This window comes from Alteromonas portus (genome assembly GCF_005117025.1).
Lineage (GTDB): Bacteria > Pseudomonadota > Gammaproteobacteria > Enterobacterales > Alteromonadaceae > Alteromonas > Alteromonas portus.
The window spans coordinates 1-57,671 of sequence record NZ_SWCO01000002.1; the positions used below are offsets into that span (position 1 = coordinate 1).

The 57,671-nt window shown below is 44.1% G+C and carries 51 protein-coding genes and 3 tRNA genes (1 of these 54 running past the window's edge); 29 read left to right on the plus strand and 25 right to left on the minus strand.

Annotation, left to right across the window (positions count from 1 at the left end):
• Positions 1-5: 5 nt before the first annotated feature.
• From E5672_RS04070 to dusC, 7 genes are all read left to right on the plus strand, one after another.
• A tRNA-Glu gene (locus E5672_RS04070) sits at positions 6-81 on the plus strand.
• A gap of 151 nt (positions 82-232) precedes the next feature.
• A tRNA-Glu gene (locus E5672_RS04075) sits at positions 233-308 on the plus strand.
• A 151-nt stretch (positions 309-459) separates the two neighbouring features.
• A tRNA-Glu gene (locus E5672_RS04080) sits at positions 460-535 on the plus strand.
• Positions 536-985: 450 nt separating this feature from the next.
• Positions 986-1,891 (plus strand): M14 family metallopeptidase, encoded by a 906-nt coding sequence (locus E5672_RS04085; protein WP_136781055.1) that lies wholly within the window; start codon positions 986-988, stop codon positions 1,889-1,891.
• A 59-nt stretch (positions 1,892-1,950) separates the two neighbouring features.
• Positions 1,951-2,157: a hypothetical protein gene (locus E5672_RS04090; RefSeq protein WP_240692158.1), complete on the plus strand. Its 207-nt coding sequence runs from the start codon at positions 1,951-1,953 to the stop codon at positions 2,155-2,157.
• A gap of 12 nt (positions 2,158-2,169) precedes the next feature.
• Positions 2,170-2,358 (plus strand): DUF1289 domain-containing protein, encoded by a 189-nt coding sequence (locus tag E5672_RS04095; RefSeq protein WP_136781056.1) that lies wholly within the window; start codon positions 2,170-2,172, stop codon positions 2,356-2,358.
• A 273-nt stretch (positions 2,359-2,631) separates the two neighbouring features.
• Positions 2,632-3,570: a tRNA dihydrouridine(16) synthase DusC gene (gene dusC / locus E5672_RS04100; protein WP_136781057.1), complete on the plus strand. Its 939-nt coding sequence runs from the start codon at positions 2,632-2,634 to the stop codon at positions 3,568-3,570.
• A 29-nt stretch (positions 3,571-3,599) separates the two neighbouring features.
• On the opposite strand, the gene E5672_RS04105 is transcribed toward dusC, so the two are convergent.
• The 3 genes from E5672_RS04105 to E5672_RS04115 all read right to left on the minus strand — a co-directional run bounded on the left by E5672_RS04105 (position 3,600) and on the right by E5672_RS04115 (position 5,790).
• On the minus strand, positions 3,600-4,574 hold the full coding sequence (locus tag E5672_RS04105; RefSeq protein ID WP_136781058.1) for a transposase: 975 nt from the start codon (positions 4,572-4,574) through the stop codon (positions 3,600-3,602).
• Between the two features lie 331 nt (positions 4,575-4,905).
• Positions 4,906-5,088 (minus strand): hypothetical protein, encoded by a 183-nt coding sequence (locus tag E5672_RS04110; RefSeq protein ID WP_136781059.1) that lies wholly within the window; start codon positions 5,086-5,088, stop codon positions 4,906-4,908.
• Positions 5,089-5,133: 45 nt separating this feature from the next.
• The gene (locus E5672_RS04115; protein WP_136781060.1) at positions 5,134-5,790 is read right to left on the minus strand and encodes an arylesterase; all 657 of its coding nucleotides are present in this window, start codon (positions 5,788-5,790) and stop codon (positions 5,134-5,136) included.
• Positions 5,791-5,806: 16 nt separating this feature from the next.
• On the opposite strand from E5672_RS04115, the gene E5672_RS04120 reads away from it, so the two are divergent.
• Positions 5,807-6,505: an ABC transporter ATP-binding protein gene (locus E5672_RS04120; protein ID WP_136781061.1), complete on the plus strand. Its 699-nt coding sequence runs from the start codon at positions 5,807-5,809 to the stop codon at positions 6,503-6,505.
• The gene (locus tag E5672_RS04125; protein WP_136781062.1) at positions 6,506-9,028 is read left to right on the plus strand and encodes an ABC transporter permease; all 2,523 of its coding nucleotides are present in this window, start codon (positions 6,506-6,508) and stop codon (positions 9,026-9,028) included. It begins immediately after the preceding gene.
• 271 nt (positions 9,029-9,299) lie between these two features.
• Here the strand turns inward: E5672_RS04125 and E5672_RS04130 are convergent, their stop codons facing one another.
• Together E5672_RS04130 and folX are read right to left on the minus strand one after the other, a co-directional pair.
• Positions 9,300-10,196 (minus strand): TIGR01777 family oxidoreductase, encoded by an 897-nt coding sequence (locus E5672_RS04130; protein WP_136781063.1) that lies wholly within the window; start codon positions 10,194-10,196, stop codon positions 9,300-9,302.
• A gap of 21 nt (positions 10,197-10,217) precedes the next feature.
• Positions 10,218-10,586 carry a dihydroneopterin triphosphate 2'-epimerase gene (gene folX, locus E5672_RS04135; RefSeq protein ID WP_014997900.1) on the minus strand — a complete coding sequence of 123 codons (369 nt, stop codon included), beginning with the start codon at positions 10,584-10,586 and terminating at the stop codon, positions 10,218-10,220.
• 73 nt (positions 10,587-10,659) lie between these two features.
• Between folX and E5672_RS04140 the strand changes: the two genes are divergently transcribed.
• Positions 10,660-11,700 (plus strand): AI-2E family transporter, encoded by a 1,041-nt coding sequence (locus E5672_RS04140; RefSeq protein ID WP_136781064.1) that lies wholly within the window; start codon positions 10,660-10,662, stop codon positions 11,698-11,700.
• Between the two features lie 457 nt (positions 11,701-12,157).
• Here the strand turns inward: E5672_RS04140 and E5672_RS04145 are convergent, their stop codons facing one another.
• The 3 genes from E5672_RS04145 to E5672_RS04155 are packed head-to-tail and all read right to left on the minus strand — an operon-like array spanning position 12,158 to position 14,431.
• Positions 12,158-13,489, minus strand: coding sequence for an ATP-binding protein (locus E5672_RS04145; RefSeq protein ID WP_136781065.1), 1,332 nt, complete (start codon positions 13,487-13,489; stop codon positions 12,158-12,160).
• Complete coding sequence (locus E5672_RS04150; RefSeq protein ID WP_136781066.1) at positions 13,486-14,160, minus strand: response regulator transcription factor; 675 nt, start codon at positions 14,158-14,160, stop codon at positions 13,486-13,488. Before E5672_RS04150 ends, E5672_RS04145 begins: the two co-directional genes overlap by 4 nt.
• Position 14,161: 1 nt before the next feature.
• Positions 14,162-14,431 carry a PepSY domain-containing protein gene (locus E5672_RS04155; protein WP_136781067.1) on the minus strand — a complete coding sequence of 90 codons (270 nt, stop codon included), beginning with the start codon at positions 14,429-14,431 and terminating at the stop codon, positions 14,162-14,164.
• 638 nt (positions 14,432-15,069) lie between these two features.
• On the opposite strand from E5672_RS04155, the gene E5672_RS04160 reads away from it, so the two are divergent.
• The gene (locus tag E5672_RS04160; protein WP_136781068.1) at positions 15,070-15,534 is read left to right on the plus strand and encodes a pyridoxamine 5'-phosphate oxidase family protein; all 465 of its coding nucleotides are present in this window, start codon (positions 15,070-15,072) and stop codon (positions 15,532-15,534) included.
• 330 nt (positions 15,535-15,864) lie between these two features.
• Here the strand turns inward: E5672_RS04160 and E5672_RS04165 are convergent, their stop codons facing one another.
• Genes E5672_RS04165 through E5672_RS04195 form a run of 7 tightly spaced genes read right to left on the minus strand, consistent with a single transcriptional unit; the run spans position 15,865 to position 22,971 of the window.
• A complete protein-coding gene (locus E5672_RS04165) occupies positions 15,865-16,164 on the minus strand; it encodes a YciI family protein (protein WP_039225734.1) in 300 nt (99 codons plus the stop codon).
• A 4-nt stretch (positions 16,165-16,168) separates the two neighbouring features.
• Positions 16,169-16,978 (minus strand): tryptophan synthase subunit alpha, encoded by an 810-nt coding sequence (gene trpA / locus E5672_RS04170; protein WP_136781069.1) that lies wholly within the window; start codon positions 16,976-16,978, stop codon positions 16,169-16,171.
• Positions 16,978-18,159 carry a tryptophan synthase subunit beta gene (gene trpB / locus E5672_RS04175; protein ID WP_014976090.1) on the minus strand — a complete coding sequence of 394 codons (1,182 nt, stop codon included), beginning with the start codon at positions 18,157-18,159 and terminating at the stop codon, positions 16,978-16,980. Before trpB ends, trpA begins: the two co-directional genes overlap by 1 nt.
• Before the next feature lie 20 nt (positions 18,160-18,179).
• Complete coding sequence (gene trpCF, locus E5672_RS04180; protein ID WP_136781070.1) at positions 18,180-19,589, minus strand: bifunctional indole-3-glycerol-phosphate synthase TrpC/phosphoribosylanthranilate isomerase TrpF; 1,410 nt, start codon at positions 19,587-19,589, stop codon at positions 18,180-18,182.
• Positions 19,582-20,613, minus strand: a complete 1,032-nt coding sequence (gene trpD, locus E5672_RS04185) for an anthranilate phosphoribosyltransferase (RefSeq protein WP_014948943.1) — start codon at positions 20,611-20,613, stop codon at positions 19,582-19,584. The genes trpCF and trpD overlap by 8 nt, the downstream gene beginning before the upstream one ends.
• On the minus strand, positions 20,606-21,238 hold the full coding sequence (locus E5672_RS04190; RefSeq protein ID WP_136781071.1) for an aminodeoxychorismate/anthranilate synthase component II: 633 nt from the start codon (positions 21,236-21,238) through the stop codon (positions 20,606-20,608). The genes trpD and E5672_RS04190 overlap by 8 nt, the downstream gene beginning before the upstream one ends.
• On the minus strand, positions 21,235-22,971 hold the full coding sequence (locus E5672_RS04195) for an anthranilate synthase component 1 (RefSeq protein WP_136781072.1): 1,737 nt from the start codon (positions 22,969-22,971) through the stop codon (positions 21,235-21,237). Before E5672_RS04195 ends, E5672_RS04190 begins: the two co-directional genes overlap by 4 nt.
• Before the next feature lie 278 nt (positions 22,972-23,249).
• Between E5672_RS04195 and E5672_RS04200 the strand changes: the two genes are divergently transcribed.
• From E5672_RS04200 to dkgB, 6 genes are all read left to right on the plus strand, one after another.
• Positions 23,250-24,107: a PHP domain-containing protein gene (locus tag E5672_RS04200; protein WP_136781073.1), complete on the plus strand. Its 858-nt coding sequence runs from the start codon at positions 23,250-23,252 to the stop codon at positions 24,105-24,107.
• Positions 24,108-24,350: 243 nt separating this feature from the next.
• Positions 24,351-24,971 (plus strand): L-threonylcarbamoyladenylate synthase, encoded by a 621-nt coding sequence (locus E5672_RS04205; protein ID WP_014948946.1) that lies wholly within the window; start codon positions 24,351-24,353, stop codon positions 24,969-24,971.
• A gap of 223 nt (positions 24,972-25,194) precedes the next feature.
• Complete coding sequence (locus tag E5672_RS04210) at positions 25,195-26,058, plus strand: segregation and condensation protein A (RefSeq protein ID WP_136781074.1); 864 nt, start codon at positions 25,195-25,197, stop codon at positions 26,056-26,058.
• Complete coding sequence (gene scpB / locus E5672_RS04215) at positions 26,045-26,638, plus strand: SMC-Scp complex subunit ScpB (protein ID WP_014948948.1); 594 nt, start codon at positions 26,045-26,047, stop codon at positions 26,636-26,638. The genes E5672_RS04210 and scpB overlap by 14 nt, the downstream gene beginning before the upstream one ends.
• Before the next feature lie 40 nt (positions 26,639-26,678).
• Positions 26,679-27,575, plus strand: coding sequence for a 23S rRNA pseudouridine(2605) synthase RluB (gene rluB / locus E5672_RS04220; protein ID WP_136781075.1), 897 nt, complete (start codon positions 26,679-26,681; stop codon positions 27,573-27,575).
• A 215-nt stretch (positions 27,576-27,790) separates the two neighbouring features.
• Positions 27,791-28,594 (plus strand): 2,5-didehydrogluconate reductase DkgB, encoded by an 804-nt coding sequence (gene dkgB / locus E5672_RS04225; protein WP_136781076.1) that lies wholly within the window; start codon positions 27,791-27,793, stop codon positions 28,592-28,594.
• A gap of 228 nt (positions 28,595-28,822) precedes the next feature.
• Here dkgB and E5672_RS04230 read toward each other — a convergent pair whose 3' ends face one another.
• Together E5672_RS04230 and E5672_RS04235 are read right to left on the minus strand one after the other, a co-directional pair.
• A complete protein-coding gene (locus tag E5672_RS04230) occupies positions 28,823-29,395 on the minus strand; it encodes a sugar O-acetyltransferase (protein WP_136781077.1) in 573 nt (190 codons plus the stop codon).
• A 41-nt stretch (positions 29,396-29,436) separates the two neighbouring features.
• Positions 29,437-30,108, minus strand: coding sequence for a DUF4097 family beta strand repeat-containing protein (locus E5672_RS04235; RefSeq protein ID WP_136781078.1), 672 nt, complete (start codon positions 30,106-30,108; stop codon positions 29,437-29,439).
• A 670-nt stretch (positions 30,109-30,778) separates the two neighbouring features.
• On the opposite strand from E5672_RS04235, the gene E5672_RS04240 reads away from it, so the two are divergent.
• Together E5672_RS04240 and E5672_RS04245 are read left to right on the plus strand one after the other, a co-directional pair.
• A complete protein-coding gene (locus E5672_RS04240) occupies positions 30,779-31,273 on the plus strand; it encodes an arsenate reductase family protein (RefSeq protein WP_136781079.1) in 495 nt (164 codons plus the stop codon).
• Positions 31,274-31,285: 12 nt separating this feature from the next.
• The gene (locus tag E5672_RS04245; RefSeq protein WP_136781080.1) at positions 31,286-32,572 is read left to right on the plus strand and encodes a DUF445 domain-containing protein; all 1,287 of its coding nucleotides are present in this window, start codon (positions 31,286-31,288) and stop codon (positions 32,570-32,572) included.
• 135 nt (positions 32,573-32,707) lie between these two features.
• Here the strand turns inward: E5672_RS04245 and tmpT are convergent, their stop codons facing one another.
• The 6 genes from tmpT to E5672_RS04275 form a co-directional block, all read right to left on the minus strand.
• Positions 32,708-33,361: a thiopurine S-methyltransferase gene (gene tmpT, locus E5672_RS04250; RefSeq protein WP_136781081.1), complete on the minus strand. Its 654-nt coding sequence runs from the start codon at positions 33,359-33,361 to the stop codon at positions 32,708-32,710.
• 105 nt (positions 33,362-33,466) lie between these two features.
• Positions 33,467-33,823 carry an outer membrane protein assembly factor BamE gene (locus E5672_RS04255; protein ID WP_012517879.1) on the minus strand — a complete coding sequence of 119 codons (357 nt, stop codon included), beginning with the start codon at positions 33,821-33,823 and terminating at the stop codon, positions 33,467-33,469.
• 124 nt (positions 33,824-33,947) lie between these two features.
• Positions 33,948-35,633, minus strand: a complete 1,686-nt coding sequence (recN, locus tag E5672_RS04260) for a DNA repair protein RecN (protein WP_136781082.1) — start codon at positions 35,631-35,633, stop codon at positions 33,948-33,950.
• 421 nt (positions 35,634-36,054) lie between these two features.
• The gene (dps, locus tag E5672_RS04265) at positions 36,055-36,564 is read right to left on the minus strand and encodes a DNA starvation/stationary phase protection protein Dps (RefSeq protein WP_014976104.1); all 510 of its coding nucleotides are present in this window, start codon (positions 36,562-36,564) and stop codon (positions 36,055-36,057) included.
• 257 nt (positions 36,565-36,821) lie between these two features.
• A complete protein-coding gene (nadK, locus tag E5672_RS04270; RefSeq protein WP_136781083.1) occupies positions 36,822-37,697 on the minus strand; it encodes an NAD(+) kinase in 876 nt (291 codons plus the stop codon).
• 90 nt (positions 37,698-37,787) lie between these two features.
• Positions 37,788-40,145, minus strand: coding sequence for a fatty acid cis/trans isomerase (locus E5672_RS04275; RefSeq protein WP_240692159.1), 2,358 nt, complete (start codon positions 40,143-40,145; stop codon positions 37,788-37,790).
• Between the two features lie 242 nt (positions 40,146-40,387).
• Here E5672_RS04275 and E5672_RS04280 point away from each other — a divergent pair, with 242 nt between their 5' ends.
• Positions 40,388-41,278, plus strand: a complete 891-nt coding sequence (locus E5672_RS04280; RefSeq protein ID WP_136781084.1) for an aspartyl protease family protein — start codon at positions 40,388-40,390, stop codon at positions 41,276-41,278.
• A gap of 354 nt (positions 41,279-41,632) precedes the next feature.
• Here the strand turns inward: E5672_RS04280 and E5672_RS04285 are convergent, their stop codons facing one another.
• Positions 41,633-42,736 carry an L-dopachrome tautomerase-related protein gene (locus E5672_RS04285; RefSeq protein WP_136781085.1) on the minus strand — a complete coding sequence of 368 codons (1,104 nt, stop codon included), beginning with the start codon at positions 42,734-42,736 and terminating at the stop codon, positions 41,633-41,635.
• Between the two features lie 371 nt (positions 42,737-43,107).
• On the opposite strand from E5672_RS04285, the gene grpE reads away from it, so the two are divergent.
• The 6 genes from grpE to E5672_RS04315 all read left to right on the plus strand — a co-directional run bounded on the left by grpE (position 43,108) and on the right by E5672_RS04315 (position 53,098).
• Positions 43,108-43,731, plus strand: a complete 624-nt coding sequence (grpE, locus tag E5672_RS04290; protein ID WP_136781086.1) for a nucleotide exchange factor GrpE — start codon at positions 43,108-43,110, stop codon at positions 43,729-43,731.
• Positions 43,732-43,850: 119 nt separating this feature from the next.
• Positions 43,851-45,779, plus strand: a complete 1,929-nt coding sequence (gene dnaK, locus E5672_RS04295; RefSeq protein WP_039216267.1) for a molecular chaperone DnaK — start codon at positions 43,851-43,853, stop codon at positions 45,777-45,779.
• Between the two features lie 200 nt (positions 45,780-45,979).
• Positions 45,980-47,110: a molecular chaperone DnaJ gene (gene dnaJ / locus E5672_RS04300; protein WP_136781087.1), complete on the plus strand. Its 1,131-nt coding sequence runs from the start codon at positions 45,980-45,982 to the stop codon at positions 47,108-47,110.
• A gap of 377 nt (positions 47,111-47,487) precedes the next feature.
• On the plus strand, positions 47,488-47,970 hold the full coding sequence (locus E5672_RS04305) for a c-type cytochrome (RefSeq protein ID WP_136781088.1): 483 nt from the start codon (positions 47,488-47,490) through the stop codon (positions 47,968-47,970).
• Between the two features lie 439 nt (positions 47,971-48,409).
• Complete coding sequence (locus E5672_RS04310) at positions 48,410-50,989, plus strand: GGDEF domain-containing phosphodiesterase (protein ID WP_136781089.1); 2,580 nt, start codon at positions 48,410-48,412, stop codon at positions 50,987-50,989.
• Between the two features lie 204 nt (positions 50,990-51,193).
• Positions 51,194-53,098 (plus strand): propionyl-CoA synthetase, encoded by a 1,905-nt coding sequence (locus E5672_RS04315; RefSeq protein WP_136781090.1) that lies wholly within the window; start codon positions 51,194-51,196, stop codon positions 53,096-53,098.
• Positions 53,099-53,265: 167 nt separating this feature from the next.
• Here E5672_RS04315 and E5672_RS04320 read toward each other — a convergent pair whose 3' ends face one another.
• Positions 53,266-53,949, minus strand: a complete 684-nt coding sequence (locus E5672_RS04320; RefSeq protein WP_136781091.1) for a cytochrome b/b6 domain-containing protein — start codon at positions 53,947-53,949, stop codon at positions 53,266-53,268.
• 469 nt (positions 53,950-54,418) lie between these two features.
• On the opposite strand from E5672_RS04320, the gene dapB reads away from it, so the two are divergent.
• From dapB to carB, 3 genes are all read left to right on the plus strand, one after another.
• Entirely contained in the window at positions 54,419-55,222 is an 804-nt protein-coding gene (gene dapB, locus E5672_RS04325; protein ID WP_136781092.1) for a 4-hydroxy-tetrahydrodipicolinate reductase, read from the plus strand.
• Positions 55,223-55,594: 372 nt separating this feature from the next.
• Positions 55,595-56,725, plus strand: coding sequence for a glutamine-hydrolyzing carbamoyl-phosphate synthase small subunit (gene carA, locus E5672_RS04330; RefSeq protein WP_136781093.1), 1,131 nt, complete (start codon positions 55,595-55,597; stop codon positions 56,723-56,725).
• Between the two features lie 13 nt (positions 56,726-56,738).
• On the plus strand, positions 56,739-57,671 hold the 5' portion of the coding sequence (gene carB / locus E5672_RS04335; protein ID WP_136781094.1) for a carbamoyl-phosphate synthase large subunit. Its footprint extends 2,289 nt past the window's final position; only the first 933 of its 3,222 coding nucleotides appear in the window; it begins with the start codon at positions 56,739-56,741; its stop codon lies beyond the right edge, outside the window.

A 57,671-nucleotide genomic window follows, 5' to 3' on the forward strand; every position in this document is an offset into this window, starting at 1 on the left:
ATTCAGTCCCCTTCGTCTAGAGGCCTAGGACACCGCCCTTTCACGGCGGTAACAGGGGTTCGAATCCCCTAGGGGACGCCATTTTATCGCGTCACAGTCGATTAAAACTGTGAAATAGGCTGGAGTTGACTATTCAACTTCTGACTGAAAGTTTCGGTAAGGATAAGTTCGGTTTACGCTGTTTTATTCTTACAGAAATTTGGTGAAGTACATCTTCACTAGAAGATTTTCAGTCCCCTTCGTCTAGAGGCCTAGGACACCGCCCTTTCACGGCGGTAACAGGGGTTCGAATCCCCTAGGGGACGCCATTTTATCGCGTCACAGTCGATTAAAACTGTGAAATAGGCTGGAGTTGACTATTCAACTTCTGACTGAAAGTTTCGGTAAGGATAAGTTCGGTTTACGCTGTCTTACACTTACAGAAATTTAGTGAAGTACATCTTCACTAGAAGATTTTCAGTCCCCTTCGTCTAGAGGCCTAGGACACCGCCCTTTCACGGCGGTAACAGGGGTTCGAATCCCCTAGGGGACGCCATATCGAAAAAACCAGCCATCCGGCTGGTTTTTTTGTTTCTAGCTTAAAGCACTGTGGACAGTCACTCCTTCGTTTACATCTCCACTCAGCGCTCAGTGGACAGACACCCTTCTTGCTTTCGGTAACAGTGCTCAGTGGACAGACACTTCAATTAAACCTTTAAGTAAGCAAATTCAAAGCATTAAAAAAAGCTTCTGTGAGTCTAAATTGTAGCCTGAGTTGGACAGGCACTCTTCTTACCTTCGGTAACACACTAACCTATTAAGCCTTATTCCGTTTTTTGTCAGCATTAGCAATACTTCTTAGAGGCCCTTAACGCCATCAGATTAATGCTATTCTGGGGTTTGATGCGTAAAGAACTCATGTCACAACTAATTAAGAATCTCCAATAGAATAGATACGAAAGCTTATTGACCTGATATGATCTCTCAAATAAAAAAGAGGTGTTATATGCAGAATTATTCAATTGGAACTCCAGGTGAACCGTGGGGTGAAGAAGAAAAAGCCCAATGGAAAGCACAGCAGACTGTGAAAAGAAGTTATCAGGAAGAAGTACTTAATAAACTTTTCAACATAATCCCTGAAGGTTTTGAATTAAAGCAGTACGGCGCGCTTCCTTACGATACAGCGCGTTACCCACTCTATGTTGTCGTACCCAAGAGTTTTGACGCTGAAAAGCCGTCTGCACTCGTTACGGGCGGAGTTCATGGCTACGAAACCAGTGGTGTGCAAGGAGCGCTTCAATTTATTGAAACAAAGCTGGTTAAGTACGCCGAGCAAGTAAATATAGTTGTCGTGCCATGTGTAAGTCCCTGGGGCTACGAAACCATAAATCGATGGAATCCGCTGGCGTTAGATCCAAATCGCTCATTTTACAGTGATTCTCCTGCACCAGAGTCTGCTCAGCTTATGCAATTAGTATCTGATTTAGCGTTATCTTTTACGCTTCATATTGATTTGCATGAAACGACAGATACCGACAATAGTGAGTTTAGACCAGCACTGGCTGCGCGGGATGGGGTGACCCATGATAACTGGAACATTCCAGATGGCTTCTATACAGTTGCTAATACTCTAAGCCCCCAAATAGAGTTTCAAAAAGCAGTTATTGAAGCCGTGAAAACAGTAACGCATATCGCGCCTGCCGATGAAAACGGAAAGATTATCGGTGCAGATGTGGTGAGTGAAGGTGTAATTTGCTACGACAAGAAGGCGTTGTATCTTTGTGGAGGTATGACAGATGCTAAGTATGTCACAACTACAGAAGTCTATCCTGATAGTAATAACGCGACACCCGAAAACTGTAACGATGCTCAGGTGGCCGCAATTTGCGCTGCACTCGATTATTTCAAATAGACGCTTGAACGTTTAGACGTCTAGATGTATATTTGAGCCTCTTTTTTAGGAGGCTCTTTGTGTTTACTTATTCTGCGGTTATTTACGACGGTAAAAAGCAAAATTTAGTGAGATATGACTGTGGGACAGACACTGAGTTTTCCTCATATCTTGAAGCGCGCTTTGGTTGTCACGTTTGTTTGTGGTCTAACAAAGAGCTGTCTGAAACTACAATGTCGGCTATCTCGGCTTCGCAAGAACAAAGTAAAGAAAAGCGGTTTGGATAAAACAAAAGCTTTATGAACTTAATATCTCCATGTGTTGCCACGTGCAAATTGACCGAAGAAGACATTTGCATTGGGTGTAAACGTACGATTGAAGAAATTATAAATTGGCGGACATACACAGATAATCAAAAAAAGGCAGTATTGGTTCGCCTTGAAAATTTAGAAAAGGAAGCCGCTAGCCAGTCACAGCTTCGTAAATAGGCTAAATGCGGATTTCTACCAAAATTTCTCTATAAACGGACAGACACACAAGCTTTCTCCATTCGTACAAAATTAGAAGCCAGCATCATTCTCACATTAATTAAAGTGTTCAGCGGACAGACACTTACTAAATTTAAACCGCTGCAATTTAAAACCACCTTAAATAGACAGCCACAGAAGTTGAAAAACTAAGTATCAAATCCTGGCTGATATAAGTGCTTTTTGCTAAACTCCCGCGCCGATTTTGTGTTCTATTAAACTGAGATTTTTGCAATGAAAGTAATGCTTGCCCCTATGGAGGGCGTTGTCGACCACTTAATGAGAGATATGCTCACTCGCGTGGGTGGTTTCGATCAGTGCGTTACTGAATTTGTAAGAGTGGTCGATCAAAAGTTACCAAAGAAAACGTTTTTTAGACTTTGCCCTGAGCTTCACAATGGCGGCAAAACTCCGTCAGGAGTGCCTGTCCGAGTTCAATTATTAGGGCAACATCCACAGTGGCTTGCAGAGAATGCACAAACAGCGATAGAGCTGGGTTCTCCTGGTGTTGACCTAAATTTTGGTTGCCCTGCTAAAACAGTTAATAAGAGTAAGGGCGGGGCGGTGTTGTTGAAAGAGACCCAAACCCTTTACGACATTGTGAAAGCTGTAAGGGACGCTGTTCCAGCAGAAATTCCAGTTTCAGCCAAAATCAGACTAGGTTTTGAAGACAAGTCTTTAGCTATCGAGAATGCTATAGCTATCACTGAAGCGGGCGCATCTGAGCTTGTTGTTCATGCGCGGACCAAAACGGAGGGATATAAACCACCGGCTTATTGGGACTGGATAGCGAAGATAAAGCAACACACCGATATTCCACTTGTTGCAAATGGTGAAATTTGGAACGCTGAAGACGCTAAGCGTTGTCAGAGCCAATCAGAGTGTACCAACCTGATGATAGGAAGAGGTGCATTGGCAATGCCTAATCTGGCGCTGAGTATTAAAGAGGGCGTAGCACCTATGCCATGGTCTGAACTTGCTGCGTTGCTAATTCAGTACTCTGGTTATGAAATTTTTGGTGACAAGGGCAAATATTACCCCAATCGAATTAAGCAATGGTGCGGCTATCTGAAAAGACAATACCCTGAAGCAGAAGTTCTGTTCAACGACATAAGGCGCCTTACAAAATCTCAGGACATTGTTGATGTACTTGCACGCCAAGCCGATATTTAGCAAAGTGCTTTTGCAATGGAGTTAGAGGTTCACGACAGATACCTTTGAGCATTTGCAACGTTTGGACGACATGTTCTTTCGCAGCATCTGGCGAAATTCTCCATCATCTCTGGACAACCGACTGGCCCAGTAAAAAGTGTTTCAAAATTACTGGTTACTAGCTGCCAGTTCTCTTTTGTCATTCCAAGCTTACTTAGCAAGCGGTTAGGAAGCTTTGGGACTTTGCAGGTATCGTTATTATTCTCCGCATTCATCGTATCAGTAATAAGCTGTAAATAGTCGGTAAATGCGAAGGGCAACGGCACGGTGTTCTTGTAGTGACTATCGCTAAAAGGCATCAAAAACTTAGGCGTTTTATTCGAGCGCTTGGCATTCAACCGATATTGGATACTAGTATGGTGAGAGTTGCTTAGCGTTGTCGCTATTTTTGCTCGAATGGGATTTAAATCGACGTAAGCCATTACACTGGCCAGTGCTTTCTCATCGAGTATAGCTTGTGACTTGAACCTTCTTTCCCAGAAATAGCCTTTACATTCATCTTCCTTGTTTGCTCTTCGAGCAATGTATTCATTGAGCATACGCATAAACCAGCTAATGCTTTGAAGTCGCTCTCGATATATAACAGATAGTGATTTTAATTCTGCTAGCTCATCTAACGTTACAGAATCAAAGTTTTCTAAATATCGCTGCACTACGGGCGGGCATTTATAGAACATCCTCCACCGAAGCAAGACCTCATCCATCGTCCAGCCTTCAGCTCTGCCTTTTGCTATATGCAATACCACATGAATGTGATTGTGCATAACAGCGTATGCGCACAAGTCGATGGCAAAAGCCTGCGATAGCTTATGGAGCCTATCTTGAATCCACTTCCTTCTATGCTCGTAGTTAATACCAGTGCGAGCATCGCGACCACAGAGGTAAGATTGTCTCACGCAGCGAGAAATACAGTGGTAATAAGGCGTGACATCGGTGTTTATCTGTTTGTAACGAGGTAAAGGCATGTCCGTATCCCATAGTTATTTATTAGCATTATGAGATTTACGACGTCAATTTTAAGTGGTCTTTGGGACAGTTTTAGGGACGGTTATTTTTCATGAGTGCTCTTTCGATCAAATCTCAGAACTGGCAATCGTGGACAGACACTCGAATTTCATAACGGATAGACGTCAATCGTTAAGTCAATTTGACCCAAAATAGAAAGGACAGACACCCTTATTCACCGGGTGTCTGTCCTTTCTAATTTCCTTATTGCAAAAACGCCTCTACTAGCTAGAGGACTAAGCAAAAGTACCAACGAGTGTCTGTCCCTAACAATTTAATTCAAAGGGCAAATTATACAAACACGTCGACCCTAGAGCCCACACGTCCATAGTTATTGCTTGAGGTCTGTTGTGTGCTCTGGGGCTGAGTCTCGCGACTTTCTTGCACATTACGCGGCTCAACCTGCTGAGTAGGTCGCTGTGGCGACTCTAAAACTGTGGAAACGGGTGACGAATTAACAGCGGAAACGTCCATAAACAAACCTCGTATTTAAAAAACCACTCAATAAGATTAGCACAATTATTGAGCGCTAAGAATTAAACTTCTTAAGTGTCTGTCCATAAAACTAGCGATCAAAGGCTGTGCCTCAGCATTTGGATGAATACCATCGTTTTGCATTAAGTCCTTATTTAGCGCTATCTCTTCAAGAAAAAAGGGGATTTTTTGCACGTCCTGAGCTTCCGCTACTTTATTGAAGTTTTGAGTAAACATCTGTGTGTAGCGTTTGCCGTAATTAGAAGGAATTTGCATTTCTTGCAGAAAAACTACGGCGTTACTTTCCTTTGCAACACTGACGAGAGAATCTAAATTATCCCGAATCTTACCGATATTATGGCCCTGAAGGCCGTCATTACCGCCCAGTTCAATCAATACATGGGTAGGGTTGTGTTGCTCTAGTAAACGGGGAAATCGCGCTAAACCACCGTCAGTGGTCTCTCCGCTTACCGCAGCATTTACAATATCAATCGGAATGTTGTCGTCTTGCCACATCTTTTGTAACAAACTGACCCAACCCTCATGTTGCTGTAATCCATAAGCCGCGGATAAACTGTCACCTAAGATAAGTAAAACCGCATTTTCGCTTGTGTCGCTCTGCTCAGCTTGATCTGATAGCGCTTGAAAGGGTATTAAAAGAATAAGTAAAAAAGCGAACAAATAACGAAATTTAACAAACACGAATTGATGACCTCTTATGATAAAAGCTAATGCTGTAACCAAAGTAGTGGATACGAGTGAAGGTTCACTGCAGATCCTTCGTCCTATTTCTTTTGAAGTCAAGTCTGGTGAGTCCGTTGCCATTATTGGCGCGTCAGGCTCGGGTAAGTCAACCCTTTTGGGCTTGTTGGCAGGGCTTGACCAAGTTACAGAAGGGGAGATTTTCTTAGACGGTGAAGCACTTCACAGCATGAATGAAGAAGAGCGCGCGATTTTAAGAGGAAATAAAGTAGGCTTTATTTTTCAGAGCTTTATGTTAGTTCAAAGCTTAACAGCCTTGGAAAATGTGATGCTACCGGCAGAAATTGCAGGGCTTGATAACCCGAAGGCACTAGCTTTGGATATTCTAGAGCAAGTCGGTTTGAAACATCGCGCACATCACTTCCCTAATCAGTTGTCGGGGGGCGAGCAGCAGCGCGTTGCCATAGCGCGAGCATTTATTACCTCTCCCAAAATTCTTTTCGCCGATGAGCCTACCGGCAACCTAGATGCAAAAAATAGTGAAAAAATTGAAGCACTGTTGTTCGAGATGAATAGAGAAAAAGGCACAACTCTCGTACTCGTAACTCATGATAACGAGCTTGCGGAACATTGTGACAGGCAACTCACTATGAATGCTGGAAAACTCATTGAAACAACCGGCGCAAACACAATGAATAAAAAAGAGGCGGTTTAGATGTCGACGTCTTTTAATTTAGCTTGGCGGCTTTTCAAGCATGAGGCTAGACGTGGTGAACTGACCATTATATTGCTGGCTATTGTGTTATCTGTAGCTGCCGTGTTGTCGCTCTCGCTTTTTAGTGAGCGCTTGCAAGGTGCACTCAAGTCTCGCTCTGCTGCGTTTATTGCAGCAGATGCTCAGCTTCGCTCAGATGACCCTATAAACGAGGAATGGTTGGCTAGAGCCCAAGAAGAGGGCCTTAGGACGGCAAAACAGGTAGCAACACGTTCAATGGTATTTAAAGGCGACGATATGTCGCTTGTTGATTTACGAGCCGTGAATGACGCTTATCCACTGAAAGGGACAGTCAATATTACCGACCAGCCTTTTGGAGAAAAACGCAATACTGCAGAATTACCTCAGTCTGGGGAAGCATGGGTACAGTCTCGGCTTTTTCAGAGCTTGGGGCTTTCTATTGGCGATAGTATCGAAATTGGCGACGGCACTTTTACCGTTACGCATGTACTGGTAGATATTCCAGATGCTGGCTTCAGCGTGTTTAATACCGACCCTATCGCGCTGATTAACTTAGATGATTTGGAAAAAACTGCGATAACAGGGCCAGGGAGTCGCGCTCGTTATGTGGGCTTTTTTGCCGGTGCTGTGGGTGATTTAGAAAGTTTCAATACCTGGTTATTGCCCCAATTAAATGACGATTTACACTTGTGGCGGACAGTCGAAGATGACGAGTCAGCGATAGGACGTTCTGTCGCAAGTGCTGAGCGCTATTTTCTGTTAGCGAGTTTGTTAGCAATAGTATTAGCGGCGGTTTCCATTGCCGTTGCAGCCCAGCGTTATGCTCAACGTCACTTTGACCCTGTGGCAATAATGAAGACCTTGGGAGCAACAAGCAGCACTATCCGAAAAGTCTATTTATTCCAAATTATATTTATCACTGGGCTCGGTATCTTTATCGGCCTCGTTATTGGTTTTATCGGTCAGCAAGTGGTGGTTTCACTTGTAGCGGATAGGGTAGATGTATCTCTTGATGTGTGGCATTGGCGCCCGCTTTTAATCGCCGTTGCTACAGGCGCTACGTGTGCATTGCTCTTTTCCTTATATCCGCTGTTGCAGCTATTTTCAGTTCCTCCGCTTCGCGTATTAAGAAAGGACATATCAGCGAATTTACGTTCCAGAAGTATTCAGTTCGTGGCTTCAGGTGGTGCGATATTTTTATTGATGTGGATGTATAGCCGCGATTTAAAAATTAGCGCTATTCTTTTCGTTTCCGGCGCTGCGCTGGTGCTCGGATTACTTGGTGCTACGTATATCTTAATTGCAGTAGGTCGCAAGCTGGGCAGTGGAAGAATGGGGGCGTGGCAGTTGGCATGGGCACGTATTAAGCGACGTGCGATGGACAACAGCGTGCAGCTTATTAGCTTCTCCGTCACCATTATGTTGCTTTTAGTGGTGCTGGTAATGCGCAACGATATGGTTTCGCAATGGCGCTCGCAATTGCCAGAAGGTACACCGAATTACTTCTTAATTAACATTACGCCGGATATTCAACCCGAATTGGACAGACACTTCGCTGACAATGGCGTAAAAATCGAAGAGTTTTACCCTGTCATTCGAGGTCGATTTGTTTCGGTAAATGGAGAAGGGGTAAACACCGAGGTTTCTAAAGAAGATGAGCCGAATCGAGAAGGGCGGAGAGGTTTAGGCAGAGAAGCAAACCTAACTTGGAGCAACACGCTTCAAAAAGAAAACGAGGTCATTGACGGGAACTGGCATGGCGATGAGGATAAACAATACAGCGAAGGATGGTTTCCGGTTTCTGTTGAAGAAGGCGTTGCAGAAAGGTTAAACATTAAAATGGGCGATCGGCTTGCTTTTAATGTGGGCAGCGAGATTGTCGAAACGAAAGTAACCAGTATCCGTACGGTGAACTGGCAAACCATGCAGCCTAATTTCTTCTTCGTTATTCATCCCGAGGCGATGGCTGCATTTAGCCCAACTTATATTACTAGTTTTTACCTTCCTACGGAGAGAAAGGCTGAGTTAACCAACCTACTTAAGCCGTTTGCATCAATAACTATGTTCGACGTTGATGCTCGAATTAATCAGTTGCGAGAGATTGTTGATCAGGTGTCTGTTGCCGTTGAATTTATTTTGGTGCTGGTATTGTTAGCGGGCAGTCTGGTATTGATTGCACAAGTACAGGCGAGCATGGATGAACGCAGACAGGAAATAGCCATACTTCGAACACTCGGTGCCAAGGGGGCGTTGATAAGAAAAAGTGTTATTTTTGAGTTTGTTATTATTGGTGTAGTAGCAGGCTTTATGGCAGCAATGGCCAATGAGTTGAGCCTTTATTTACTTCAAACTTCTGTATTCCAAATGGAAGCAAGCTTACACCCTGAATACTGGGCAATAGCGCCAAGCGTTGGTGCTATCGTTGTAGGCATGTTAGGTGCGTTTGGATGCTGGCGTTTGCTTACGCTTAATACCGGTCAGATGCTGCGGAACATGGTTTAGGTATTCTTGCGTTAGTTTAAAATGCGCTTTAATACAAAACGGACAGGCACTCGGTTAAGTGCCGTTTAGATTAAGGGCAGTGGACAGTCACTCAATTCAAATGAGTGTCTGTCCACTGTATATTTCACAGCAAAGTTCGCTAATTACGAAAGAGTGATTTTCGCTAAGAGCTTGAGAAGAATAAATTTGGACACACACTTGCTTAGCAATTCAAGTGTGTGTCCACATAAGTGTCTGTCCACAAGGCACATAACGAATTTCAGTAATTCAACTATGCGCGATATATTTCTCTTAGCGCCTCGTCGATAGAAGGGAATTCAAAACTGAAGCCGGCGGTAGTAAGCTTTTGAGGAATGACTCTTTGCCCCTCAAGTATCATCGTCGACGATTCGCCCATTGCTACTTTCATAACAAAGCCCGGGACATTGAAGAGGCAAGGTCGGTTAAGTGATTTTGCGAGCGCTTTAGAGAACTCCTTGTTCGTGACAGGCTCCGGTGCCGTTAAATTAAATGCACCAGAACATGCGCTATTCTCGAGCAAGAATGAGATAGCTCGGACCATATCTTGTAAGTGGATCCAAGCTAAGTACTGACTTCCACTCCCAAGTGTACCTCCGGCCCCCAATTTAAACGGTAGTGCCATTTTCCCTAACGCTCCGCCTTTTTCGGTGAGAACTACACCAGTTCGAAGCGTTACTACACGTGTCTTAGCTAGATCTACACTTTGGGCAATAGTCTCCCATTTAGCGCACAGTTCATGGGTAAACTCGTTATGAGGAGGAGTTTCTTCAGTTACAAGTTTGTCTCCTTGATTGCCGTAGTAACCAATCGCGGAGCCCGATAAGAAAACAGGCGGAGGCGCATCACAACTATTTATTTTTGAGACTAGCTCAGAAGTGATGTCCCAGCGGCTATCACAAATTATTTTCTTTTGAGTGTCTGTCCATCGCTTATCGGCGATAGGCTCACCAGCCAAATTAATTACCGCGTCGAAATTCTCGAAATTTTCTATCGAAGAAACGCTCTCGACTATTTTGACATTATCCCCCAATCTGCTTTTTGCCTTTACAGCGTTGCGAGAAATCACCGTGAACTCATGTTCATGTGAATATTGCCGAATAAACTCGCTACCAATCAGTCCTGTACCGCCAGTCAAAAGAATGTTCACAATTAACTCCTTGAGGTATGTCTACCCCGACTTATTGCATGATAGCGTTAGGGATACTGAATCAGAGAATCTAAGGGCATGTGGCTTATCGACCTCAACCTCAGCGTAACGCACCGAAGAGTGCTCTGCGGCAATACTTAGCACATCGGCGGTAAGTTTTTCTAGAAGAGAAAAACGGTTGTCCTCCACGAGTTTGATGATCGCCTTTGTAATCGTTTTGTAGTTAAGTGCATCACTCATATCGTCGGTGTTCGTCGCTTTTTCAGCGTCGTAATCAATTTTCACGTTAACAACAACGTCCTGCTTGTTTTTTATTTCATCTTCATTGATGCCAATGTACGTGCGTAGTCTTAGGTTTTTAATTTTAATAGTGGCAAGATTAAAGTTCATTGAAGTCTCTTGTTTGTAGTTGTTTATAAGTCGTTGTAAAGTGTTGTCGTTTCAGTCAGGAATGTAGCACAAAATGTCAATGGAACTACGCTCGCCAACAGCAAAAATTCTAATCGTTTTAGCATGTTTAGTAGTGGTAATGGCTGGTATTAAAGCCGCCAGTACGATCATGGTACCGTTTTTTCTCTCTATTTTTATAGCGATCGCGTGTAGCCCAATAATACGTTGGACTTCGAAATTTGGCGTGCCTAAATGGCTCTCTATAACTTTTGTTATACTGCTTATCGTTGTTTTTGGTTTTCTTTTAGCTGGCTTAGTTGGCCAGTCTATGACCGAGTTTCGAGAAAATTTGCCAGAATATAGAAGTAAGCTTGATACAGAGTTTGCCTGGGTTGTGTCCAAATTGGCTGAATTTAATATTCACATCAATAGAGAGTTAATCGCTTCGCACCTTGATCCAGCAACGGCTATGTCTGTAGCAACAAATTTCATCAGCGGAATGGGCGGCGTACTTTCAAACCTCTTCCTTATTCTTCTTACTGTCATTTTTATGCTTTTTGAAGCAGACAGTATTCCCCGCCGGTTGCATATTGCCCTTGCCGATCCTGGAATGAAACTACAGCATATCGACAGATTTATTCGTTCTGTGAACAGTTACTTAGCGATAAAAACTGTGGTCAGCTTAGGAACAGGTTTGATTATTGGTATTTGGCTGTATGTGATGGGAGTAGATCACTTCATGCTTTGGGCTGTGTTGGCGTTTATGCTCAACTTTATTCCTAACATTGGCTCAATTATCGCTGCTGTGCCCGCAGTGTTGATAGCCTTTGTTCAACTTGGGCCTGCCTCAGCAGGTTTTGCAGCGCTTGGCTTTGTGCTTGTTAATACCATCATGGGTAATATGGTGGAACCTCGATTGATGGGTAAGGGCATGGGGCTCTCTACGCTCGTGGTATTCCTTTCGTTAATATTTTGGGGGTGGCTGCTAGGCACCGTTGGAATGTTGCTATCAGTTCCGTTAACCATGGTGGTAAAGATAGCTCTAGAGTCTCGCGAGGAGAGCAAGTGGCTTGCGGTGCTGTTATCGAGTGAAGGTGAGAAGTCTGCGTCGTAACTTAGTGTAAGTAGAAGTGGACAGGCACTTATTGAAAGTCGATAGCGGAAGTAGAAAGTGGACAGACACTTGTTTGAAAGTAGAAAGTGGACAGACACTCAACTGTTTTAGCGTAATTCTTCGAAAGACTGCACTCAAGCTAGATAAAAGCGACTGTCTGCTTCTACCTGTACAGTTTTTACGCCCGAAAAAGAAAGGTTAAAAGGCGACAGACACTCAACCCATTTTAAAACAGAATTTTCTCATTGGTTTCAAGCTAAACAGCCAATTGAGAATGTGTCTGTCTGCCCCAAACTTTTGTGTAAATTTAAGTGTGTGTCCACTTTTCCACTTTTCCACTTTCCATACGCACCAAATCATTGTGTGAACTCAAGTGTCTGTCCGCTTTCATAACTCAGTAATTAAAAGCTCAAAGTTTCAACGACCATTCTCAAACTTCGTTGTACTTTTTAAAGCCTTATTCGTGATTGGGAAATTGAATTACGATACAAGCACCGCCAAGCGTGCTGTCTTCGATAAGCATTCTACCTTCATATATCGAAACTAAATCGGCAGCCAACGCCATGCCAATTCCATGGCCTTCTGTATAGGTATCGAGGCGAGTTCCTCTTTCTAACAAAAGCACCTTTTTGTCGTCAGGAATACCTGGGCCGTCGTCTTCTACTTTAATTGTTAGCCAACCAGCACTTTTCGTCACTGATACGATAATCTTATTGTTCGCCGCCTTGCATGCATTGTCTAAAAGGTTGCCACAAAGCTCCATGAAGTCGGTCTCGTCCCCTTTAAACTGAGTGTCTTCATCCATTTCTAACTCAATGGTAAGGGCTTTATCTTGGTAGACCTTGTCCATCGCATCGGCGAGTTTGTGCAAAACGGGTAATATATCGATAGCGTGTTGCCAACCAGATTTACCTGCACTTGCTCTTTTCAACTGACGCTTAATTATTCTGTCAATTTGTTGTAGTGCTTCGTTTACCTCAGCGGGTAAATCATTAGTGCCCGATGCCACCGCCAAGGGCGTTTTCAAACTATGTGCTAAGTCTCCCAAGCTATTTTTATATCTCGCCCTTTGAGCGGCCTCTGTGTGTAGTAACCCGTTAATAGATTGTTTTAAAGAATCAAATTCAACCGGGTATCGAGCTTCCAACTGGCGTTTATGCCCGCTTGAGGTTTGTGAAATTTCGTCAATTAACTTCCTAACGGGAAGAAGAACCAAGCTAATCCCAATAATGATAAAGACTAAGAGCGCTATACAAAGCGTGAAAATCCATTGCCACGTTGTGTCTAAAAAGGTCTTTCGCTCTGCTTCAAAGAGTGCTTTATTGTTAAATATATAAAACCGAACAGGCTCGAAGTCTCTACTTGAAGCAAATTCTGCGGTGAAGGCGTACACAAAAAACTGGGAGTCCTTTTCAAAACTAGGCGTATAAGACTCAAGAAATAACTCGTTACCGACTGAGACGTCTATCTGAGGTGGTACAAAGGTATATTCTAGAGCGGAGGCTGATTGCCAAATAACTTCGTCTCGAAACACTATGACGCCAAGATAGCCTGACCCCGGAAGGTTTAACTGCTCTTCATATAAAATTTCAGGCATGTAAGGCAGGTCGCCATCTAACTCGAAAGCCGATAACAGACCTAAGTTCATTAACCTGAGTTCACTCATCTTGGCTTGCGTGAGGCTATCAGTATAAGCCTCGTCTAGAATGACAACAGTAAAAGGCGCAAATAATGCTAGAAGCACAATCGCTAAAAAGATACTCCGAAGACGAAGCGACAACTGCCTCATAAACTTCTATTGATCCTGTAGCCTCTACCTCGAAGGGTTTCGATTGGTTTTAACTCACCGGTCGGGTCCAGCTTTTTCCGCAGTCTTCCCACGAAAACTTCAATAACATTACTATCTAAATCAAAATCTTGGTCGTAAATGTGCTCGGTTAGCTCTGTTTTTGAGATGACCTTTTGCGGGTTAAGCATCAGGTACTCCATGACTTTGTATTCGTAAGCTGTTAGGTCCAGAGCTTGACCATCCAACGATAGCTCTTCACTAACGGTATCCAGCGAGATTGGTCCGAACTGAATGGTCGGGTTCGCTTGTCCTGAAGCTCGTCGAATTAGCGCTTTTGTTCGAGCAAGTAATTCTTCATTATGAAAGGGCTTGGTGAGATAGTCGTCGGCACCAGCATCGAGGCCTTCTACTTTCTCTTGCCATCTATCTCTTGCTGTTAAGATAAGTATAGGGCAAGAAATATCAGCTTGACGGGCTTTTCGTATAACCTCAAATCCGTCTAACTTTGGCATGCCGATGTCGACAATAGCCAGGTCATAGCTATATTCTTTAATGAGAAAAAGCGCGTGCTCACCATTATCTGCGAGGTCTACGCTATAGCCATTTTGCTGAAGAAGCGCGTCAAGTTGGGTTAATAATCTGCTATCGTCTTCGGCTACGAGGATACGCATGTTAGTCCTTATCTTTACTTTTTTTCACCTTGCCTGAACGCTTGTCTACATCTACTGACACTACTCGCCCAGACTTTTTGAGTACTTTTACCCGGTAGTTTTTTGAGGTTTGTTCAACTTTTAAGACACGGCCATTCTCAGAAGCGCGCGCGCGCTCTGCAGCTTCGCTTTTTGATATATCGCCACCAGAGTCTTGCAACGCCAATGCTGGCGTAGTGTTAGATAAAGCTAACACTAAACAAACTACTGCAACACGAAGCGATAATGCCATACAACCTCACAATTATTATCCCACACAGGCCAAACTACAGATAATTATAACTTGGTTAACTGAACCCATTCTGAACTGGGTTTAGTCTACCTTGCGGAGCAAAAGCTGTATATAAGCCTTAAGTAAATGGCATTGACGAAAGAGCAAATATTGTGGACAGACACTTAATTGCAATGATGACGCAAGTCAAAATTAGAGTGTCTGTCCACAATCTATTTAAAGGCCTCATGTGACGAATATAGTCTAGCGCTCTCGCTACTATGACATATTGAGTAATCTTTACTCTTACTTTGAAAATGTGTCTGTCCGCTTTGTTGCGCTTTGCTGATTTGTAACTACGTGAGCAATATCTACGATGTTGTCGAGTGACTATCCACAGTTCCCTTTACATAGTTCTTACAGACCATGGGAATATATGAGTGTCTGTCCAAACCTGTACCTGCCTCGCGTTGGGTGAAAAATCTAACGTTTCTTAATAGCTTTTTTTGCAAGGGAATTCGGCGATATGGTTTTTTTGGCATGTCATGTGCGATGCATAGGCTTTAGATGAGTTAATAAAATGAAAATAAGGTGTTTTGTTCAACTACTCGATTCAATAGTAACGTCGGACAGACACTTATTTTCGACAAGGAGGAGCTATGTCTAGCGATATTAAGAAAACAATGTGGAAAGCGATGTCAGATAGTCCAAAAGTCATGGTAAGTCTGGTTGGTGAGGATATGCATGCCGAGCCTATGTACGCCCAGCTTGATAAAGACGCTGATAGTGAGTTTTGGTTTTACACTAGTCGAGACAACCGCATCGCGAAAGGTGGAAAAGCCATGGTTCACTTTGCATCTAAAGGTCACGATGTATTTGCTTGCATTCAAGGCAACCTCACTGTTGAATCACGTAAAGAGGTGATTGATAAATACTGGTCTAATCCAGTAGAAGCATGGTTCGAGAAAGGTAAAGATGATCCTTCTTTATTAATGCTTCGCTTTGAACTTATAGATGCAGAAGTGTGGGATGCAGATCCTTCGCTAAAAGGCATGTTTAAAATGCTCACTGGTAAAACGGTGAAGCCAGAAGAGATGGGTGAGCATGAAAAGGTCGATCTTTAAACGCAGCATTTAGGCCAGTTTTGTGACGAAGCATTGAGGCGTTGGGGCACTTTCTCAGAGGAGCGAGTGTCTGTCCACAAGGGATTGTTATTGCGATTGTTGGCTGATTAATAAGTGACTGTCCATTATCCCAAGTGAAGCTTGGCGAACAATTACGAGTGTGTGTCCTCATTAGACTGGCAAATGAGTGTCTGTCCACACTAGTTTAATAAATAAGTGTTAGCTTCATTACTGTTGAAGCAACAAAAAAGCCCCTTAAAACCGGAGCTATTCGATCTTAAGGGGCTTTCGTTATTTATCGCAGTTTGTTACTTAGAGTTTAGCTAAAAACTAAGGCAGAACCTTTTTGTAAGGTTTAACAACAACACTTTCGTAAACACCAGCTTCGATGTACGGATCAGCGTCTGCCCATGCTTGAGCAGCTTCTAGTGAATCAAACTCTGCTACTACTAGCGAACCAGTAAATCCGGCTGGACCAGGGTCTGGGCTATCTACAGCAGGGAAGGGGCCTGCCATAACTAAACGGCCCGCATCTTTTAATGCATTCAGGCGTTCAAGGTGAGCAGGTCGCGCCGCTAGGCGTTTTTCTAGACTGTCCGCCACATCGGTTGCACAAATCATATATAGCATGCGCTTATCCTTTCACAGTAGCTGCTTTCATGCTTTCAACAAAGCTGCCGAGCTCACTTAGCATTTTGTGACTGTCCGATAAATTGGCAGCGATGATGTTCACCGTCGCCGAGCCTGAAATTGCGCCAGCGGCACCTGCGTCAATAGCAGATTTAACCTGTTCCGGTGTAGAAATACCAAAGCCTAACAATGCTGGTGCTGCTTTGTGTTTGTTCAAGCGCTCAATAAGCTCTGAAGCAGGCACGTTTGCGGCAGTTTCTGCGCCAGTAACACCCGCACGACCCAGCAAATACGTGTAACCTTTCGAGTATTCCCCGATTTTTTCCATGGTTTCGTCAGTAGCATTAGGTGGTGCAATCAGAATTTGTGAAATGCCAGTGGCTTCGGCTGCTTTTTGAAAAGGTGCCGCTTCGCGAATAGGAACGTCAGCGACCAAGATTGAGTCAACGCCTGCCTCTTGCGCTTTATTGTAAAAATTTTCGATGCCTTGGGCCATTACCAAGTTGCTATAAAGTAGCAAGCCGATAGGCACCTCTGGGTATTTTGCGCGAACCCGTGAAATAACACCCAAGCAATCCGCTACCGTTACTTTACTCTCCAAAGCGCGAATGGCAGAAGCTTGTATTGTGGGACCATCAGCAATGGGGTCAGAGTAAGGTATACCTAACTCAAGTGCGTCAGCACCGCTTTCTACCAGCTGACAAATAATGGCTTCAGATTGCGCTAAATCGGGGTCACCTACCATTACAAAAGGTACGAAAGCGCCTTGGTTCTTTTCATCAAGACCGGCGAACATTTGTGCATATCTATCCATTATAAATCGTCCCCTAAAATGTTGATAACGTGCGCTAAATCTTTGTCGCCACGACCTGATAAGTTAACTACGATGATGGTTTCTTCTTCCGCTTCATCTGCCATATTAAGCGCGTGCGCTAAGGCATGCGACGATTCAAGGGCAGGAATAATACCTTCTTTTCTTGCAAGCAATTGGAATGCGTTCAGCGCTTCTTCGTCTGTAGCGGCCACGTATTCCGCTCGGCCAATATCGTGAAGGTAAGCATGCTGAGGGCCAACAGCAGGGTAGTCCAGACCAGCAGATACTGAGTAGCTCTCTTCAATCTGACCTTCTTTGTCTTGCATAATGAAGGTGTATGCGCCGTGAAGAATACCTTTTGTACCCGTCACGATAGTTGCGCCGTGCTCTTTGGTGTGCACACCTTTACCCGCAGGCTCAACGCCAACTAGGCGCACAGAAGGCTCATCAATAAAGTCTGCAAACATACCGATAGCATTTGAGCCTCCGCCCACACATGCTACTACGGCGTCAGGTAAGCGACCTTCTTTTTCCATAATTTGTGCGCGAGTCTCTTCGCCAATCATGCGGTGATATTCACGAACAATAGTCGGGAACGGATGTGGGCCCGCGGCTGTGCCTAACAAATAGTGCGCTTTATCATAGTTTGCTGACCAGTCGCGCATGGCTTCGTTTACGGCATCTTTAAGGGTACCTGAGCCTGCGTTTACAGGAATAACCTCTGCGCCCATAAGCTTCATTCGGAACACGTTTGGCGCTTGACGCTCAACATCTTTCGCACCCATATAAATACGTGCTTTAAGCCCTAACAATGCACATGCTAACGCGGTGGCAACACCATGTTGGCCCGCGCCTGTTTCGGCGATAACTTCTTTTTTACCCATACGCTTAGTCAGCAGCGCTTGGCCTAACACCTGGTTAGTTTTGTGTGCACCACCGTGTAATAGGTCTTCACGCTTTAGGTATAATTTTACCTTTGGGTTACTTACCAGATTGCGAGTTAACGTCATTGATGTGGGGCGACCGGCATAATCCTTTAACAGAGATAAAAACTCTTCGTTAAATGTTGGGTCGTCCTTGGCATCTAAAAATGCTTTTTCCAGTTGGTCTAGTGCTGGAATAAGTAGCTCGGGCACGTACATGCCACCAAATTCACCAAATTTTGTATCTAACTGGTTCATTACGTTGTCCTGTATTTAAATTAGTAACGGCGGCAAATGGCAAAAAGCGCGTCGAGTTTTTCTTCGCTTTTCACGCCGGGTGCGGTTTCTACGCCTGAATTCACATCAATAGCACCACTGCCGGTTGCAATAGCATCTGCAACGTTCTGGGCGTTGATACCGCCAGCAAGCACTAACTTATGCTTTGCTTCGATATCGTTTAATAGCTGCCAGTTGAACGTTTCGCCTGTACCGCCTTTTGCATCGCCTACTTGGCAATCCAGAAGAACTCGGCTTAAAAGGCTATTATTTAAGTGTCTGTCCACTGCGTCTGGTAGTGCGCCAGAAGAGGTTGCTTTAACGCCTTCGACTTTCCAAATTTCACAACCTTCTGGAAGCTTGGCAGCAAGCGCTGAAATGTAAGCTTCATCTTCGCTGCCGTGAAGCTGTACGGCAAAAAGGTTAAGCGAGGCGGCGAGTGATGCCACTTTATCAATGTCGTGATTAACGAACACACCAACAAAAGCACCGTCAACGCTTTGTGTTATGGTCAAAGCCTGGGCTTCGCTCACACAGCGTGGCGATTTTTCAGCGAAGATAAGCCCGCCAAAGCTTGCGCCTTTATCGAATGCCATTTGTGCTTGTTGGGGGCTGGTAAGCCCACACACTTTAACTGCACCATTCACTAACGTTTTTACTGCGCGCGGCAGGTCAGCCTCGGCCATTAACGCACTGCCCACCAAAAAGCCTTGGGATACAGGCGCTAAACGAAGCACGTCTTGGTGTGTGTATATGCCCGACTCTGAAATAACCACGTAGTCGTGCGTGGCTTTTTCAAGCATGGGCACAAGGCGTTCGGTGGTGGCTAAATCGGTAGAAAGGTCGCGTAAGTTGCGATTGTTGATACCAATGATGTTGGCTTCAAGAGCAATAGCGCGCTCCATTTCTTCTTCATTACTTACTTCGGTAAGAATGTCTAAAGACAGAGCATTGGCAACGCTTGCCAACTCTCGATATTCGTCATCATCTAGCACGCTAAGCATTAATAGCACGGCATCAGCATTGTAGTGACGGGCTAAATACACTTGATAGGTATCAACGAAGAAATCTTTATTAAGCACAGGCTGAGCAACACGCTCAGTGACATAAGCTAAGTACTCAAATTTACCTTGGAAGTACTTCTCGTCTGTCAGCACAGAAATACCGGCAGCATAAGGCGTGTAAGCCGCTAAGATCTCGTCTAAATCGAAATGCTCTCGAATAAGGCCTTTTGAAGGCGATGCTTTTTTGCATTCGAAGATAAAGCCTGCGTTTGGTTCACTAAGCGCGGCAAATAAACTCTTTTCAGAAGGTACTAGATTCGCCTTAAAGCTTTCTAGCGGCAATGCCTCTTTGCGTGCGGCCACTTCTTTTTGTTTGTCTGCAACAATTTTCTCAAGCACATTAGCCATTCGTGCTTACCTCCTGAGTAATTTTGGCAACCTTCGTTAATAACTGCATGGGTAACCCTTCGGCCATAGCGTTCATTGCCATTTCAGCCCCTTCTTTGAAGGTTGAGGCTTTGCCGGTTACTTTCAACAGTGCCCCGCAGTTCATAGCAATAGCGGCACGGTGCGCCTCTTTACCTTCGCCGTTTAGCGCTGCTTCAACAAATTGTCTGTTTTCTTCAGGTTCACCGCCCTCAATCGCAGAAAGAGGATAATGAGGTAAACCGAAGTCTTCGGCGGTAACGGTAAGCTTGCGAATATCGCCATGCTCAAGGTCGTAAATCATTGATTCGCCGTGAAGCGCCAGTTCATCCAAGCCATCGCCATGCACTATCATTGCGCGGTGTTGGCCAAGCAGCATAAGGGTTTTTGCGTAAGGTTCAAGCAGTTCAGGCGAGTATACGCCGAAAACGCCGTGAGTTGGACCCGCCGGGTTTGCCAGCGGCCCCAGTATATTAAACAAGGTTCTGGTCTTCATCGCAGCGCGCACGGGGGCTGCGTGGCGCATACCAGCGTGATAAACCGGTGCAAAAAGAAATGTGAAATTTGCTTCATCTAAGCACTTGCGGGAAGTTTCTGGGCTTATCTCTAAATTAAGACCAAACTGTCGAAACAAATCAGCAGAGCCAGACTTACTCGATACACTGCGATTACCGTGTTTCGCCACCTTCACGCCACAAGATGCGGCAACTACACCGGCTGCACTGGAAATATTAATGGTGTTGTGGCCATCACCGCCTGTGCCAACGATATCTGCAAACTCATAAGACGGTGTGGGAAAGGGCAGTGCATTGGCAACCATGGCACTCGCTGCACCCGCAATTTCGCTAGGAGATTCTTTTTTCATTTTCAGCGCAGTCAGCACTGAAGCAATCATCACTTCGCTTTGCTCACCGTGCATGATGCTGTTAAACAAACTGTATGCTTCGGTTTGCGATAGTGATTCTCGCAACATAATTTGTTCTAGTAGAGGGCCTGCGTTAAGCATGGTTCGCTCCCTGTAACGTTAAATAGTCAATACTTTGCTTTAACAGCAAACTGCCGTGGGCTGTTAAAATAGATTCTGGGTGGAATTGGAAACCCAACATGCGATCTTCGCTATTGTAAACTGCCATTACGGCTTCGCTTCCGTCGTCGTTCACGGTAGATGCGCACACAGTAAGGTTTTCAGGCAATGTATGTGCCACTAAAGAGTGGTAGCGTGCTACATGTAAGGGCTGCTGTAAGCCTTTGAACATGGCGTCTTCAGAATGGGTAATAGCAGAAGACTTGCCGTGCATAACTTGGCTGGCGCGACCTACGGTGCCGCCGTAATGCTCAACAATAGCTTGATGGCCTAAGCAAATTCCAATAACGGGGAACACGCCGTGTACCTTTTTAAGTAGCTCAGGCATACAGCCGGCTTCACTTGGTGCGCCTGGACCTGGCGACAACATAAGAAGCACAGGGCCTTTCGTTGCTTGTTCCTGCATTCTTTCAAACAGAGCATTTGCTGAAACCGTGTTGCGATACACCTTAATATCTAGGTTTAAGGTACGCAGTTCATCCACAAGGTTGTAGGTAAATGAGTCTACATTATCGAGCAAAAATAGGGTGGTCACTTGCTGATTCATGCGTTGCCTCCTTCATTTAATGCAACGTTGATACTTTCAGCTTCTTCTTGTAGCGCTGCTTTTACTGCACCAATTACCGCTTGCGCCTTAGCGCGGGTTTCATCAGCTTCAGCTTGTGGAACCGAGTCATATACTACACCTGCACCAGCTTGAATATAAGCCGTGCCGTTTTTCACAAACGCTGAGCGAATGACAATACAAGTGTCCATATCGCCTTGACCATTCAAATAGCCAACCGCGCCGCCATAACTGCCGCGGCGTTTTTTCTCTACTTCACGAATTAACGTCGCTGCGCTTACTTTTGGTGCGCCAACTAGAGTGCCCATATTCATGCAGGCTTGATAAGCGTGCAGTGGATCTAAGTCGTCACGTAGCTGGCCAACCACGCGCGATACCAAGTGCATCACGTGTGAGTAACGGTCAACTTTTAGCAAGTCTTTCACATAGCGCGTACCTGGGCGACTCACTTTTGCAACATCGTTTCGGGCAAGATCAACCAGCATAATGTGCTCAGACTTTTCTTTGGTGTCTTCGCGAAGGTTAAGCTCAATACGGCTGTCTAAATCTCTGTCGATACTGCCATCAGGGCGCTTGCCACGTGGACGGGTACCGGCAATCGGGTAGATCTCTACCTGATTGCTTTCTCTTTCGTATTTAAGCGCTGATTCGGGAGAGGCACCAAATATACTGAAAGCGGCATCTTGCATGTAAAACATGTAAGGGCTTGGGTTTGATTCTTTAAGTTTAGCGTAAGCAAGTAGCGGCGACGGGCAGGGGAGAGAGAATGTGCGCGATGGCACAACCTGAAAAATGTCGCCGGCTAAAATGTGCTGTTTTAAGTCCAGCACATGGTTGCAAAACTGTTCATCACTTAAATTAACGCTAACTTCAACACTTGGGTCAAAAGAAGAAAGTGACTGTCCGTTTTCGGTTTCGTTTGGGTTTTCTGAATCGGAAACGAGTGACTGTCCACTTTGTGCTTCACTTTCTACATCAGTAATCTTTGCTGTATTTGCACCTACTAACACAGGCTTGGCAGGCATATCGTGTAGCTGCTGATGAATGGCTTCTAAGCGCTGAGCAATGGCAAAATATTGCTGGGCAACGTCTTGTCCGCTAAAAACACTGCCGATTAAATGGGTCTCGCGGGTTTGGTGATCAACGGTAATTAAAGTTTCTGCCAGGTAAAACACAAAGTCTGGACAGTCATTTTCACCTTCAGCAACATCAGGTAGCTTTTCAAAGCCTGCAAGCATGTCGTAGGCAAATACCCCGCCTAAAAATATAGCGTGGGGATGTTGGCGAATTGGCGTTATCTTATTGATAACAATGCGAAGCGCGTCCATTACGCTTGCAGCCTTTAAGCGGCTGTCTTCGTCAAGCTCGCCGTCGGCTTCATCGCATACCATGGTAATTGAAGTGTCTGTCCTTTCTTTGATGTGTAGACCGTCAGGGGCGTGGTCTACAAATAAAGGTAATACTGAAGCGCCGTTTCCTGTCAGAGCTTTCACTTCAACGCGGTTGCCCCGACATTCCATGCGCAGCGCTGCGTCAACCATTAATAAGCTTTGTAAGTCGTCTTTAGAATCAATTTCTGCCGACTCTAAAAGCAGTGCGTTGTTTTTATTTCCACATAAGTGAGCAAATGCCGCTAGTGGGTCATCTACGTAGTGCCCCACTTGCTCAATTGTCTCTACCTTACCTGGGGAAATCCCCAGTTCCGCTAAACTCATTTTTGCTACTCTCCAACTGCAAAAAGATAAAAAAAAGGCCCGTATAAACGGGCCTTTATGTGTATTCATTCACGCACTACAGTGCACACCGCCCGTTAAGTTAGGGAGTGCCACCACCAAGCTGCAACTGTCATTGCTGTCGAAATGTCGTATGAATGCATGAATTACTCGTTGTTTTTCCAAACTTCAATAGGATTTGAAGCCGTTAGTACGTATACTTTGTGTGTATAGAAGAAAACAAATTGCCCTTTGTGTCAACCTAAAATTTGCATAAGACATTGAAAATAGATCTACATAGTCATACAAAATTCTCTGATGGCCACTTAACGCCAGAAGAATTAATCCTTCGCGCGCACACTATGCAGGTGGATGCGCTTGCCGTTACCGACCACGATACTGTAGCCGGTTTGGAAGAAGCACACGCTACTCAATCAAAGCAAAAACGTGCATTAACTATTATTGATGGTGTTGAAATTTCCACCACTTGGCACAGTTTCGATATCCATATAGTTGGATTAAATGTGGACAGACACTGCCTAACGTTTCTTAAACGGCTACAAGGTCAATCGGAAACTCGTGAAGCTCGGGCTGCAAAAATTGCTGATAAGCTGGAAAAGTGTGGGTTTGAAGGCGTTTTAGCGCGTGCTAAAGCGCTAGCGGGCGTTGGTCAAGTAACGCGGGCGCACTTTGCGCGCGTATTGGTAAACAATTACGGTGTGCCAAGTATGGACGCCGCGTTTAAAAAGTATCTAGGCAAAGGCAAACGAGCTGCAGTTAAAGCAGAGTGGCCAAGCATCGAAACGGCTATCGAGTGGATCCACGATGCAGGCGGTCAAGCTGTATTGGCTCATCCAGCCCATTATGACATGACAGCAAAATGGCTACGGCGCTTGGTGGCGCTGTTCGAGCAAGCCGGTGGCGACGCTATTGAAACCGTATTTCCAGGTATTAATAAAACCAAACAAGAGCTTATTAATGAGCTTGCACAAACCCATCAGTTGTTAGCATCGGCGGGCTCTGATTTTCACTTTCCGTCTCGTTGGACAGAGTTGGGTAAGAATTTAGGCATTAGCACTAAGCTCACACCCGTATGGCATAATTGGAAACAATTTGAAGGGCTGACGGCTGAAAACTAAGAAAATCTAATTTGCCAAGCTCTGGGTATAAATGGGTGATGTAACGCAAATGGTTTACGGACGGTTGAAGAGCGCTATTGCTTATTAAAATGCCGAGAGTTGGCTAGTAAAAAGCCTAAAAGCGAGTTTAACCAACGAGCTTAACCAGCAAGCTCAACAAGTGAAGCTCAACAAGTGGACAGTCACTTAACCTATTGGCAAAGTAGTATCATCGACCTGTGCTAGCAAGAAAAGGAAGTATTTATGAGTCAATTTTTCTATGTGCACCCCGACAACCCGCAAAAGCGCCTAATTAGCCAGGCTTGTGAGTTAATTCGAGAGGGTGCAGTGGTGGTGTATCCGACAGACTCAGGCTATGCCATAGGCTGCCAAATGGAAGATAAAAAGGCGCTTGAGCAGTTGTGTCGTATTCGTCAAATCGATAAAGATCACAACTTTACCTTAATGTGTCGAGACATGTCTGAGCTATCAATTTACGCAAAGGTAGACAACACGGCGTTTAGGCAAATTAAAAACAACACGCCAGGGCGTTACACCTTCGTGTTGAAAGCGACCCGCGAAGTACCAAAGCGTTTACAAAACCCTAAACGTAAAACCATAGGAATTCGCGTGCCCGACAACGCCATTGCACTTGCATTATTGGAAGAGCTGGGCGAACCATTGATGTCTACATCTTTGATTTTGCCAGGTAACACCATGGCCGAATCAGACCCAGATGTCATTCGCGACAACTTAGAAAAGCAAGTAGGGCTTATTATTCACGGTGGTTACATTGGTGAGCAGCCCACTACCGTGGTTGATTTGTCGGAAGACACGCCAGTAATTGTGCGACATGGCACGGGCGATCCGTCTCCCTTTGAGTAACTTTCGTTTTACTGTTTTTTGAACAGATTGTTGTAGATAGCTTATTTTAAATGGCTTCTTTTGCTTGTTGTGGGTGAAAGTTATAGTAGGAAACCGTAAGCTAAGTGTCTAAGGCCTGTTGTGCGTTGGTGTACAGCAACGCACGACAGGCTCTTGCATGAACGCGTAAATAATAATATCAATAATCGCCGCTTTGTTAGCGCGTAAAAACGGTTGTGGAACTGTGTCAGAGCTTGTTAAAGAAAACAATAACGATAATGAGGCCTCTGTTGAGAAGGGGCTTTCGACACCTGTTCAGCAGCGGTTGCCACTTGCGTTTATTAATGGCGAAGCGCTAATTGAAAAGCCCGAAGATCTCTTCATTCCCCCAGACGCGCTAGAAGTCATATTAGAAACCTTCGAAGGGCCGCTCGACTTACTGCTTTATCTGATTAGAAAACAAAAGTTTGATATCACCACATTACCCATAGCTGACGTAACCAAGCAGTATATGGAATATGTGGATGCCATGATGTCGCTAAAGTTAGAACTGGCGGCAGAGTACTTGCTGATGGCAGCCATATTGGCTGAAATTAAGTCCAGGCTTCTACTACCTAAACGCAGTGACGATTCCGACGAAGAAGAAGACCCGCGCGCAGAGCTTATTCGCCGGCTAAAAGAATACGAGCTAGTAAAGCAAGCTGCAGAAGATTTAGATATTCAGCCTAGACTTGAACGGGATATTTTCACCACTCACGTTGAACTAAGTGAGAATGTGGCGCCAATTCGCATTGAGCCCGACGTGTCTTTAGCTGAAATTGTATTGGCGTTCAGTGCGGCTATGAAGCGCGCTGAAGCGTTTGAACACCATACCATTGCACGGGAAGCACTGAGCACGCGAGAGCGCATGTCACTCATCTTGTCGTTACTCACAACAACAGAGTATACGCCGCTTGAACGCCTATTTACGGTTGAAGAAGGTAAAGCTGGCGTAGTGGTTTGCTTCTTAGCAATTTTAGAATTAGTAAAAGAACAGCTAATTTTATGCATTCAGGCAGGTCCTTATGCAAAAATTCATGTAAAATTAGGTGCCCATGAAGAAAATTAACACGGCGCAGCTTAAACAATTGGTAGAGGCAGCAATATTTGTTGCTGATAAGCCTATTTCAAAGCAGCATTTAAAAGAAACGGTACTCAATGAGTTTACCGTCGCTGATAGAACCTTGAGTAAGGTGATTAACGAACTAAAGTTAGACTATCAGCCAAGAGGCATTCAACTGGTGGAAGTAGCAAGTGGCTATCGCTTTCAATCGTTAGATGCGTTAAGCCCGTGGTTAAGCAAATTGTGGCAGGAAAATGCGCCAAAGTATTCTAGAGCAATGCTCGAAACCTTGGCACTCATTGCCTATCGTCAACCTATAACCCGCGGAGAAATAGAGCAGGTCAGGGGCGTGGCGGTAAGCAGTAATATTATAAAGACACTCACAGAACGAGACTGGGTAAAGGTAGTAGGTCACAAAGAAGTGCCTGGGCGACCAGCGCTTTATGCAACTACCAAAGGCTTTTTGGACTATTTTTCGATGACGTCGTTGAGCGATTTGCCCAATGCTGATGCTTTCGAAAACATGGCTGAAAGCGTTGCGTCAGACTCGCCGCTTAAGGTGTTAAATGAGGCACCGTCTGAATAGACCGTGCGACCGTAAACAAGCAATTAAAGAGTGAAATCCCATGACTGAAAAGTTGCAAAAAGTACTGGCTAACCAAGGGCTAGGCTCGCGACGAGAAATGGAACGTTGGATTGAAGAAGGCCGAGTATCGGTCGATGGCACCAAAGCAACATTAGGAGATAGAGTCGATCACACTGCACAAATCCGTGTTGATGGTCATTTGCTATCTCGTCAAACAGAACAGCCAATTTGCCGTGTTTTGATGTACAACAAACCCGAAGGTGAATTGTGTAGCCGTCACGACCCTGAAGGTCGCGATACTGTATTTGACCGTCTTCCCGCTATTCGATTAGGACGTTGGATCACGGTTGGTCGTCTAGACATGAACACCAGTGGTCTACTGTTATTCACCAACGATGGTGAATTGGCTAACCGCCTAATGCACCCAAAATGTGAAGTAGAACGCGAGTACGCAGTGCGTGTATTCGGTGAAGTAACGGGCAAAACGCTACATACCCTTCAAAAAGGTGTAGAGCTGGAAGACGGCGAAGCAAAGTTCCTGACAATTTCAGGTGCGCCTACGCCGCAGCATGCTGAAGATGAAAGCATGAACCGTTGGTACAACGTGACTTTGAAAGAAGGACGTAACCGCGAAGTGCGTCGTCTTTGGGAGTCGCAAGGCGTGCAAGTAAGCCGTTTGATTCGTGTTAAATATGGCCCAATTGAACTGCAAAAGCGTCTACCGCAAGGTGCGTGGGTAGAACTAGGATTAGAAGACGTAAACGCGCTTCGTAGCCATGTTCAACTGCCGGATGAAACGCAAACTATGGTTAATGTACGCCAGGGTAAACTTGACCACGCTCGTTTAAGTCGCATGCGTCGCTCGGTGAAAAAGCATAAAGTGCGTAAGCAACAAGGCCTGAACAAACGTGCTGGGCGCCCAGGCAAACGCAAATAGTATTCCACTCAATTTATATGAATGCACAAGGCCGTTAGCGTATGCTAGCGGCCTTTTTTATATCTGCAGAAAATAAAAGTTTAATAACAACCAAATTCGGTAGATTAAGCCTATGAATCATTAAGTGCATTGCGATCTTCTTTTCAAACGATGGCGTAGGAAATTATGAATTTGCTACAACAAGTAGAAAAGGCCATACGGAATAGGAGATTGTTATGAAAGACATGCCTCAACTAGGAATGGGAACGTTTCGACTGAAAGGTGACGAAGCCCGTGAGTCAGTGAGTAGCGCATTAGAGGTTGGTTTCAGGCACATTGACACTGCTCAATTTTATGACAACGAAGCAGAAGTTGGCGATGCCCTAAAAACAAGCGGACTCGATAGAGGCGAACTATTTGTCACCACCAAGGTGTGGCATGAATCCTTGGGTGAAGACCATTTTATTCCAAGTGTTCACGAAAGCTTAGAAAAGCTGAAGCTAGAGTATGTTGATTTGCTTCTTATCCATTGGCCATATCCTGGCAATGATATTTCTCTAGAGAGTTACTTAGACAACCTTGCAAAGGTGAAAGAGCAAGGACTTACTCGTCACATTGGAGTATCTAATTTCACCATTGATTTGCTAGGCAAGGCCGAAGAGATTTTGGGTAAGGGAGAGATTTACACCAACCAAATTGAAATCCATCCTTTCATGCAAAATAAGAAGGTTGTTGAAGCTTGTAAGGAAAAAGGTATAAAAGCGACTGCATATATGCCATTTGCTGTTGGAAAAGTAATAAAGGACGAAACGTTATTGCGAATAGCGCAAAGCCACGATGCGACGCCGGCGCAAGTTGTTCTGGCATGGATGGAGAAACGCCACATTTATGCCATTCCTTCATCAACCAGTAAAGTACACTTGGCAGAGAATTTAGCTTACGGTGGTGTACATTTAACTGATTCAGAGCTCGCACTAATTGATGATCTTGATAACGGCGAGCGTATTGTTAACCCTGACTTTGCGCCCAATTGGGATTAACGCAAAGCAATACACATTCATTTTTTAAGTAGCGGGGCTAGCGCTAGATGCAACCCCGCTTTGTATACTATGTCAATTGCAATAGGCCGCCTAAGGGTTTAACAGGCGGCATTTGGATATTCTTGAAATTTACCTGCTGAGCTATACGAGTCAAAGTAACATCGATGAACGAGAATAGCTGGGTCTCATTGAAAGACGTATGCGTTAGTATGTGCTTGTGATAACGGGTCACACGTTCTGTTCGGCTTGCTCTATTTCTTTAATTACTTTGGCGGGGTTCCCACCTATAACCACGTTGTCGCCAAACGACTTAGTTACCACAGCGCCAGAGGCCACCACCACATTGTCTCCCAAGGTTACACCAGGATTTATGACCGCCATGCCACCAATCCAGCAGTTGTCGCCAATAGTTATAGGCTTGGCGAACTCAATACCGGTTGCCCTTTGTACGGGATCCAATGGATGCGTAGCGGTGTACAGACCGACTTGAGGCGCAATCATACAGTTATCACCTATCGTGACCTTTGCTGCATCCAAAATCACACAGTTGAAGTTAGCGAAGAAATTTTCGCCTACATGGATATTTTCGCCATAATCGCATTTGAATGAAGACTCGATGTAAAGCCTCTTTCCAGTGCTACCAAACAGCTGTTTTAGCAGCCTGGTGCGCTTTTTGTGGTCGCTTTGACAAGTCGCGTTAAGCTCGTCTAATTGAATACGGCATTGCTTTCGCAACGCCGTTAACACTTTGTCTGACGGGAAGTATAAATCGCCAGCAAGCATCTTTTCTTGTTCAGTCATGTCATTCCGAAACGTTGGGCTTAGATATTCGAGCCGATACGTTACTGCGCACCACCGTAGCTTACAACGACTTTTTGCTTTAACTCGTCACTTTCAATGTCTAAGTTAACAGGGCGGTGCAATATAATGCTACCGTCTACAATCACCGAAGCACTGATCGACAGGGTAGGTTTGTTATCTGATTTATTACCCCAAGAGCTCTCACTTTCTTTATATACGATATCGCCTAAAACATGAGATGAGCCAGATAAAGTAATGTCGCCGTTAAGTGTTTTAATGTGCTTTTCAATAGTTGTATCAACAGCAGTTATGTCACCGTTGACGGTTTCAACGCTACCGCCAATTGTACTTTGTGTGGGAAGCGTCACATCTCCATTCACAGTCTCTAGGCTCTTAAATACATTAAGGTGTGAAGTTGCGCTTACATCGCCATTTACAATGTCGATATTTCGGACAGACACATGGCTTCCCATTTCAAGGTTGCCATTAACGATGCTGACTTCATCCGCACCAGCGTGATCGCTTATTTCCACGTTACCATTAACAGAGGAAATATCGCCCGCGTGTTTCCCTTCTGCTATGTCAATATTGCCGAGAATAGAGCTAAAGTCACTGCCTTCCAAAGCATTCGCGTTGCCAACATGGATAACGCAGCCAGAAAGTAAAGAGACAGAAAGCAACATAGCAGCACTAGCAATAATAGACTTTTTCATATTCTTATATCCTTAACGATTTTTATATATTTTAGGTAACACGCTTTGAAAGTTTTCGTTTCAAGCACAAATTTTCGTGTTGTTGGCATGCACATATCACATATCGTGCCATCGTAAAAAGACTAATGAAATCATGGGTTTAATAATGTTGGTTACCTACTAAAAAAAGGTTTAATGACGTAATGGATAATTTTATAGCCACATCTGCCAATAGATGGCGAATTTAACCATTTAAAATCAGGTGTACCTAAGTTCAGAAAGGGACAGACACTTGCTTGGAGGAATCAACGAGACAAAGAATAAAAAATGGACAGACACTACAATTTGAACAGATACCTTTTAATCTTAAGTTTCATTTTTTAATTGTATGTCCAAGAAGTACAGTCTAGTTAAGAAGGGGCAGACACTTCAATTTGAGCAGATACTTTTTGGTCTTAAGTTTCATTTTTTAAGTGTGTGTCCAAGAAGTGCAGTCTAGTAAAGAAAAGGACAGACACTTCAATTTAAACAGATATTTTTTTAGTCTCAAGTTTCATTTTTTTAAGTGTGTGTCCAGCGAGTACAGGTAGGGTTTTTAGGCTATGTGAGTGTCTGTCCATAGTTCTTACGTTACTCTTAATAGTATGTTGGTATTTGTAGTTTTTACTTTATTTAGTGAGGTTAGGTAACGATGATAAAGATTTATCACAACCCGGAGTGCGGCACGTCCAGGAATGTATTGGCGGTGATCAAGGCTGCTGGATATGAAGTTCAAATTATTGAGTATTTAAATGTTGGGTGGGAACGTGAACAACTAACTTATTTATTGAATGCAGCTAACCTTAGCCCTCGACAGGCGCTTCGCACAACAAAGTCGCCAGCTGCTGAACTAGGGTTACTTGATGAGACAGTGAGTAACGAAACTATTTTTGAATTGATGTTGAAACACCCCATTTTAGTGAATCGGCCTATTGTTTGCATTCCCAAAGGTGAATATGAAAAGTCCGCTTCATCTACTGAACTAGTAGATGAGGGTAAGACTGTTTCTAATAGTTTAAAAGAGACAGTAAAACTTTGCCGTCCAAGTGAAGCTGTACTGGATATTTTACCTGTATGGCCACAAGGCCCTTTTGCTAAAGAAGACGGCACACCATTAATAGACCAAGATGGCAAACGAGTAGTTTAAACGGAGCAGTTTATGCAGGACAAATACGCGCAGTTGAATAAGGCTAAAAGGCTTGCATTGGCCTGTTTGATTTTTGCTGCGGGTGTATTTGTCTTAACCGTGTTACTCCCCAAGTTTTATACAGGTTTACAAGGTGCATGGTGGTTGGGGCTTATTAAGATGGCCAGTGAAGCAGCGCTCATCGGTGGTCTAGCTGACTGGTTTGCTGTGACGGCACTCTTTAAACCTATTCCTGCCCGGTACCCTATTCCTCACACCAATATTGTGGCTAGCAACAAGTCCGTAATCGCTAATAACTTGTCATTGTTCGTTAAGGAAAAGTTCTTTCATCCCGAAGCAATAGAGAAGCTAATTCGGGACAGCGACCCTGCTAAAGGTGCGGGAAGGTGGTTGTCACAAGATAGAAACGCTACCCGTTTAAGTCGCTTTCTGTGCGATGCTTTTGCAGGCGTTCTGCGCGTGCTCGATGACAAACCTGTGAAAGCGTTTATCGCTAAAACCGCACAGAAGGGCATTAACCAACTTGATCTTAGGCAATTGATGGCAACCTCGTTAGGCGCCGTGACGAAAGAACGCCAGCACCAAGTCGTACTCGATAGGGTATTAGGGAAACTAGCTAAACTGCTCGCAGAGCCCGAAACTCAAATTTATATAGCAGATACGTTAGTAGTATGGCTAAAAACCGAATACAGTCGAATTGAAAAGCTCTTGCCCTCTAGCTGGCTAAGCGAGCAGGGGGCTCTCATTGCTGTTAAAGCCGTTTCAAGTATCTTAGAAGATATATACGAAGATGAGCACCACCCCATCCGACATGCGTTCGATGAGCAAGTACACGAATTTCTTTACGAATTACAGCACAGCCCGTTAATGGAGAAGAAGGTAAACAGCTATCGGGAAAAACTCATCAATGACCCAGCGTTAAACGCATACGTTCAGCAATCATGGGCTAAATTCCATCAATGGCTTTTAACGTCGCTTGAAACGCAAAATGGTAAAGCAGAAACAAAGGTGTCGGGCCTTTTGAAAGATTTGGGCACAACGTTAACCCAAGACAGTGAGTTAGCAAAAGCGTTTAATAAACACATTGGAGAAGCGGCTAAATATATGGCGCCTGAGTTAGCTGAATTTCTAACCCGTCACATACGCGATACCATCAATAGTTGGGATGAACGTGAAATGGCTGAGCAGGTGGAGTTGAATATAGGCCGTGATCTTCAAAAGGTTCGCATAAACGGCACGATAGTAGGCGGGTTGATAGGTGCAATGTTGTTTGGCATAGAGGCGCTGCTTGGCCTCTAGCCATTTATTTAAGCAAGTTGAATTAGCAGATGTGAGTATGAATAGCTTAAGTGTCGCTCTGTGAATCAGCGCTAGAACGCAAATTAAAAAGTAACTATTCTAACGCTTTGTATTGCCAACGAATCTTAAAAAAGTTTACTTCGCTGCTAGTGCAAAAACCAAGTTGTCAGCGTCTACCTTACCTTTCAAACCGCCTTCAAGCACTGAGCGCTCTAACCTCTGAATGTTGTAATCGGCTGAATAAAGAGACTCAACGGTTTTTTCGTTTACGCTAAATGGAGGGCCGGCCATTTCATTCTGGTCATACTCGAATGAAATGATTAGCTGGGGGGCGCATTGGGTAATAGCAATTAGGTGCGCAGCATATTGCTCGCGAAGCGGGCTAGGCAGCGCTACTAAAGCGGCTCTGTCGTAAACACCAGTAACGTCACCTATGTCGCTTGATGTGAGTTTAAAAATATCGCCCACGTGTATGGTTAAGCCGTCTTTAGCATAAACCTTACCCTTTGCTGTTGGGGTAACGGTAGGCTCTGCGTCAAGCTCTTCAAACAGCTGTATAATAGCCACTTCGCTTAGCTCAGCACCAACCACTTCACAACCCTTGGAAAGTAACCAAGCAATATCACGGGTCTTTCCACATAGGGGAACAAAAATACGCTTTAAAGATGTGCTAGGGCTATCTTCGCCAAGCAGATATGATGCATATTTTACAAGAAGTGCATTCCCTTCAGGTTCGTGAAATCCAATCTCGTTCTTTTGCCATTTACTGTGCCAAAAACTATGTTCCATATAAACCTCAAGTAGGTAAGCGATATATCTCTAAAAAAACAGACGTTTTTATGAAGGGTATTAGAAACAAAAAAGGTAGCGAGAAACGCTACCTTTTAAACAAAATTAGTTATCAAGCGGTGTATTGAAGTCTTCAGATAACTCGAAGTCACCTTCAACCGTTGTCACTTTGTTGTCTACAAAGTTAATTACCATTTGCTTTTGAAAATCTTCACCACGCTTTTTCATACCGCGCTTCATATCGTAAACGTAGTACCAAGTGTCATCGTCGAATGAGTCTTGAACAACAGGGTTACCTAATACATAAATAACTTGTTCTTTTGTCATTCCAACGCGCAGCTTTTCCACATCTCTTTGGTCAAGAAAGTTTCCTTGAGGAACATCGATTCGATAAATCCAGTTCGAACAAGCGGTTGATGTAAGTGTGATACCAAGAATTACTAATAGGTGTTGCAACTTCATGCGTTAATTTGTCCAGTATTGCCTTTGTTAGTGTCATTGAACTTCGCTAAAGCGATTTTCGAGACTGTTTTATTGCAAGCGCGAAGGCATGCTACATTGACAACTATGACCAATCAACTGCATTTTAGTTCGATGCAGCGCTTTTCAGCAGTTCTTTTGCATTCGCTAACGCCGATTTGGTTACTTTATCACCGGCTAACAGTCTTGCAAGCTCATCGATCCTGTCTTGCTTAGTTAGCGCCAACATCTGGGTTTCTGTGCTTTCTCCATCGGTAAGCTTGGTAACAAACAGTTGATTATGTGCCTGCGCCGCTACTTGGGGTAGGTGAGTTACACACATTACTTGCGATTGCTTACCTAATTTGCGTAAAAGCCCACCAACGATTGATGCTGTTGGGCCGCTAATACCTGTATCGACTTCATCGAATATCATGGTAGGTGTTGCGTGATGTCCGCTCGCAATTACCTGAATAGCCAGTCCTATACGAGAAAGTTCACCGCCAGATACGACTTTCTCTAGCTTGTCTGCATCTTGCCCTGGGTTGGTGGACACTCTAAATTCGACGGCATCTAGGCCGGTGCTTACAGGCTTCTTAAGCTCATCGTACTGAATATGGATATCCACTTTCGCATGAGGCATATTCATTTGACGAATTTGTACTTCAATATCTTCACTGAGCTTACCTGCTGCGCGTTGCCTGCTCTCTGAAAGCGCTTTTGTTGCGGTTAAATACGTTTCCCGTGCTTTTTCTACTTCGCCTTCAAGCGTACCCAACAATGTTTCTTGTTCTGACAAAGCATTGAATTCGGCGGCTAGCTCTTGGTGATATTGATATAGCCCTTCTGGCATCACGGTATGCTTACGAGCAAGTTCCATCGCTTTCGCATAGCGCGCTTCAACTTGTTGTAAGCGAAGTGGATCGATTTCAAGGTGATCGCAGTAACTACGTAGCTCTCCTGCCGCTTCTTCCACCTGAATTGCAGCATCATTAAGCATAGCAATGATTGGCGTTAAACTAGCGTCGTGAGCCTCTAACTCACCTAAACGTTCAATACTGCTTTGTATAACCGACAGTGCATTGCCTTCATCACTTTCATACAAATTGTACACGCTGGTCTGGGCTTGCTCTAAAAGGCTTTGCCCATTGCTCAGCCGCTTGTGTTCTATTTCTAACTCTTCAAACTCGCCTTCCTCAATGGCGAATTCATCAAGTTCTTGAACTTGATAAGTTAATAGCTGAATTCTGTCTTCACGCTGCTGAGCTTGTTCTTGAAGCGCCTTTAACGTGCGCTGCTTATCACGCCAAAGAGAGTAGGTTTCTTTAACCTGCGCTAACAGATCATCGTGCTTCGCGTATCCATCAACTAATTCTCTTTGATGGTCTTCTTTCAGCAACTGTAAGTGAGTATTTTGACCGTGAATAGCCAACAAGAACTGGCCTAAGCCTTTCAGCTGCTGAAGTGAAGCGGGAATACCGTTGATAAACGCTTTTGAGCGGCCTTCCTTTGAAATAACTCTGCGAATAAAGCAGCTATTTTCGTCTTCGTCTGAGGTGAGTTCATGTTCGTCGAGAAAGGCTTTAGCTAATGTATTACCGCTTAAAGAAAAGTGAGCAATGATCTCTGCTTTTGCGCTGCCTTTTCGCACCGCATTGGCATCAGCGCGCTCGCCTAAGCACAAACTTAAAGCATCAATGGCGATGGATTTACCTGCACCGGTTTCGCCGGTTATAGCAGTCAACCCGTTTTCCAGTTGAACCGATAATTGTTTTACAACAGCAAAATTTGAAATAGAAAGATGCGCTAACATAACCACACTCGAAAAAGTTGAACATGATGATATATACAGTAACTGATAATATATACAGTATTTCTGTTGTGTAAAGTTAAGTCGCAAAAAAATTATTTAAAAATAACCTGTGTGGATAATAAGTTCAATAAAATCATATGTATATATTGTTTGTTGTAAAGGCGGGTTATGAGTAACCTATATTTGAACTCGCCTTGGAGGAGGAATTTAAAGAGGTTATGTCGGTTGGAAGAGCAGTAGTGAAGTGCTCCTATAAAATAAACCGATTTCTTGAATATATGCTGAGTAGTTTGCCGTTCTGACTACCTTTGGTTGTACTAAGACAAACAGTAAAAAGGAGAGCCAAAGCTCTCCTTAACATAACAACTTTCATCTATTGCAAATAGTTCGTATAACAATCTGCAAACACATTAGTTGTATGCTATTGCTGTAGTTCACCGCTGCCAGACTCAATATGTGCGCGCACAAACCACTGGAACTGCTCTAAATCTGCAAGTTGGCCTGTAATCATATCTTCTGATACTGGATCAATTTCACCTAGAAGCTCTAACGCTTTTCTATGGTCACCATTTACGCCATCATAAACAGCGTCTAGTGCTTTAAGGTGATCAAGTACTAAACCTTTACCCAGTTCGTAATCGTTCCAGCTTCGACCTTCAACAATGGCTTTTGGTGTGCCTTTTGGTACGCCACCTAGTGTCGCAATTCGCTCTGCAATTGTATCGGTCATTTCGCGTACCGCATCAACCTGTGGGTCTAGCATTTCATGCACGCCGATAAAATTTGGGCCTACCACATTCCAATGAATGTGCTTCAACGTTAACTGTAAATCTAATAGTGCAACCAATCGCTGATCCAATACCTTGATTGTTTTGGCAGCTGCATCGTTATCCATCCCAGGGGCAGTAAATTTGATATTGGTGTTACTCATGATATCTCCTATTGAATGCAAACAAGTCAGCGTGATGTTAATCATTGATAGGGTCAAACAATCGTTGACCCTGTGCTGACGGCTTACTTCGATAGGTGCAACAGGTATGCCGCATTATGAAATTGCTATAAGTGCAGGTTTTCGCGAAGAAAATTTTGTAAGATTAAAAAATCTTTATTTTTCAACCCTGTAGCGAACAAGAAAATGCTACAGGCTTATGTAATAAGTGCACGTAAGATTTTAAAAAAGAAATAACGCTAATAAAGCTTACTTCCCCAACCTAATTTTTTGCGAAGCACGTTGAAGTAACTGTAGCCCTTGGGGTGAACAAGATGGAGTTTGTCTGCGCTCTTATTAATACGTATTTCATCGCCGGGTAGTACGGGTAGGACAATATGGCTGTCGCAACTCACTTGAAGTGAATCACTGTTTACCTTCGACACCTTCATCGAAACCTGACTGCCTGCGTCAACAACAATTGGCCGGCTGCTCAATGTGTGGGGAAACATAGGTACCAACGTAAGTGCATCTAGCTTAGGCATAATAATCGGTCCGCCCGCAGATAAAGAGTAAGCCGTTGAACCTGTTGGTGTGGCCACTATCAATCCATCGCTGCGCTGACTGAATACAAATTGCTCATCGATATAAATTTCAAATTCCATCATATGAGCAACTTTGCCGTGGTGAAGCACCACTTCGTTTACAGCAGAGTTGTTACTTTTTAGCTTTTCGTGTCGATAAACTTCTACTTCAAGTAAGAAGCGCTCTTCCACCACACATTCACCGTTAAAGATAAGGTCAAGTTGTTGAGCAATATCATCGGGGTGGATATCAGTTAAAAAGCCGAGGTTTCCGCGGTTTACGCCGACAACGTGAATGTCAAAACGTGCGAGCACACGTGCTGCACCAAGCATGCTGCCGTCACCACCTACCACAACGGCAAGATCAGCCTCTTTACCAATAGTGACAAGGTTACAGCTTTTAAAGTTTTCGGTTTCAAGCTCTTCAGCAATACTTTCCTCAACCAATAATTTACAGCCTTTTGCCAGTAAATAGTCGGCAAGGATGTTCAAGCTGTCATGGGTTGCAGCGTGCTGAGGTTTTCCAATTAAAGCAACGGTTTGATAGGGCATGGAATGCTAATGTCCTCTCATTTCCAATGGTTGGACATTAGCACAGGTTTTTTGCAAAAGAAAAGCGTAAAACGCTGTATAAAGGAAGGTTTAGCGATCTTCTAACCGATTATAGTCGAGAAGGCCACCTTCAATAGGGTAGTGCTCGGCTGACCATTGCATTAATTTATCGCTAAACGACCAAAAATCAGGATTTGTCCGGCGCATGCCAACAACGTCGAGCAAGGCTTTGTAATCGGCTTCGCTTTTAATTGACTTCAGCTTTTCTATCGACGAAGTTATCTCTGAGACATTGATATACCAAAATGCGTCAGGGTAACTACCCAACAAACCATGAACGAGCGTGATTGAATCTTTAGAAGGCTCTCGGTTTTCCTCTTCTTCAAATAGACTATTTACATTGTAATGCGCGCTATTTCTAAGGGCAGTGAACACATCAATACTGTCTGGATTTGCGTCGTCTTGAATCACAATTATGGTAGTTTCAGGCATCAGTGTCGCTTGCTGAGCGGGAAGTGAGTCCAAGCTTGCTAATGCTTCGGCCTGTTCTGCGGATAGCAAACGTTTATCGTGGGTTGAGGCGTTCGGTTGTACCTTCGTCAAATATTGCGATAACAATTGATAAAGTTCTTGTTGAGGATCATCCGTTTCGAACGCTATGCCTGAGGGCTGTTCAAAACTGTTGATATCACCTTCCAAATAATCGGTTAGTTCAGGGCTGGCGTTTTGATACCAGGCGTCGAGAAGTTCATGGCGAGTGGCTGGGGGAAGTAGATTGAGGAAGTTCGACTCACCTTCCATACGCAAGAAATCCATATACAAACGAGTCATCAGCTGATGCCCATAGTTACCATAGACATCGAAACCGGCTGCAAGTAAGTAGTGAATTCGCTCCAACAAGGCGTAGTCAATAATCCACGCAGTTTTGGTCGGCTTACCAATCATTCCTTTTGCTACAGTGGCGTTATCGAAATGACGAAATACCGTCAAGCTAGCATTGGTATTATCGCCGTCGCCATCCCAAATGCTCGACAAATTCAGGTGCGCCCCGTCTTCAAACTCACTATTTAGAAAGGTTGTTCTTGCACGCATATATTCGCCTTGGCGCTTTGCGTACTTAACCCAGTTTACCGCAAGGGCTGAACTATCTTTTTCAGCAGGAAGGTGAAGGTTTTCTTTTTGAGCGGTGTAAAAAGCGTTCACTTTTTCAGAAGCTGCAATGTCTGGGTCGACAAAGAACACCCAGAACCGGTCGTTAATCACGTTTAGCGCGACTTGCCCTCGACATACTGGCCCTTTTATATAACCCATAATGGTGTTTTGAGCGCGTTCAAGCATAAACCGATAACGGCTTTCTACTGGCAATAAAGTAAAAGCAGTTAGAGGGTTGGCCGCCACTTGAGGTTTGTATGATGGCAATGATTCTACAGAAAAGTCGGCATCAACAAACCACGATTGCCATTTATCTAAAAGATCCTTATTAATGGCGTAAGCTTGATGTGTTTTACTCACAATAGTCGAGTGCACAGGCTGAAGGCGATAATAAACGCGCTCGACCTTAGGGTCGTCGAAGGGCCTGCGAGTGGCTATGATATCTAACGTTTGTCCTGGTGGTGTACGCGAGCGTACTAGGTCAAAAAACTGAGGTTTTTTTCCTTTTTCTGAAATGTCTTCGAAGTAGAGGTGAGACGTAAACAAGTGCTCGTATACATAACGTGCAGAAAGCTGCATCTTGTTGCTATCGCCATTTAGCCACGCTTCTAAGTCAGATACTTTTTCATTCAGCTCTTGAGAGAGCGCTTTGGGTAAGGGTAACGGCGCACCATGGTTTAACCATTGAATGAGTGTAGTGTGCTCAGCGTCAGACAGGGCTGGCAGGGCGTAGGGCATACCTCCTAGAGGCTCAACAGCTATATATTCCCCCATTTCATCTATGGTTGGACACTGGTTTTGTCGGTTTAAGCTTACATCGAAACTGTCACCTAAATGAGTAGTATTTGGCAGAGGATGCTGTCTTTTTAGCAAAAGCATTTGCGCTAGTACTGAGGATTGTGTTGGCGAAATGCTGCTATCTTCTTTTATTGGCAATACATCGTAAAAGCCGCGTTCGCGCCATTCGTTCACACCGTGTGCATCAAGAAACATTCTATTGGGTTGAGCGGCAGTAAGCCGCGTACCGTCATACACTTTCTCTTTGTTAGCGCCTCTGGCTATACCTTCTGGAGAGGACATTTTTAGTTGGCATGGCGCATCGTAACAGGCGTGGCAGACAACACAGCGTTGCGTTAAAACGGGATTTACTAGTGTATCAAAGAAATTGTCGGGCAAATTTTCCATGGCGGGCACGTCATCACTTGTCGAAAGTAAAGGTGCGTCAGGTTTCGGCCATTGCCATATCGCGATAGCGATAATTGCTATAAGCAATGAAGTGATACCGAATTTTTTCATAGTCATAGTCCATAGAAAAGTTGTAGCCAGTCTATCACTCATTTCAGATAAGGTGATGTTATAAATCTTAAAGCACATCACTTCGCTCTTGTACTAATCCTCCTTGTTGTTCTTCCGCAGTTGTAAATTCTCTTCTTTAAATAGCCATCTTATTATGCAATTCGTCGTGTTCAATCGACCTAAATTCATTCTTGTGATAGCGTGAAAACAAAGGATTAAACTACTAACATAAAAGGATATTTATGATTCGCTTAATTTTACTGTCCCTTCTTTTTAATTCATTCAGCGCATTGAGTGCCGTCACGGCATGGACAGACTTCACGCTAGATAACGGTCACGTGTTTCTACCTGTTACCATTGAAGGTATCGAATCTCGGGTTATGTTGGACTCAGGGGCACAAATAAACAGTATTAATCGCGCGTTTATCAGGAAGCATGAATTGGACCTTGATAAAGGACGTCCAGTAAATGTTAAAGGTGTCTATGATGTGGAGAGGCGCAATGCTTATAACAACGTAAGCGTTGAGATTTTTGGTACTGGTTTCGAGCTAGATTCATTAGTCGAAACCAGCCTGGGTCACCATTCCAATGGCATGTTGCTGGGTGCAGGCTTCTTTAACAATTTTATCGTCCAGCTAGATTATCCCCACAGAAAAATTCGTTTAGTGACGCGTGATTCACTGGATATGAGAGAGGTTGCAAATGTTACCGCCTCTTCCCAACAGGGAAGCGGTATGCCTATCGCACAAGTCGAGATAAACGGTGTAGCTTTATGGTTGCTGATCGATACCGGGAACTCAGGCACAATTTTAATTGACCGACGTGCTGCATCAAAGGCTGGATTGCTAGACAAAGTGGAAGGCACAAGCACATCCTTTGGAGCAAACAGTTCCGGCGTAAATGAGTTTGCTACGTCTGATGTGGTGAAGTTTGGTCCCTATGAGATTGGTGACGTCAAGATTAGTTTTCCTGCTGAAGGGCAAAAAACAAACTTAGAAAGTCAATACGAAAGAACTGGTAGCCGGATTGGTGGAAAGCGGGTAGTGGGCTTAATTGGCTATGATTTGCTGAAGGATTTTGTTGTAACTCTAGATTATCGTTACGGTAGGCTTCACATCGCGTTGCCGCAATAGTATTAACGTACTTTATTCACTAACTAAAAAATTTTATTTATTTGTGATTTTAAATGAATAGATAAATTTGTCTTCGGTTAAACAGAGGACTGTTTGAACAGTCGCTTAAATGTTGCTGGCTTCAAAGGCTTTGGCAGATAGCTAAATAGCTGCTCTGCCGCCACTTCTCTTAAGTCGTTACTGCAATTGCAGAAAAAGAGGCTAGCAAGCTACAACATAAGAGAGATGCAAGACCAAACGCTCTTTTCATAATTTCCTCACATAAATTAAGTTATTAGTAAAAGTGAGGGGCTGATTGCCCCCCGAGGCGGTTAGGAATAAATAGGGAAAATAGGTTTTATCCTCTATCTATATTTATTGCTCAAACCGGAAGCGATAGAGCACATAAGGTGGTTTCGCATTGCCTAACCCTTGGCTGAAAGCTGGGTGCTGATGCAGCTGGTCTTGAGTAACGTAAACATAACCCTTGCTTGTTGCAAGGCTATCGGGCCAAGACAGGCGCTTATCTTGAATAAGCGTTTGATACTTTCCTTTAGTTGTTAACCCAACCGCGTTATTTTCTAAATCGGTAGCTAACACACCGCCTCCTGGTGCCAGTGCAATACCGTCGCTAGGGTTTTTGGGGCCAAATACCTGAATAGATTTTTCTAGTTCATGGTTAGATAACGACATATCGCCTATAACGGATGTAGATATTTGATAGATTTTGGTGCCGGTAAATGCGCCAAAGTAAAGTGTGCCAGTATTTGGTTCTAACGCTATTGGGTTCAAACCAAATTCAAGCGGGTTTGGTTTACCATCATCGGTTTTAGAGGCAAGTAGCGATGCTTCAATAACAAGTTCTCTATCTTCAGGCATAAGATAAGAAGCGCTTTCTAATACGCGCTTAGATTCGCCCGTTTCGGTGTCAACGACAATAATTGCCGGCTTTGTCGCACCAGCAAAGTTGCCAAATGTCATGTCTGCGATATAAATTTTGTCGTGCTTTTCGTCAATAGCAAAGTCTTGAATAAACGAATTTGCTTTAAGTGCTTTGCTATCAAGTTCAATGGTTTTCACCAACGTATTTTCAGTGCTATCCCACGCGACGAGTTTGGCTGGTGAGGTTTCACTTCCCATGTCTAGCATCCAGACAATGCCTTGACTATCGCTATGTATACCTATAACGGCACTAAAGCCCACATCACCAGTTTCTGGGCCATCTGCCCAATCTAAATTAGGGAAGGGTTGTTTAGATCCATTAGCCATTACTTCAACAATCTTTAGCTTTGGATTATCAAGCGGGTGCATGCTAATAAGTAATCGGCCAGACGGAGTGACGGTAATACCTGCGCCTCTCGCGTCTTCAAATGTGGTGACTGGCTCTAATGGGCCTACTTCAGTGGCAGCGAACGCCACGCTGTTTAACATGCTTAGCCCAACAGTTGTAGCAATAACGAGTTGCTTTAATTTGATCATCTCTCTTCTCCAATTTTTGGTACGGGGTAAAAAGTCGGTACAGCTCAATTGCGACTGGCAGGAGAAGTGTAAAGATATAATTTACAAACAGTAACAGGCTTGCTTTTGAATAATTATCAAAAACTATTTGATAATAAATATGGAAAGCGAGAAGTTAGGACGCTTCGTTTTAAACGCATCATTTAGTGTCCTAAGTTGTTTTTATATTAAAACTAAAATTTCTCAGTATTTTTCAAAATCGTCCACAAAAATATTGTGGATACCCTTGATCACCTTAAATCTAGCCCCATAACTAAGCGCAACAGACTTATTCCCAATAATTTTTATGTTGTTGGGCAATGCCTAATTAAGAAAAACGTTTGGAGGTAGGCATGAGCGATAATCGCGACGTGCAGGCAGAACAAGAAAATGCAGTTGATCAAACTGTTCAAAATGCTGAAGAAGCGCAAATAGAAGCGTCGGAAGCGGAAGGCGTAGAGCTTGATGAAAATGCACAACGCATTTACGAGCTAGAAACAGCGCTTTCTGAGGCGCAAGCCACAATCAAAGAGCAGCAAGATGGCGTGCTTCGCGCGCGTGCAGATGCTGACAACGCACGTCGTCGTGCTGAAGGTGAAGTAGAAAAGGCGCGTAAATTTGCCCTTGAGCGCTTCGCGGGCGAGTTGCTACCGGTTATCGACAACCTAGAGCGTGCTATCGAAATGACCGACGGTGACAATGAAGCGGTTAAGCCGCTTTTAGAAGGTGTGGAAATGACCCACAAAACTTTCTTAAGCACTATTGAGAAATTTGGATTAAGCCTTATTGATCCGCAGGGCGAAACCTTCAACCCTGACTTGCATCAGGCGATGTCTATGCAAGAAAGCGCAGACCATGAGCCAAATACGGTGATGGCGGTTATGCAGAAAGGTTATCAAATTAACGGCCGCTTGTTGCGCCCTGCCATGGTTATGGTATCGCGTGCGCCAAGTGGTGGTGTGGACACGCAAGCGTAAGTTACGCTTTTTGCGATAAACACACAAAAATGTCAGTTTTTTTACTGACATCTATTGAAAAGGTCGGGGAATAACCCCACTAAAAGTACAGAATTAAGAAACTTTTTCGGAGACACGAAATGGGTAGAATCATTGGTATCGATTTAGGTACAACGAATTCATGTGTCGCAGTTCTAGACGGCGACAAACCTCGCGTAATTGAAAACGCGGAAGGCGATCGTACAACGCCATCAATCATCGCTTATACAAACGATGGTGAAACACTTGTAGGTCAATCAGCGAAGCGTCAGGCGGTTACTAACCCTGAAAACACCTTATTCGCTATCAAGCGTCTAATTGGTCGTCGTTTCCAAGATAAAGAAGTACAGCGCGACATCGACATCATGCCTTTCAAAATTGTAGGTGCTGATAACGGTGATGCATGGGTAGAAGCGAAAGGCGAGAAAATGGCGCCTCCTCAGATTTCTGCTGAAGTACTTAAGAAAATGAAGAAAACCGCTGAAGACTATCTTGGCGAAGAAGTAACTGGTGCAGTAATTACTGTTCCGGCTTACTTTAACGATTCTCAGCGTCAAGCAACGAAAGACGCGGGTCGTATTGCAGGTCTTGAAGTTAAGCGTATCATCAACGAGCCGACTGCTGCTGCTCTTGCCTACGGCATGGACAAGAAGCAAGGTGACAACGTTGTTGCAGTATACGACTTAGGTGGTGGTACGTTCGATATCTCTATCATCGAAATCGATGAAGTAGACGGCGAACACACGTTTGAAGTACTTGCAACAAATGGTGATACTCACCTTGGTGGTGAAGACTTCGATAACCGCGTTATCAACTACCTAGTTGAAGAATTCAAGAAAGACCAAGGCATCGACCTTCGTAAAGATCCGCTTGCTATGCAGCGTCTTAAAGAAGCCGGTGAAAAAGCGAAGATTGAGCTTTCTTCTTCACAACAAACTGAAGTTAACCTGCCTTACATCACTGCTGATGCAACAGGTCCTAAGCACTTAGCTATTAAGCTTACTCGTGCAAAACTTGAGTCTTTGGTTGAAGACCTAGTTAAGAATTCACTTGAGCCGCTTAAGCAGGCACTAGCTGATTCAGATCTTTCTGTAGGCGACATCAACGACATCATCCTAGTTGGTGGTCAAACACGTATGCCGCTAGTACAGAAGTACGTAACTGAGTTCTTTGGCAAAGAGCCACGTAAAGACGTAAACCCTGATGAAGCAGTTGCAGTAGGCGCGGCAATTCAAGGTGGTGTACTTTCTGGTGATGTTAAAGACGTACTACTTCTAGACGTTACACCTCTGTCTCTAGGTATCGAGACTATGGGTGGCGTGATGACTGTGCTTATCGAGAAGAACACGACAATTCCAACGAAGAAGTCGCAAACGTTCTCAACTGCTGAAGACAACCAGTCTGCGGTAACAGTACACGTACTACAAGGTGAGCGTAAGCAATCAAGTGGCAACAAGTCTCTTGGTCAGTTCAACCTAGAAGGTATTCGTCCAGCAGCACGCGGTGTACCGCAAATCGAAGTAACATTCGACCTTGATGCTGACGGTATCCTACACGTGTCTGCGAAAGACAAAGACACAGGTAAAGAGCAGAAGATCACTATCAAAGCTTCTTCAGGCCTAAGCGATGAAGAAGTAGAAAAAATGGTAGCTGACGCGGAAGCGAACAAAGAAGCTGACAAGAAGTTCGAAGAACTGATTCAAGCGCGTAACCAAGCCGACGGTATGGTTCACGCCACACGCAAACAGCTTGAAGAAGTTGGCGATGCACTAAGTGCAGAAGACAAAGCGCCAATCGAAGAAGCACTATCAGCACTTGAAACTGCAGTTAAAGGCGAAGACAAAGCGGACATCGAAGCGAAAACGCAAGAGCTTATTCAAGCATCTAGCAAGCTGATGGAAGCGGCGCAAGCTCAGCAAGCTGCAGCCGGTGGCGCAGAAGGTGCAGAGCAGCAAGCGTCTTCTGGTAAAGCAGACGATGACGTTGTTGACGCTGAATTCGAAGAAGTGAAAGACGACGACAAGAAGTAAACTGTTGTGTCAGGCCCGCTACCTAGCAAGATAGCGGGCCGTATAAGCAGTTCAGGCGCATCAGGAATTTCTTGTTGCGCCTTTGTTGTGTAAATGACTTGGCTTTATTGAATGTGTGTTCAGGTTATTTTCACAACAGTCAGATGTAGATTCGATGAGCATAAAATGCTTGTCGACAAAAAGTAGGATATGTAAACGATATGTCGAAACGAGACTACTACGAAGTACTCGGGGTAGATAAAAGCGCAGGCGAACGCGAAATTAAAAAGGCGTACAAAAAGCTTGCGATGAAGTATCACCCTGACCGTACGCAAGGCGATAAAGCCCTGGAAGACAAATTTAAAGAAATCCAGGAAGCCTACGAAATTCTGTCAGATTCGCAGAAACGTGCAGCATACGACCAATATGGCCATGCGGGTGTCGATCCAAACCGCGGTGGCGGTGGCTTCGGTGGTGGTGCCGATTTCGGCGATATTTTTGGTGATGTATTTGGCGATATCTTTGGTGGTGGCCGAGGCGGTCGTCAATCTCGCGCTCGCCAAGGTTCAGACCTTCGCTACAACTTAGAGCTTACTCTTGAAGAAGCGGTTCGTGGCAAAAGCGTAGATATTCGCGTACCGACGTTGGTCGAGTGTGATGTGTGTGATGGTTCTGGCGCGAAGAAAGGCTCTTCACCCAAGACCTGTCCAACCTGTCACGGCAATGGCCAGGTTCAAATGCGCCAAGGTTTCTTTGCCGTTCAGCAAACTTGCCCAACGTGTTCGGGCAAAGGCAAAATCATTGAAGATCCTTGTAACAGCTGTCATGGCCACGGTCGTAAAGAAAAGACCAAAACCCTTAATGTTAAAATTCCAGCAGGTGTCGACACCGGTGATCGCATTCGTCTATCAGGCGAGGGAGAAGCTGGGGAGAACGGTGCACCTCCAGGTGATTTATACGTGCAGGTTCATGTTCGTGAGCACGATATCTTTAAGCGCGATGGCAACAACCTGTACTGTGAAGTACCGTTAAGCTTTACTACGGCAGCCCTTGGCGGCGAGCTAGAAGTGCCAACGCTAGATGGGAAAGTAAAACTGAAAATCAGCCCTGAAACGCAGACTGGCCGAATGTTCCGTCTACGTGGTAAAGGTGTTAAATCAGTGCGAAGTGGTGCCATGGGCGACTTAATGTGTAAGGTTGTGGTTGAAACACCAGTAAACCTATCATCTCGCCAAAAGGAACTACTTCAAGAGCTTGAAGAGTCGATGGGTAAAGCGTCAAGCAAGCATAGCCCGAAAGCGCAAGGCTTCTTTGACGGCGTTAAAAAGTTCTTTGACGATTTAACTAACTAGTTTCTTAGCACTCATTAAGCATCAAAAGCCCTCAAATTGAGGGCTTTTTTGTGCCTGAAAGCTAGACTACTGTTTGTGAAAAGGAAATTGGATTGCAGATAAGGCATTAACTGAGTGACTGTCCGAAACTGTACTTTTAATTGGTAACTAACTGGTTAAGCCTTTACTTTGTAAAGTTAAAGTAAGTGGGTGTCCGTTTTACACTGAAAAATTATGTGTTGGCAGATTTACACGCGGCTAATCCCTAGAATGTGCCTATTCACCGTTATATTTCTTGCGCTAAAACGAACTATTCGTCACGATAGACATATAAGTAGAGGGTAAAGTATTTGCGTACATAACCGCAGATAATAAATTATTCAAAAAAGGGAACAGGCATGAAAATTTTTAATAAAGCGATAATTATTGCAACAACCGTTGGTGCTATATTATCGACTTCAGCAACTGCTGAAGTAACCGAAGCGTCGTCAGAAAAACACGCAAAAGCAGCGACTCAGTACCGTCAAGCTGTTTTTCAGTTAGTTCGAAGCAACATGGGTCCATTGGGTGGTATGGCAAAAGGCGCGCTGCCTTTTGACGAAAGCGTAATGCAAACCAATGCTGTGCGCCTTGAGCAGCTTGCCGATATGATGGGCGACTATTTAGCTGTCGACACTCGCAAGTTTGACGTTGAAACGGGTGCTAAAGACGAGATTTGGGAAAACTTTTCAGACGTGGAAAAGAAGGTGATGGCGCTTAAAACGGCTGCGCAGGGCTTACAAGCGGCAGTCGAAGCTGGTGACGAAAGTGCATATCGCGGTGCCATCGGTAAAATAGGTGCAAGCTGCAAATCATGCCACGACGATTATAAGAAAGACTAATCTTTCGGTGCTGTTGATCGTAAAGCCTCGGCGATACTCGACAGCACCAAGTTTCCTTAATGGCATGTAGTGGTAAGCTGACTAGCTCACTAACATAGTTAGGTGCCGTTCAATAGTACATGTTCTAACATCCAATTTCTGACATTTAACTCATTTCTTTTAATGCTTCATCGAGCCGCAAATCCAAATAAACTGCTGGAAAATTATACTATTTTTGTCTATGTTTATGGGTAAACAACGGTCGTACTAGTAAAGTACTCTTACTCTAAACATTTTACCTGCACTAATTTCTACCAATATTCATAAAAGTAGGTAAATGGTCACCGTTGGAAAATAACGAAGCGTTAATTTGTCCGATACACACCATCTATTAAAATATAGACATGGTGTATCGCTCTCTGTTTATGCCGAATTTGATTATTTTCGAGGGATTGATTAGATGGACTTACGCAGTGAGCGCATGTTGTCGACGATGCGCACTACGCAGCATAGTATTTCTGCGTTACTTACTGAAAGCAAAAATAATACGGAGTCACCGTGTATATTACTGGCTTCTGTAAACCCTAATAGCGGTCGAGCAACGGTTGTTGTGAGCGACAACGATCACTCGGCCGTCGAGTCACTCAACATTGTTGTCCCGTCTCATACATTACTCATGCTGCCCCTTACGCCATTGAGTGCACCATTACCTGTAAGAGATTTTACTTTACCTGAGCCAATTGAGCATTTTTGTGAACATTACGTTGTGCTGGCAACGGTCAAAGACATGCAAAATGAAGTAATGGGCGTTGTTTTTACGTTTGTCCGGCACAGTAACTTAACTGCGCAGCAGCATGCTTACATTGATATTTTGCGTCAGAAGGTCGAATTAAATTATCTTTACGAGCTAGCCAGGCATCCGTATTCAGATAAGCTATCAGAGCAGTTATCGTTACTTGAAGAAGTGAGTGCTATTTCAAAAGTAGGTGCGTGGCAAATAGATAGATTTTCAGGTGCCTTTTCTTCAACTCAAATCTTGAAAAGTGTGTTGGGACTGCTGCATTCGAAAAGCATTAACTTACACGATGTCCTTGAGGTGGTATCTAATCACGACATTGATGACCTCAAGTTACGGGTGTTCAAAGCTGTAAGATCAAACAGGCAATTTGAAAAGCATTTCAATATTACTGACAAGCAGGGACGAAAAAAGAGCATAAAGTTAACCGTGTTTTTGCAGGTTGAGCGCCAAGAAAGCTTCGGGCTAAAGCTTACACGTCTTTATGGTGTGGTACAGGATGAAACGGAAGTTCAGCGACTTTCCGATTCCCAGCATAACTACACAGACTATCTTACCAACCTGTTAAACAGTACTGATAGTGTAGTACTTAGCGTCGACAAAAATGGCACGATTTTGTTTGCCAATGAAAATGTCACTTCTGTTTTGGGCTTTGAGCCCGAAGAACTAATTGGGCAAGACATCAAACTTCTGGCGACAAAAATACAAAACAGTGACGAACCTTCATATCTATTAGATTTGGACTTAGGAGTAAAACGTTGCTCAGATGTCGGGATGATTAGCGAATGTTTGCGTCACAAAAATGGCAAACGGATCGTGTGTGACGTGAATTTGAAATCGTGCTTTGTAGATACGCAGAATTTGGTGGTAGCCACCATTCGTAAAGTTTCCCATTTACATTTTGAAGTCGACCGCTTTAAACAATTAGCGCTTTTTGATCCCTTAACAGGTTTGCCCAATGTTCATAATTTAGAACAATATCTTATTGAAAATAAATCAGATAATTTATCTGAAAAAGCGCTCTCAGTCTTTATTCGAGTCAGTATTGTTAATATTAGAGAATACGAAGATGCGTTTGGAGAACCAACCGTCGATTACATACTGCGAATATTAGCGAGCAGGTTTGTTCGTGCCTTTAATGTAACTAAACATATAGATGTTAGTGTATTTAAGTATCATCGCGGCGACTTTGTTCTTCACCTTCATACTCGCTTAACAAATGATAATGAAGCAAAAAGCGCAGCAGAAAAGTGTGTACGCTTCCTTCGTGAAAATGTTTTAGTGCCTATAACTTTGCATAACAGCGCGCTCGCCATAGATACACAAGCGGTTAGCTGTGCTATTCCCGCTAAGTATTTCTCATTTAAAAAAATAAAAGAGTTTTTATTCAGAAAACTTGATAAAGAACACAGTGTTTACTTGGATGAAGAAAAAGAACACCTTTATTCGCATACCAGTGAAAGTGACATAGACCGTTATAACTATATACGGCGCTCTTTAAGTAGAGCTGTTACTGGTAGTGAATTATTTATAGCGCTTCAGCCTCAATACAATAGCGCTGGAGGCCTTGTAAGCTCAGAAGTATTGCTAAGATGGAAGCACCCAAATCTTGGTGTTATCTCTCCCTCGGAATTTATTCCCATTGCTGAACAAAATGACTCTATCGCCGACATCGGATTATGGGTTTGTAATGAAGCTTGCAAATTGCTCAGTGAATGTCAGTCAAAAAACATAAACACCAAACTGTCGATTAATGTGAGTGCAAAGCATTTGGCACGAGCTGATTTTGTCAGCAAGTTTGTTGCCATCGTCAACAGATGGAGAGTGGAGCACAAGTGTTTAACATTAGAGCTGACGGAAGGAGCGCTAATAAAGGGCATCAGCATAATTCAGCGTCGAGTCCGAGATTTGGCACAGCAAGGCTTCAGTTTGTCTATTGACGACTTTGGTATTGGTGATTCGAATTTAAACTATCTACAAGACCTTCCAATAAAAGAGCTGAAGGTAGATAGAGTTTTTATTGAAGCAATAGAGGGGTCTGAAGAAAAAAACATATTGGTTACTAATATTTGCAACATGGCAAAGGCGTTAGCGCTTAACACGGTGGCTGAAGGCATAGAAACTACTGGGCAGCTCAGCGAAGCGAAGGCTTGTGGTTGCAGCACATTTCAGGGTTTTTACTTAGATAAGCCAATGAGTGTGGATGAATGGCGTAGTAAAGTTTCTGACTTACAAACCAAGTAATGAGTGTGAATCTATAATGTTGAGGCTGAGCAATATTTACAGGCAATGTGGCCTTTTTCAGTAGATCAAGTGTCATGTGGGTATTGTTGCTAAATGTTTAAATATATGTAAATCAAATTGTTAGTTGGTCTACGCCTTAAGTCTTATAAGCAGGCCTGATTGAACTGAAGTAGGGTATTTATAAACCTTACTCAGGACATGGTTATGACTTATAAAACAGAGTATATCGCTTCTACTCACCACCCCGATGAGTTTTGGTTAGAACAAGCACGCAACATAGCGTGGTTCAAACCTCCACAAAAGGGATGCCAGAAAACCGATAATGGTTATTATGATTGGTTTAGAGATGGTCAGCTCAATACCAGTTATTTGGCATTAGATCATCATGTTAAGAATGGCCGCGGCGATAACGTTGCCCTTATCTACGATTCACCTCTTACTCAAACTATCCAGCGTTTCACCTATAACGAACTACTTGTTGCTGTGTCTAAGTTTGCAGGGGGCTTGGCTCGCCTTGGAGTCAGCAAAGGAGATCGCGTTATTATTTATATGCCGATGATCCCTCAAGCGGCAATAGCAATGCTTGCGTGTGCTCGTCTAGGGGCAGTGCATTCGGTTGTCTTTGGCGGTTTTGCAGCGAATGAACTGGCTGTAAGGATAGACGACGCGAAGCCAGTGGCTATCGTTACTGCATCGTGTGGCATCGAAGGAAGTAAAGTTTTACCTTATAAGCCTCTTGTGGAAGAGGCGATTGAATTAGCTAAACACAAGCCGCAGGCGTGCGTAGTGTTTCAACGGGAAGAGCTTATCGCTACATTAGACGAAGAGATTGATTACGATTGGCATGCCTTAGTTAAGACAAGTGAACCGGTTCCTCCCGTTACTGTTGATGCCACAGACCCTCTCTATATTCTTTATACTTCCGGCACCACAGGCAAACCCAAAGGCGTGGTTCGTGATAACGGTGGACATGCCGTCGCGCTTTACTATTCAATGAACGCCGTTTACGGCATAAGTGAAAACGACGTATTCTGGGCTGCGTCTGATGTGGGGTGGGTGGTCGGTCACTCTTATATTGTCTACGCCCCACTTATAAAAGGCGCGACTACCGTACTGTATGAAGGTAAACCTGTTGGTACCCCAGATGCAGGGGCATTCTGGCGCGTGATAGAGTCTCACAAGGTAAATGTACTTTTTGCAGCACCTACAGCGTTTCGAGCAATTCGAAAAGCCGACCCAGACGCTGCGTTTTTATCTAAATATGACACGTCGAGTTTACGCACTTTGTTTATGGCGGGTGAACGATTGGACCCGCCAACGTATTACTGGACGAACGAGAAGGTGGGGGTGCCGGTTATCGATCACTGGTGGCAGACCGAGACTGGCTGGCCAATTTGCTCAAACCCTGTGGGGCTTGAATACATGGAAACAAAGCCCGGTTCGTCAAGCTTACCAACGCCTGGGTTTAACGTGAAAATACTAAAAGGGTTTGATACACAGCAATCACCAGGTGAAAAAGGGGCTATAGCCATCAAGTTACCACTCCCCCCAGGATGCCTGTCTACAATATGGCAAGACCATCAACGGTTTGTTGATGGCTATTTACGAGAGTTTGATGGGTACTACAGCACGGGAGATAACGGCTATGTAGATGAAGAAGGCTATGTATTCATTATGGGCCGCACCGACGATGTCATAAATGTTGCTGGCCACCGCTTGTCTACTGGTGAAATGGAAGAAGTGCTTGCAGCGCACCCAGACATTGCTGAGTGCAGTGTAATCGGTATTAATGATGCACTGAAAGGGCAACTACCCGTTGGGCTTGTTCTACTAAAAGACGGTGTGAGTGTGGATGAAAAAGCGCTAGAACAAGATTTGGTTCAGCGCGTTCGCGACAGAATTGGGCCTGTGGCATGTTTTAAAAGGGCGGTTGTGGTAAACCGCCTGCCTAAAACTCGGTCTGGAAAAATCCTTCGAAAATTACTGCGCCAAATTGCTGCAAATGAATCGATTACCGTTCCGTCAACCATTGACGACCCTTCTAGTGTTAGAGAAATAGAATCGATAATGCGTGACAAAGGGCTAGTAAAAGAACCGAGTGCCGTCTGATTTAGGAGGTAAAACTTTTCATTACTAGCGAAAGGTTGAGAACGGTAGATAACAGCAGTGTATAGAAACGAAAAGGAGCGAAAGCTCCTTTTTTTTGATTTTGTGCGCCTACTAATGCGCCATTGTCGGCTTAGATAAAGTCTGGTGAAAAAACATTGTCGTGCCGTTTAGTAATAATATTCATCTACCTGAGGCGTCGGCGGGTAAACTTCAATTGCTACGTATACAACAGCTGCAGCAACAACTGCAACGATAAGTGCGCGTAGCAGTCGAGAATCTGAAATACCTACGGTTTTCGACATTTTATTGCCATGTACCATGGCGGGAACGAGTTTTTGTTTCTTGTACACGCTGTAAAATATAACTGCGCCAATATGTAGTGCGATAACATAAAGTAACGCGTCAAACGCAAGGTGATGCAGTGTGTTCATCACATCCAACGTTTCTTTATTGGCCAATTGCCGGTAGGGGCCATCTAAGAAAATGTCGTCGGTCATAAATAACCCAGATATGGCTTGTATGGCTAAGAGTACAAGCATAACAATAACAAACCAGCCGCCCAGTGGGTTGTGGCCAATAGCAGGTTCTGACTGCCTGTTAAACAGCGTTTTCATATAGTAAAGAACGGTTTTTGGGCCAGTGACAAAGTTACTGAACTTAGCGTGTTGCGTGCCAACCACTCCCCAAAGAAGACGGAAAACAATAAGGAACAAAGTGAAATAGCCTATATAAAAGTGCCACTGTACTTTGTTTTCAAGCCATTCAACCGTGGCATATTGAGCTAATAGGCTCGCGACAATAAGCCAATGGAAGAGGCGGGTGGGTAGGTCCCATACTAAAGTTTTCTGCATAATAAATTCATTCGCGCTTAAGAGGCCAGTTACACTTTGCTGTTAAACAATCTTCGTAAGAAATAGTTTAAAGGCTTTCGTAATAAGTTCTGAGTAATAGCCTCGCTCAATAGACTAGTTAAAACAAGTAAGCTTAACTACATAAAACTTTGTTTTGTCTGAAAACGGCGAAAAAGCACCTGTAAATGATAAAGGCAAACTACACTCCATTATGCATTTTTTAAGCGGTCTCTCTGCTATTTAGACCTAAATCAACGATAAACAGTCCTTACTGTATTTGCGAGTTAGGGAAGCTTAAATAAACGCTTTTGCTAGGGTGAATTGCTATCTAGGTGAATAGGTAGAAAGCACAAACCATTCACTCGGTTTCTAATTATGCGTATTTAATATGAATCTCACATTGCAATAGTGACGGCATTTGGCAAAATGCCCGATAGTTGAAGGTTTATAAAAGTGTAAAACGAGAAAAATGAAAGTAGGATTATTCGGCGCCAACGGGCGCATGGGAAGAGTATTAGTAGAAGCGCTAGATTTAAGTGAAGATGCCGAACTTAGCGTCGCGACGGTACGCGATGATTCACCTTGGGTTGGAATTAACGTAGGTGAACTGGCTGGAATTGGCAAAAAAGACATTGATTGCACGGCGTTATCAGACTTAAGCGGTAACGATGCTGATGTAATGATTGACTTTACTCTGCCTTCGGTAATTGAGAGTAACCTCGCATGGTGCGTGCAAAACAATATGCCGGTAGTTATTGGTACGACGGGGTTGAACGATGCACAGTTAGCGGCTTTAGATGAAGCGGCAAAGCACATTCCTATTGTATTCGCTGCTAATTATAGTGTGGGCGTGAACTTAATGCTTTCGCTAGTTCGTCAGGCTGCAAGTGTATTAGGTGAAACGGCAGATATCGAAATTACCGAAGCCCACCATAGATTTAAACAAGACGCGCCTTCAGGCACAGCTATTGCTATTGGTGAAGCTATTGCCGACGAATTAGGCCGCGATTTAAAAACCTGTGCTGTATACGGCAGAGAAGGGAAAGAGCCAGAACGCGACCAAGGTACCATTGGCTTTGCCACAGTTCGCGCGGGCGATATCGTCGGCGAGCATACCGCATTATTTGCGGATATTGGTGAACGTTTAGAGATTACGCACAAAGCATCAAGCCGTCTAACTTTCGCAAAAGGTGCTGTTCATGCAGCAAAGTGGTTGTATGGAAAACAACCTGGTCTATACTCGATGGTTGATGTTCTGGATTTAAAGCTATAAGCGTTTATAAAGGTTGGTGTGAAACCGTTTGGGTTTACGCAAACTTTAAGACGTGACTAAAGTGTTAAACTAAAGTTGCACTTTAAATGAGCAATAAGCCGTACTTTCGGTGGTTCTGCGCAAAAAAGGTGGTAAAAGCGGTATTTTAATAAATTATTACAAATAAATTTGCCATTTTCAGTCAGTGATGTATACTCGCCGGAATTTGCCAGAATTTCGTATTCTGAAGCCGCTAAAATGGCTGAAGAGTGCGGTTTTATTAGCTGCAAAGATCGTAAAACGGGAAGCGTTGTTATCAATAACTCCCGTTTTTTGTGGGGTTTGTGCAGAAAACTGCACAAACACATAGTTATCCTTAATCTGGAGGTTGACTTGGCTAATTCTGCCCTTTTGGTGTTAGAGGATGGTTCTGTTTTTAAAGGTACGGCGATAGGCGCTACAGGCTCCGCCGTTGGGGAAGTCGTTTTTAATACTTCCATGACCGGCTATCAAGAAATTCTCACCGACCCATCCTACGCTGAACAACTCATCACCCTTACTTATCCACACATTGGCAACACCGGCACTAACGAAGAAGACGTCGAAGCAGATAAAATCTGGTCGAAAGGTCTAATCATCCGTGACCTACCTCTCGTTGCTAGTAACTTTCGTCAACAGCAAACTTTGTCTGAATACCTAAAAGCGAAAGGCGTTGTGGGTATTGCCGACATTGATACACGTCGCTTAACGCGTATCTTGCGAGACAAAGGTGCACAAAATGGCTGCATTATTTGCTCTGATGAATTAGACGAGTCTAGCGCACTAGCGCAAGCGAAAGATTTCCCTGGCCTAAAAGGCATGGATTTGGCAAAAGTAGTAAGCATTACTGAGCCGAAGACGTGGACGGAAGGCAGTTGGGAACTTGGCAAAGGCTACGTAACACCAAGCGAGTTCAAGTATCACGTTGTTGCTTACGACTACGGTGTAAAAAATAATATTCTTCGCATGCTAGCTGACCGCGGTTGTAAAGTTACGTTAGTACCAGCGCAAACCCCTGCAGAAGATGTGCTTGCCATGAACCCTGATGGTGTCTTTTTGTCAAATGGCCCGGGCGACCCAGAGCCATGTGACTACGCAGTAACAGCAATTAAAACTATCGTCGAAACGGGCACGCCAGTATTTGGTATTTGTCTTGGTCACCAGCTGCTTGCAATTGCAAGTGGTGCAAAGACAGTGAAGATGAAGTTTGGTCACCACGGTGCAAACCACCCGGTGAAAGACCTTAAGCGCAATGTAGTTATGATCACCAGCCAAAACCACGGTTTCGCTGTAGATGAGTCTAGCTTGCCAGATAACCTAGAAGTAACTCACATTTCGTTGTTCGACAAGTCGTTGCAGGGGATTCACCGCACCGACAAGCCTGCGTTCAGCTTCCAGGGTCACCCTGAAGCCAGTCCAGGTCCTCATGAAGCGGCGCCGTTATTCGACCACTTCATCGAACTTATTGAACAACACAAGCAGTAGGAATTAGCCAACTATGCCAAAACGTACCGACATACAAAGTATTCTTATCATTGGTGCTGGCCCTATTGTGATTGGCCAGGCTTGTGAATTCGATTATTCAGGCGCGCAAGCGTGTAAAGCCCTTCGTGAAGAAGGCTACCGTGTTATTTTGGTTAACTCTAACCCAGCAACCATTATGACCGACCCAGAAATGGCAGATGCAACTTACATCGAGCCTATTCACTGGGAAGTGGTTCGCAAGATCATCGAAAAAGAACGTCCAGATGCCATCTTACCTACAATGGGTGGACAAACTGCACTTAACTGTGCGCTTGAGCTAGACAAGCACGGCGTACTAGAAGAGTTCGGTTGTGAGCTTATCGGTGCAACGGCAGATGCAATCGATAAAGCAGAAAACCGCGAGCGCTTTGACAAAGCAATGAAAAACATCGGCCTTGAGTGTCCACGTGCGGAAATCGCGCACAGCATGGATGAAGCGCACGATGTACTAAGCCGCATCGGCTTCCCTTGTATCATTCGTCCGTCTTTCACCATGGGTGGAACCGGTGGCGGTATCGCGTACAACATTGATGAATTTAATGAAATTTGTCACCGTGGCTTAGACCTTTCTCCTACCAACGAGCTTCTTATCGATGAATCGTTGCTGGGTTGGAAAGAGTACGAAATGGAAGTAGTACGCGATAAAGCAGATAACTGCATTATTGTATGTACTATCGAAAACTTCGATCCTATGGGCGTGCATACTGGCGACTCAATCACAGTAGCGCCGGCACAAACCCTGACTGACAAAGAATTCCAGCTAATGCGTAATGCAGCGATGGCTGTACTGCGTGAGATTGGTGTTGAAACCGGCGGTTCAAACGTACAGTTCGGTGTAGATCCGAAAACTGGCCGTATGGTTATCATCGAGATGAACCCGCGTGTATCGCGTTCATCAGCACTTGCT

What these genes read in the sequence shown, in the direction of transcription:
- E5672_RS04085 (WP_136781055.1), top strand. Translation starts at nt 986, where the DNA reads ATGCAGAATTATTCAATTGGAACTCCAGGTGAACCGTGGGGTGAAGAA.
- E5672_RS04095 (WP_136781056.1), top strand. Translation starts at nt 2,170, where the DNA reads ATGAACTTAATATCTCCATGTGTTGCCACGTGCAAATTGACCGAAGAA.
- dusC (WP_136781057.1), top strand. Translation starts at nt 2,632, where the DNA reads ATGAAAGTAATGCTTGCCCCTATGGAGGGCGTTGTCGACCACTTAATG.
- E5672_RS04105 (WP_136781058.1), bottom strand. Translation starts at nt 4,574, where the DNA reads ATGCCTTTACCTCGTTACAAACAGATAAACACCGATGTCACGCCTTAT.
- E5672_RS04110 (WP_136781059.1), bottom strand. Translation starts at nt 5,088, where the DNA reads ATGGACGTTTCCGCTGTTAATTCGTCACCCGTTTCCACAGTTTTAGAG.
- E5672_RS04120 (WP_136781061.1), top strand. Translation starts at nt 5,807, where the DNA reads ATGATAAAAGCTAATGCTGTAACCAAAGTAGTGGATACGAGTGAAGGT.
- E5672_RS04125 (WP_136781062.1), top strand. Translation starts at nt 6,506, where the DNA reads ATGTCGACGTCTTTTAATTTAGCTTGGCGGCTTTTCAAGCATGAGGCT.
- folX (WP_014997900.1), bottom strand. Translation starts at nt 10,586, where the DNA reads ATGAACTTTAATCTTGCCACTATTAAAATTAAAAACCTAAGACTACGC.
- E5672_RS04140 (WP_136781064.1), top strand. Translation starts at nt 10,660, where the DNA reads ATGTCAATGGAACTACGCTCGCCAACAGCAAAAATTCTAATCGTTTTA.
- E5672_RS04145 (WP_136781065.1), bottom strand. Translation starts at nt 13,489, where the DNA reads ATGAGGCAGTTGTCGCTTCGTCTTCGGAGTATCTTTTTAGCGATTGTG.
- E5672_RS04150 (WP_136781066.1), bottom strand. Translation starts at nt 14,160, where the DNA reads ATGCGTATCCTCGTAGCCGAAGACGATAGCAGATTATTAACCCAACTT.
- E5672_RS04155 (WP_136781067.1), bottom strand. Translation starts at nt 14,431, where the DNA reads ATGGCATTATCGCTTCGTGTTGCAGTAGTTTGTTTAGTGTTAGCTTTA.
- E5672_RS04160 (WP_136781068.1), top strand. Translation starts at nt 15,070, where the DNA reads ATGTCTAGCGATATTAAGAAAACAATGTGGAAAGCGATGTCAGATAGT.
- E5672_RS04165 (WP_039225734.1), bottom strand. Translation starts at nt 16,164, where the DNA reads ATGCTATATATGATTTGTGCAACCGATGTGGCGGACAGTCTAGAAAAA.
- trpA (WP_136781069.1), bottom strand. Translation starts at nt 16,978, where the DNA reads ATGGATAGATATGCACAAATGTTCGCCGGTCTTGATGAAAAGAACCAA.
- trpB (WP_014976090.1), bottom strand. Translation starts at nt 18,159, where the DNA reads ATGAACCAGTTAGATACAAAATTTGGTGAATTTGGTGGCATGTACGTG.
- trpCF (WP_136781070.1), bottom strand. Translation starts at nt 19,589, where the DNA reads ATGGCTAATGTGCTTGAGAAAATTGTTGCAGACAAACAAAAAGAAGTG.
- trpD (WP_014948943.1), bottom strand. Translation starts at nt 20,613, where the DNA reads ATGCTTAACGCAGGCCCTCTACTAGAACAAATTATGTTGCGAGAATCA.
- E5672_RS04190 (WP_136781071.1), bottom strand. Translation starts at nt 21,238, where the DNA reads ATGAATCAGCAAGTGACCACCCTATTTTTGCTCGATAATGTAGACTCA.
- E5672_RS04195 (WP_136781072.1), bottom strand. Translation starts at nt 22,971, where the DNA reads ATGAGTTTAGCGGAACTGGGGATTTCCCCAGGTAAGGTAGAGACAATT.
- E5672_RS04205 (WP_014948946.1), top strand. Translation starts at nt 24,351, where the DNA reads ATGAGTCAATTTTTCTATGTGCACCCCGACAACCCGCAAAAGCGCCTA.
- scpB (WP_014948948.1), top strand. Translation starts at nt 26,045, where the DNA reads ATGAAGAAAATTAACACGGCGCAGCTTAAACAATTGGTAGAGGCAGCA.
- rluB (WP_136781075.1), top strand. Translation starts at nt 26,679, where the DNA reads ATGACTGAAAAGTTGCAAAAAGTACTGGCTAACCAAGGGCTAGGCTCG.
- dkgB (WP_136781076.1), top strand. Translation starts at nt 27,791, where the DNA reads ATGAAAGACATGCCTCAACTAGGAATGGGAACGTTTCGACTGAAAGGT.
- E5672_RS04230 (WP_136781077.1), bottom strand. Translation starts at nt 29,395, where the DNA reads ATGACTGAACAAGAAAAGATGCTTGCTGGCGATTTATACTTCCCGTCA.
- E5672_RS04235 (WP_136781078.1), bottom strand. Translation starts at nt 30,108, where the DNA reads ATGAAAAAGTCTATTATTGCTAGTGCTGCTATGTTGCTTTCTGTCTCT.
- E5672_RS04240 (WP_136781079.1), top strand. Translation starts at nt 30,779, where the DNA reads ATGATAAAGATTTATCACAACCCGGAGTGCGGCACGTCCAGGAATGTA.
- E5672_RS04245 (WP_136781080.1), top strand. Translation starts at nt 31,286, where the DNA reads ATGCAGGACAAATACGCGCAGTTGAATAAGGCTAAAAGGCTTGCATTG.
- tmpT (WP_136781081.1), bottom strand. Translation starts at nt 33,361, where the DNA reads ATGGAACATAGTTTTTGGCACAGTAAATGGCAAAAGAACGAGATTGGA.
- E5672_RS04255 (WP_012517879.1), bottom strand. Translation starts at nt 33,823, where the DNA reads ATGAAGTTGCAACACCTATTAGTAATTCTTGGTATCACACTTACATCA.
- recN (WP_136781082.1), bottom strand. Translation starts at nt 35,633, where the DNA reads ATGTTAGCGCATCTTTCTATTTCAAATTTTGCTGTTGTAAAACAATTA.
- dps (WP_014976104.1), bottom strand. Translation starts at nt 36,564, where the DNA reads ATGAGTAACACCAATATCAAATTTACTGCCCCTGGGATGGATAACGAT.
- nadK (WP_136781083.1), bottom strand. Translation starts at nt 37,697, where the DNA reads ATGCCCTATCAAACCGTTGCTTTAATTGGAAAACCTCAGCACGCTGCA.
- E5672_RS04275 (WP_240692159.1), bottom strand. Translation starts at nt 40,145, where the DNA reads ATGAAAAAATTCGGTATCACTTCATTGCTTATAGCAATTATCGCTATC.
- E5672_RS04280 (WP_136781084.1), top strand. Translation starts at nt 40,388, where the DNA reads ATGATTCGCTTAATTTTACTGTCCCTTCTTTTTAATTCATTCAGCGCA.
- E5672_RS04285 (WP_136781085.1), bottom strand. Translation starts at nt 42,736, where the DNA reads ATGATCAAATTAAAGCAACTCGTTATTGCTACAACTGTTGGGCTAAGC.
- grpE (WP_136781086.1), top strand. Translation starts at nt 43,108, where the DNA reads ATGAGCGATAATCGCGACGTGCAGGCAGAACAAGAAAATGCAGTTGAT.
- dnaK (WP_039216267.1), top strand. Translation starts at nt 43,851, where the DNA reads ATGGGTAGAATCATTGGTATCGATTTAGGTACAACGAATTCATGTGTC.
- dnaJ (WP_136781087.1), top strand. Translation starts at nt 45,980, where the DNA reads ATGTCGAAACGAGACTACTACGAAGTACTCGGGGTAGATAAAAGCGCA.
- E5672_RS04305 (WP_136781088.1), top strand. Translation starts at nt 47,488, where the DNA reads ATGAAAATTTTTAATAAAGCGATAATTATTGCAACAACCGTTGGTGCT.
- E5672_RS04310 (WP_136781089.1), top strand. Translation starts at nt 48,410, where the DNA reads ATGGACTTACGCAGTGAGCGCATGTTGTCGACGATGCGCACTACGCAG.
- E5672_RS04315 (WP_136781090.1), top strand. Translation starts at nt 51,194, where the DNA reads ATGACTTATAAAACAGAGTATATCGCTTCTACTCACCACCCCGATGAG.
- E5672_RS04320 (WP_136781091.1), bottom strand. Translation starts at nt 53,949, where the DNA reads ATGCAGAAAACTTTAGTATGGGACCTACCCACCCGCCTCTTCCATTGG.
- dapB (WP_136781092.1), top strand. Translation starts at nt 54,419, where the DNA reads ATGAAAGTAGGATTATTCGGCGCCAACGGGCGCATGGGAAGAGTATTA.